Source organism: Mycobacterium sp. NGS33 (assembly GCF_059812885.1).
Window position 1 is genome coordinate 169858 of sequence record NZ_JCALDN010000002.1, and the last position, 56785, is coordinate 226642.

Genomic DNA, 56785 nt, shown 5'->3' on the forward strand with positions numbered 1-56785 from the left:
GTAGCCGGGGTGGGCGGCGAGCGCGCCCAGCGGGGAACCGGCGGCGGTGAGGCGGCGCTGCAGCTCGCTGGTGAACAGCAGGTTGGCGAGCTTGGACTGGCTGTAGGCCAGCCACGGCGAGTACCGGCGGTTCTGCCAGTTCAGATCGTCGAGGTTGATGCTGCCGGGCCAGTGCGCCATCGACGACACCGTCACCACCCGATCGGTCAGCTTGGGCAGCAACAAGTTGGTCAGCGCGAAGTGACCGAGGTGATTGGTGCCGATCTGCGTCTCGAAGCCGTCGACCGTCAGCCCGAAGGGGGCGGCCATGATGCCGGCGTTGTTGATCAGCACGTCGGCGTTGCTCACCTCGTCGGCGAACCGGTGCACCGACGACAGGTCCTGCAGATCGAGCTCGCGGACCTCGACCCGACCGGCCATCCGGCGGGCGGCGGTCTCGCCCTTGCGGATATCGCGTACGGCCATGATGATCGTGGCCCCGCGGCGCGCCAGCTCGCGGGCGGTCACGGCGCCCAGCCCGCTGTTGGCGCCGGTGATGATGACGGTGCGTTCGGCGAACGAGGGCAGATCTGCGGCGGTCCAGCCTGTCATGGGTGACAACACTAATGGCCGAGGGCGCCCAGGCGCAGGGCCGCTACTTCGCCGCGACGACGAATCCGTGAATGATCGCGTTGATGTCCTGCGACTGCGCGGCGGCCTGATTGGCGAAGCCGGTGATGGTCAGCTGCACCAGGTAACGCTGGTGGGCGGGGGGTGACCCCGTCGCGATGACGATGCGGTTCCAGCTGTGCAGCCGCATGCCACCCTCGAGGTCGTAGCTGCCCTGGATCATCGACGAGGGGAAGCCGTTGTAGGGCGCCCCCGAGGCGTCCAGCTGCTTGAAGTTCTGGAACAGTTGCGCGTCGTCGTTGCCGTGCTTGATCACCTGGGCCGGATCGAACTCACCGTTGAGCTTGAACACCACCAGCCGCGCCGTCGGGAATTTGCCACCCTGGGAGATGATCAAGGTTTGCGGGCTGATGTTCGGACTGGTGAAGGGCGCCCAGCCCGGCGGCGTCGGTATCGACACCGTCAGATCGGTGAGCGATCCCGGCGCCACCGGTTCCCCGGTCACCCCGATGCTTTGCAGATACTGCGACAGCGGAACCGGTTTCTCGGCGGGCTTGGTCGTCGTGGCCGTCGACGTCTTCGACAGGATCGAATCGTAGTCAGGCGGTTTGGGTGCACAGCCTCCGGACGTGAAAGCCGCCGCAACGATCGCGGCGGCGGCCACCGGGGGGCCGAGCCGAATCACAGAATCTCGCGGACCGCGTCGATCGGGCGGGCCAACCGGGTGCCCTTCGGTGTGACGACGAAGGGTCGTTCGATGAGGATGGGGTGTTCGACCATGGCGTCGAGCAGCTGGTCATCGGTGGCCTCGGCGAGATTGAGCTCGTCATACAGGGATTCGCGCTTGCGCACGGCTGTGCGTACGTCGATGCCTGCGTCGCGGATCATCTTCACCAGCTCGGAGCGCGACGGCGGGGTCTTCAGGTATTGGACGACGGTGGGCTCAATGCCGTTGTCGCGCAACAAATCCAGCGTCTTGCGGGAGGTGCTGCATTTGGGGTTGTGATAGATGACGGAATCGGCCATCTAGGCGTCCCCATCGAAAAGGCCTGTGACCGAGCCGTTTTCGAAGACCGCACGGATGGTGCTGGCCAGCAGCGGCGCGATGGACAGCACGGTCAGCTGCGGGAACCGCTTCTCCTCGCCGATGGGCAGGGTGTTCGTCACGATCACTTCCCGGGCGCCGCAGGCGGCCAGCCGCTCGGCGGCAGGATCGGAGAGCACACCGTGGGTGGCCGCGATGATCACGTCACCGGCACCTTCGTCGCGCAGCAACTTGACGGCGCCGGCGATGGTGCCCCCGGTGTCGATCATGTCGTCGATCAGCACGCAGGTGCGTCCGGCCACCTCGCCGACGACTCGGTTGGACACCACCTGGTTGGGCACCCGCGGGTCGCGGGTCTTGTGAATGAAGGCCAGCGGGACGCCGCCCAGCGCGTCGGCCCATTTCTCGGCGATGCGCACCCGGCCGGAGTCGGGCGAGACGACCACCATGTTGCCGTCGGGATAGTTGTCGCGGATGTAGCCGGTCAGCAGGTTCTGCCCGCGCATGTGGTCGACGGGCCCGTCGAAGAAGCCCTGGATCTGGTCGGTGTGCAGGTCCACGGTGACGATCCGGTCGGCCCCCGCGGTCTTGAGCAGGTCGGCGACCAGCCGCGCCGAGATCGGTTCGCGGCCGCGGTGCTTCTTGTCCTGCCGGGCGTACGGGTAGAACGGCATGACCGCGGTGATCCGCTTGGCGCTGCCCCGCTTGAGGGCGTCGATCATGATCAGCTGTTCCATCAGCCAGTTGTTGACCGGATCCGGGGCCGATTGCAGGACGAACGCGTCGCAGCCGCGAACGGATTCGTGGAACCGCACGAAGATCTCGCCGTTGGCGAACTCGCGCGCGGTCTGAGCGGTGACGTGGACGTCGAGCTCTTTGGCCACCTGCTCGGCCAGCTCCGGATGCGCACGGCCGGAGAAAAGCATCAAATTTTTGCGGTTATCGGTCCAGTCGTGGCTCAACGCACTGCCCTCGCCATATCGGGGTGGGGGATGGAAGGCCCCATCGTACGAAGCGAATCGTACGGAAATGCGGCCGGGTTGCCAGCTACCAAATTCACGGTGTCTAGTCGGCTTCTGGCGGGGGGCCGGACTGGGAGACCTGCGGGGCGGCCTGACCGGCGGCTTTCTCGGCGGCCTCGGCCGCCTGCGCGGCCGCACTGCCGGGGCGCTTGCGGTGCACCCAACCTTCGATGTTGCGCTGCGGGCCCGCGGAAACCGCCAGCGTCCCGGGGGGGACGTCCTCGCGCACCACGGTGCCGGCGCCGGTGTAGGCGCCGTCGCCGACCGTCACCGGCGCCACGAACATGGTGTCGGAGCCGGTGCGCACGTGCGAGCCGATGGTGGTCCGCCGCTTCGATTCGCCGTCGTAGTTGACGAACACGCTGGACGCGCCGATGTTGCTGTGTTCGCCGATGTCGGCGTCCCCGACGTAGGTCAGGTGCGGCACCTTCGAGCCGGTGCCGATGGTGGCGTTCTTGGTCTCGACGAACGCGCCGAGTTTGCCGTCGTCGCCCAGCACGGTGCCCGGCCGCAGGTAGGTGAAGGGGCCCACGGTGGCGCCGGCCCCAATGGACGACGACGTGCCGTGGGTGCGCACCACCGAGGCGCCGTCGCCGACGCTGACGTCGATCAGGGTGGTGTCGGGGCCGACGACGCAATGTTCGCCGACCTGGGTGCGGCCCAGCAGCTGCGTGCCGGGGTGGATGACGGTGTCGCGACCGATGGTGACGTCGACGTCGACCCAGGTGGTGGCCGGGTCGACGACGGTGACGCCGGCCATCTGGTGGCCCGCGATGATGCGGCGGTTGAGTTCGGCGCCCAGCTGCGCGAGTTGAACCCGGTTGTTGACGCCGGCCACCAGCGCGCTGTCTTCGACGTGGCGGGCGTGGACGGCCAGGCCGTCGCCGCGCAGGATGGCGATGACGTCGGTGAGGTAGAGCTCCTGCTGGGCGTTGTTGGAGCTCAACCGGTCCAGCGCCGAGCGCAGCGCCGCGGTGTCGAAGGCGTAGACGCCGGCGTTGACCTCACGGATCTCGCGCTGCGAGGGCGTGGCGTCGGCGTGTTCCACGATCGCCATCACCTCGTTGTCCTGCGTGCGCAGGATGCGCCCGTAGCCGGACGGGTCGCTCACCGTCGTGGTCAGCACGGTCACCGCGGCCGGCGCCGCGCTGTGGGAGGCGATCAGGTCCGCCAGGGTGTCGGCGTCCAGCAGCGGCGTGTCGCCCGAGGTGACGACGAGGACCCCGGCGTAGTCGGCGGGCAGCGCGGACAGCCCGCACAGGACCGCGTCGCCGGTGCCGCGGGGCCGGTCCTGCAGCGCCACGTCGATGGGACGGCCCAGGGCGTCGGCCCAGTCGGCGACCAGCGGCGCGATGCGTTCGTGGTCATGGCCCAGCACGACGGCCAGGTGCTGGGGAGCCACCTTGGTGATCGCGTGCAGCAGGTGGGCCAGCATGCTGCGCCCACCGATGGTGTGCAGGACTTTCGGGGTGTCCGACCGCATCCGGGTGCCGGGCCCGGCCGCTAGCACCAGGACCGCGGTGTCACCTGGAGACGACATCAACCCTCCTCGTTGGGTTTGTCCGCGCGGGCTGCGCGCGGAAGCGCCGACACGCCGTCAAGCGTGTCACCTCAGCTGCGGTGAAGGCAAAAACGATGGGATATCGCAATGAGCAACTGGGCTCCGTCGCCAGGACTCGAACCTGAACTATCTGAACCAAAATCAGAGGTGCTGCCGATTACACCACGACGGATCGCTAACCCACGCCGAGCGGCGGGTTGGGACCGCTCGCGCCAAGAAGACTTTAGTCCGACGACGATGCGGGCCGCTTGCGGGCCGATGAGGAATCGGACAAATCTCGACTCTGTCCGACGACGATGCGGGCCGCTTGCGGGCCGCTGACCGATACGCTGATTGACGTGGCCGTGCTGGACCCCCAAACGCAGAAGGACCCGGACAAAGAGGTGCGGGCACCGCGCGCGCGGATGACCGGCACCGAGCGCCGCCAACAGCTGATCGGCATCGCGCGCACGCTGTTCGCCGAACGCGGATACGAAGGCACCTCGATCGAGGAGATCGCGCTGCGCGCCAACGTGTCCAAGCCGGTCGTCTACGAGCACTTCGGCGGCAAGGAAGGCCTGTACGCCGTCGTCGTCGACCGGGAGATGTCCGCGCTGCTGGACGGCATCACGTCGTCGCTGACCAACAACAGGTCCCGGGTCCGGGTCGAGCGGGTCGCGCTGGCGCTGCTCACCTACGTCGAAGAGCGCACCGACGGCTTCCGGATCATGATCCGCGACTCGCCGGCCGCGATCAGCTCGGGCACCTACTCCAGCCTGCTCAACGACGCCGTCAACCAGGTCAGCTCCATCCTGGCCGGCGACTTCTCCCGCCGCGGCCTGGACCCCGGCCTGGCGCCGCTGTACGCGCAGGCGCTGGTCGGCTCGGTGTCGATGACCGCGCAGTGGTGGCTCGACACCCGCGAGCCCAAGAAAGAAGTGGTGGCCGCGCACCTGGTCAACCTGATGTGGAACGGGCTGACCCACCTGGAAGCCGATCCCCGCTTACAGGACGAGTAGCCGGCCAGGTTCGCGAGCGTAATCCCACTGCGATTTTCGGCGGGATTTTCCGCAGTGCGCTTACGCTCGGCGAGCGGCAGGGCCGGCGACCCTCCCGCGATGGGCTAGCCGCAGTCGCGGGCCAGCAGGTCGGCAACCGTCTCCCGGCGGACCAGTTCGCGCGCCCGCCCGTCCTTGACCGCCACCAGCGCGGGGCGCCCGACCATGTTGTAGTTCGACGCCATGCTGTGGTGATACGCGCCGGTGCAGGCCACGGCCAGCAGATCGCCGGGGTGTAGGTCGGCGGGAAGCTCGACGTCACGGGCGATCTCGTCGCCCGATTCACAGTGCCGGCCGGCCACGGTGACGCGCTGCTTAAGGCCCAACGGGTGCCGGTTCGCCAGCGCGATGTCGTAACGCGCGCCGTACAACGACACCCGCGGGTTGTCGCTCATGCCGCCGTCGACGGCGACGAAGGTGCGGCCGTTGGCTTGTGTCTTGATCGAGCACACCCGATACAGCGTGACGCCGGCCCGTGCGCTGATGGCCCGGCCCGGCTCCACCACGATCTGCGGGCGGGGGAAATGCTCGGCGGCGCAGGCTTCGTCGAGGGCGTCCTCGATGACGTCGGCCAGCTGTTCGAGGTCGAGCTCGCGATCGCCGGTGACGTAGGGGACGGCGTGCCCGCCGCCGATGTTCAGCTCGGTGAGGATGACGCCGTGGCGGGCCCGGATGTCGGCCATCGCCGGGATCATCCGGCGGATCGCCTCGCCGTAGAGGGCGGGGTCGGTGACCTGTGACCCGATATGGCAGTGCAGGCCGACGAGGTCGAGGATGGGGTGCGCCAGCACGCGCTGCACGGCCTCGGCGGCGTGGTGGCCGGTCAGGGTGAAGCCGAATTTCTGGTCGCTGACGCCGGTGGTGACGGCGTGGTGTCCGTGGATGTCGATGTCGGGGGTCACCCGGATGAGCACCGGCTGGCGCCGCCGCGCCAGACCGGCGAGGTACGTGATCTCCATGCAGGAATCCAGCACGATGCGCCCCACGCCGACGCGCACCGCCTCGCGCAACTCCTCGGGTGATTTCGCATTGCCGTGCATGACGATGCGGGCCGGGTCGAAGCCTCCGGCGAGCGCGACGGCCAGCTCGCCGACCGAGCAGACGTCGATGCCCAGACCCTCGTCGCGGGCCCAGCGGGCCACGGCGGTGCTCAGGAGCGACTTTCCGGCGTAGACCACCTCGGCGCCACGCAGCGCCCGCCGGTAGCGGCGGGCGCGATGCCGGAAGTCGGTTTCGTCGATGACGTAGGCCGGTGTGTGAAACTCGTCGGCGATGTCGGCCAGAGGGACCCCGCCGACGCACAGCCTGCCGTGTTCGTCGGGGTGGGCGGTGATGGGCCAGATCGCGGGATCGAAACGTGGGGGAGCCGCGTGACCGAGGGACGGCAGGATGTCCAGCAATGTCATGAATTCAACGTGCGCCCCGGGGGTAGTCCGGTGGTGCTTTTCTTACGATCCCTTGACGTCGCCGACCTCAATATTGACGTGGTTCGGTGCGTCCGGCCCTGTCACTGAGGGCCCCTAGAATGGAATTCATCATGACCGCACCGGGGGCTGCTCGCCCAGAAACCCCGATCGCGGGGCTCGTTGAATTGGCGCTCACCGCGCCGACCTTCCAGCAGCTGATCGACAGCGCGGCCGCGTCGCCTGCCGAATTACACCTGGTGGGTCCAGCCAGCGCACGGCTGTTCGTCGCCAGCGCGCTGGCGCGGTTGGGTCCTCTGCTGGTAGTCACCGCGACCGGGCGCGAAGCCGACGACTTGACCGCCGAACTGCGCGGCGTGTTCGGCGACGCCGTCGCGGTGTTCCCGTCGTGGGAAACGCTGCCGCACGAGCGGCTTTCGCCCGGCGTCGACACCGTCGGCGCCCGGCTGACGGTGCTGCGCCGGCTGGCCCATCCCGAAGACGCGCGACTGGGCCCGCCGCTGCAGGTGGTGGTGACCGCGGTGCGCTCGCTGCTGCAACCGATGACGCCGCAGCTGGGCCTGGTGGAGCCGGTCACGTTGACCGTGGGCGCCGAAGTCGAATTCGAGGGCGTGATCGCCCGGCTCGCCGAACTGGCCTACACCCGGGTCGACATGGTGGGCCGGCGCGGCGAATTCGCCGTGCGCGGCGGGATTCTCGACGTCTTCCCCCCGACCGCCGAGCACCCCGTGCGCATCGAGTTCTGGGGCGACGAGGTCAGCGAAATGCGGATGTTCTCGGTCGCCGATCAGCGCTCGATCCCCGAGATCGAGGTCGACACCCTGATCGCGGTGGCCTGCCGGGAACTGTTGCTGACCGATGACGTGCGGCGGCGCGCCGCCGAACTGGCCGCCCGGCACCGCACCACCGAGCCCACCATCACCGGCAGCGTCACCGACATGTTGGCCAAGATCGGCGAGGGCATCTCGGTCGACGGCATGGAGGCGCTGCTGCCGGTGCTTCGGCCCGGCGAGCACGTGTTGCTCACCGATCAATTGGCGCAGCACACACCGGTGTTGCTGTGCGACCCGGAGAAGGTCCGCACCCGGGCCGCCGACCTGATCAAGACCGGCAGCGAGTTCCTCGAGGCGTCGTGGTCGGTGGCCGCGCTGGGTACCGACGCCCCGGTCGACGTGGCGCAGTTCGGCGGGTCGGGATTCGCCGAGCTCGACGACGTGCGGGCTGCGGCGACCCGCGCCGGGCATCCGTGGTGGACGTTGAGCCAGCTGTCCGACGAGTCGGCCGTGGAGCTGGACATCCGGGCGGCGCCCTCGGCGCGCGGACATCAGCACGACATCGACGGCATCTTCGCGATGCTGCGCGCGCACGTCAGCACCGGCGGCTACGCCGTCGTCGTCGCGCCCGGCAGCGGGACCGCGCACCGCGTGGTGGAACGGCTGGCCGAATGTGACACCCCCGCGGCCATGCTCGACTCGGGCGCCGCCCCCAAGGCCGGCGTGGTCGGTGTGCTCAAGGGCCCGCTGCACGACGGCGTCATCATCCCCGGCGCCACGCTGGTGGTGATCACCGAGACCGACCTCACCGGCAGCCGGGTGACCGCCGTCGAAGGCAAACGCCTGGCGGCCAAGCGGCGCAACACCGTTGACCCGCTGGCGCTCACGGCCGGTGATCTGGTGGTGCACGACCAACACGGCATCGGCCGGTTCGTCGAGATGGTCGAGCGCACCGTCGGCGGCGCGCGGCGCGAGTACCTGGTACTCGAATACGCCTCGAGCAAGCGTGGCGGCGGCTCAGACAAGTTGTATGTGCCGATGGATTCGCTGGACCAGCTGTCCCGGTACGTCGGTGGGCAGGCGCCGGCGCTGTCCAAGCTCGGCGGCAGCGACTGGACCAACACCAAGACCAAGGCGCGCCGCGCGGTGCGCGAGATCGCCGGTGAGCTGGTGTCGCTGTACGCCAAGCGGCAGGCCAGCCCGGGTCACGCGTTCGGGCCGGACACCCCGTGGCAGGCCGAGATGGAAGACGCGTTCGGCTACACCGAGACGGTCGACCAGCTCACCGCGATCACCGAGGTCAAATCCGACATGGAAAAGCCGATCCCGATGGACCGGGTGATCTGCGGCGACGTCGGCTACGGCAAGACCGAGATCGCGGTGCGGGCGGCGTTCAAGGCGGTCCAGGACGGCAAGCAGGTCGCCGTGCTGGTGCCCACCACGTTGCTGGCCGACCAGCACCTGCAGACCTTCACCGACCGGATGACCGGATTCCCCGTCACCGTCAAGGGCCTGTCCCGGTTCACCGACGCGGCGGAGTCCAAGGCCGTCGTCGAGGGGCTGGCCGACGGCTCGGTGGACGTGGTGATCGGCACGCATCGGCTGTTGCAGACCGGGGTGCGCTGGAAGGACCTGGGGCTGGTGGTGGTCGACGAGGAGCAGCGGTTCGGCGTCGAGCACAAGGAGCACATCAAGTCGCTGCGCACCCACGTCGACGTGCTGACCATGAGCGCCACTCCGATTCCTCGGACGTTGGAGATGAGCCTGGCCGGCATCCGGGAGATGTCGACGATCCTGACGCCGCCCGAGGAGCGGTATCCGGTGCTGACCTATGTGGGCCCACACGACGACAAGCAGGTCGCGGCGGCCCTGCGACGCGAGCTGCTGCGCGACGGCCAGGTCTTCTATGTGCACAACCGGGTCAGCTCCATCGACCGGACGGCGGCGCGGATCCGCGAGCTGGTGCCCGAGGCGCGGGTGGTCGTCGCGCACGGGCAGATGCCCGAGGAACGGCTGGAACGCACGGTGCAGGGGTTCTGGAACCGCGAATACGACATCCTGGTGTGCACCACGATCGTCGAGACCGGCCTCGACATCTCCAACGCCAACACGCTGATCGTCGAGCGCGCCGACACCTTCGGCCTCTCCCAACTTCACCAGCTGCGCGGCCGGGTTGGCCGCAGCCGGGAGCGCGGCTACGCCTACTTCCTGTATCCGCCGCACTCGCCGCTGACCGAGACGGCCTACGACCGGCTGGCCACCATCGCGCAGAACAACGAGCTGGGCGCGGGCATGGCCGTCGCGATGAAGGACCTGGAAATCCGCGGGGCCGGCAACGTGCTGGGCGTCGAGCAGTCCGGGCACGTCGCGGGGGTGGGCTTCGACCTGTACGTCCGGTTGGTGGGCGAGGCGGTGGAGGCCTATCGGGCCGCCGCCGACGGCCACACCGTCACCACCGCCGAGGAACCCAAGGACGTGCGGATCGACCTGCCGGTCGACGCGCACCTGCCGCCGGACTACATCGCCAGCGACAGGCTGCGCCTGGAGGGGTATCGGCGGCTGGCCGCCGCGGGTTCCGATGGCGAGATCGACGCGGTCGTGGAGGAACTCATCGACCGGTACGGGGCGCTGCCCGAACCGGCCCTGCGGCTGGTCGCGGTGGCCCGGCTGCGGCTGTTGTGCCGCGCCGCCGGCATCACCGAGGTGTCCGCGCCGTCGGCGTCCACCGTGCGGGTCTCGCCGATGACGCTGCCGGATTCGGCGCAGGTGCGGCTCAAGCGGATGTATCCGGCCGCGAACTACCGCGCCACGACGTCCACGGTGTCGGTGCCGATCCCGCGGTCCGGCGGGGTGGGCGCGCCGCGGCTGCGCGATGTCGAGCTGGTGCAGATGGTGGCCAACCTGGTGACGGCACTGCAGGGCAAACCGCAGGCAGACATTGGTATAACGAGTGAACTACCTGCGTCGATGGCAAGGGAGGAACGACAGGCGCGATGATCGTCGTCTTGTTCGACCCCCGCCGTCCCTCGCTGGTGCCCGTCGAGGCCATCGAGCACCTGACCGGCGAGGTGCAATACACCGAGGAGATGCCCGTCGCGGTGCCCTGGTCGCTGCCCGCGGCGCGCCCGGTGCACTCCGGTGACCCCGACGCTCCGGCCCCCGTGCTGCTGTCGTCGGACCCCGAGCACCCCGCCGTCACCGCCCGGCTGGCCGCAGGCGCGCGGCTGATCTCGGCGCCGGAGACGCCCCGCGGTGAGCGGCTGGTCGATGCCGTGGCGATGATGGACAAGCTGCGCACCGCCGGGCCGTGGGAAAGCGAGCAGACCCACGATTCGCTGCGCAGGTTTTTGCTGGAGGAGACCTACGAGCTGCTCGACGCCGTCGGCAGCGGCAACGCCGAGCAGTTGCGCGACGAGCTCGGCGACGTGCTGCTGCAGGTGCTGTTCCACGCCCGCATCGCCGAGGATGCGCCGCAGTCCGCCTTCACCATCGACGATGTCGCCGGCGCCCTGATGCGCAAACTCGGCAACCGGGTGCCGGGAGTTCTTGCCGGACAATCGATTTCGCTCGAAGAGCAGTTGGCCCAGTGGGAAGAGCGCAAGGCCGCCGAGAAGCCGCGGAAATCGGTGATGGACGATGTGCACACCGGGCAGCCCGCGTTGGCACTGGCCCAGAAGGTCGTCGCCCGGGCCGGCAAAGCGGGCCTTCCCGCCGACCTGATCCCCGACGAGATCACCTCGGTCTCGGTGTCGGCCGATGTCGATGCCGAAAGTGCGTTGCGCACCGCCGTTCTGGACTTCGTGGAGACGGTCCGCGGAGTCGAGCGGTCGATCGCGGCGGCGCGCCGCGGCACCGGTGTTCCCGAGGAGCTCGACGTGGTCCCGCTCGGCGAGATCTCCGAGCGGGAGTGGCGCGAGCACTGGCCGACCGCGGCGCCGATCGACGATGCGCCGCAACAGTCGGCGCTGGAGACCCACGGCGAGGCCGGCCCGGCGGCCGAGGAGTCCACCGCCGACGCCGCGGCCGACGACGCCTGACGCGCGCCCGCCGTTACCTCCGCGCGGTCGCGCGTTGATTCGCATTTCGAACAGGACGCAGAGCGACCGCCGGAATGTTTGCCCGATTTGTCCGCGCGCGCTCGGCAATATCGCCGATGAGGTTGCGAATCCCCGTGGTTGGCGGGCGGCCGACCGCGCTAGCCGAGGCGACCAACAGCGATCGGAGGATTAGCTGACGCCGACGGCGAGTCGGTCCGCCGGGGCCCGACGCAACCGGGTAGGTCCCGAACGCATGGGACGATGGTGTGGCGGGAGTTGGTGCAGGCGAGTTTAGGGGAGCTCAGGAAAGCATGGTGTCGCCGAGGCGTTGGATGCGCGCGGCCGCCGTGATCGGCGCGACCGCGATCGTTCTGGCCTCCAGCTGCACCTGGCAGCTCAGCCTGTTCATCCCCGACGGCGTGCCACCACCGGCCGGGGATCCGGTGCCCGCGGTGGACACCCACGCCAGCGGCCGGCCCGCGGATCAGTTGCGGGACTGGGCACAACAGCGGTCGGCGGCACTCGAGATCCCGGTGATCGCGCTCGAGGCCTACGCCTACGCGGCGCGGGTGGCCGAAGTCGAGAACCCGAAATGCCACATCGCGTGGACCACCCTGGCCGGCATCGGCCAGGTCGAGAGCCATCACGGCACCTACCGCGGCGCGCGGCTGGCCCCCAACGGCGATGTGAGCCCCCCGATTCGGGGTGTCCGCCTCGACGGCAGCGGCGGCACGCTGCGCATCGTCGACACCGAGGAAGCCGTCACCGACGACGACGGAGTGACGCGCGCCATGGGACCGATGCAGTTCATCCCGGAGACGTGGCGGCTCTATGGTGTCGACGCTCACAACGACGGCCGCGTCAGCCCCGACAACATTGACGACGCCGCGCTCGCGGCGGCCGGTTACCTGTGTTGGCGCGGAAAGGATCTCGCAACGCCCCGCGGCTGGATCACCGCGCTGCGCGCCTACAACAACTCCGGGGTGTATGCCCGGGCGGTCCGCGATTGGGCCACCGCCTACGCGAAAGGTCACCCGCTGTAGCAGGATGTATCGCTGACCGGCGAAAGCACGCACCGGCTAGGACGCAAGGAGAACTCAGTGCCGATTATCGAGCAGGTCGGGGCCCGCGAGATCCTCGATTCCCGCGGTAACCCGACAGTCGAGGTCGAGATTGCCCTGATCGACGGAACGTTCGCCCGCGCGGCGGTGCCCTCCGGGGCGTCGACGGGCGAACACGAGGCCGTCGAGCTGCGCGACGGCGGCGAGCGTTACGGCGGCAAGGGCGTGCAGAAGGCGGTGCAGGCCGTGCTGGACGAGATCGGCCCGGCGGTGATCGGCCTGAACGCCGACGATCAGCGGTTAGTGGACCAGGCGCTGCTGGATCTGGACGGCACCCCCGACAAGTCGAGGCTGGGCGGCAACGCGATCCTGGGTGTATCGCTGGCCGTGGCCAAGGCCGCCGCCGATTCCGCCGAGCTGCCGCTGTTCCGCTACCTGGGCGGCCCGAACGCCCACATCCTGCCGGTGCCGATGATGAACATCCTCAATGGCGGCGCGCACGCCGACACCGCCGTCGACATCCAGGAGTTCATGGTCGCGCCGATCGGTGCGCCCAGCTTCGCCGAGGCGCTGCGCTGGGGCGCCGAGGTGTACCACGCGCTCAAGGCGGTGCTGAAGAAGGAGGGCTTGAGCACGGGCCTGGGCGACGAGGGCGGTTTCGCCCCCGACGTGGCGGGCACCACCGCGGCCCTGGACCTGATCAGCCGGGCCATCGAGACGGTCGGTTTCAAGCTCGGTTCCGACGTGGCGCTGGCCCTCGACGCGGCCGCCACCGAATTCTTCACCGAGGGGACCGGCTACAAGTTCGAGGGCAGCACGCGCACCGCGGCGCAGATGGCGGACTTCTACGCCGGTCTGTTGGGCTCGTATCCGTTGGTATCCATCGAAGACCCTCTGTCGGAAGATGATTGGGACGGCTGGGCGACCTTGACCGCGTCGATCGGTGACCGGGTGCAGCTGGTCGGCGACGACATCTTCGTCACCAATCCCGAACGCCTGGAAGAGGGCATCGACAAGGGCGTGGCAAATGCCTTGCTGGTCAAGGTGAATCAGATCGGGACGCTGACCGAGACACTGGACGCCGTCGCGCTCGCCCACCACAGCGGCTATCGCACGATGATGAGCCATCGCAGCGGCGAGACCGAGGACACCACCATCGCCGACCTGGCGGTGGCCGTGGGCAGCGGGCAGATCAAGACCGGTGCGCCGGCCCGCAGCGAGCGTGTCGCCAAGTACAACCAGCTGCTGCGGATCGAGGAGGCGCTCGGTGACGCCGCCCGCTACGCCGGCGACCTGGCCTTCCCGCGGTATGCCGTGGAGGCGAAATAGCTTGACGCGCAACGGTTGACATGGCTGACGCGAAACGGCCCGACTCCAAACGGCGCTCCCCGGCATCGCGCCCGGGGAAGGCCGGTGACTCGGTTCGGCGCCGTCGCTCGGCCAAGCCGTCCTCCAAGCCGTCGTCGCGGACGTCGCCCACGGCGAATCCGGCAGGCCGCGCCACCGCGCGCACGCAGCAAGAGCATGTCGTCGAGCCCATCACGCGCCAGGCGGCCGAATCGGTCGAGCAGCGCTCCGAGCAACGGCTGGGGTTCACCGCGCGCCGGGCGGCGGTGCTGGCCGCGGTGATCTGCGTGCTGACGTTGACCATCGCCGGACCGGTGCGCACCTACTTCGCCCAGCGCACCGAGATGAACCAGCTGGCCGCCACCGAGGCGGCGCTGCGGCGTCAGGTCGCGGATCTCGAGCAGCGCAAGGCCAAGCTCGGCGACCCGGCCTACATCGCGGCGCAGGCCCGCGAGCGGCTCGGCTTCGTCAAGCCCGGCGACATCCCGTTCCAGGTGCAGCTTCCGCCGTCGGCGGCCGAGCCGGTGCAGCCGGGATCCCCCTCGGCGAAACCGGCCAACACCGACCCCTGGTACACGTCGCTGTGGCATACCATCGCCGACGCCCCGCACCTGCCGCCGGCCAATCCGCCTGCGCCCCAAGCCCCGCCGCCGGTCGAACCGGGAGCGCCCGGTCCGGTGCCCGCACCGAATCCCGCGGGTCCCGGTGGTTGATCGTGGCGACCTGGAAGCGGTGGCGCGCCAACTCGGCCGCGAGCCGCGCGGGGTGCTCGAGATCGCCTACCGTTGTCCCAATGGCGAACCCGGCGTGGTGAAAACGGCACCGAAACTGCCCGACGGCACGCCCTTTCCGACGTTGTACTACCTGACCCATCCGGCGCTGACGGCCGCGGCCAGCAGGCTGGAGACGACGGGGCTGATGCGCGAAATGACCGAGCGGCTGGGCAGGGACCCTGACTTGGCGGCCGCCTACCGGCGCGCCCACGAGTCGTATCTGGCCGAACGGGACGCGATCGAATCGCTGGGCACCACGTTCTCCGGCGGCGGGATGCCCGACCGGGTCAAGTGCCTGCACGTGCTGATCGCCCATTCGCTGGCCAAGGGGCCCGGCGTGAACCCGTTCGGCGACGAGGCGCTGGCGATCCTGGCCGGCGAGCCGGCGATGGCCGGGGTTCTGGAGGCGGATCGATGGTGAACGGCAGACTCGCGGGAATCGACTGCGGTACCAACTCAATTCGCTTGCTGATCGCCGACCTGGACGATGGCAGGCTGCGCGATGTGCACCGCGAGACGCGGATCGTGCGGCTGGGTCAGGGTGTCGACGCCACCGGTGAGTTCGCGGTGGACGCGATAGCGCGCACCCGTGCGGCGCTCACCGACTACGCGGCCTTACTGAAACGGCATGGGGCGCAACGGGTGCGGATGGTAGCCACCTCGGCCGCCCGCGACGTCGCCAACCGCGACGCCTTCTTCGCGATGACGGCCGACGTGCTGGGCGCGGTGCTGCCCGGAGCGGTGGCGGAGGTCATCACCGGCGCCGAGGAGGCGTCGCTGTCGTTCCGCGGCGCCGTCGGCGAGTTGGACAGCGCGGCGGGTCCTTTCGTCGTCGTCGATCTGGGCGGCGGCTCCACCGAAATCGTCACCGGCGGTGGCGCCGAAGACGGAGTGACGGCCAGCTATTCGGCCGACATCGGCTGCGTCCGGCTGACCGAACGCTGCCTGCATTCGGACCCCCCGACGCCCGAGGAAGTCGCGGCGGCGCGCCAGGTGGTACGCGAGCGGCTCGAGGTCGCGCTGGGTGAGGTGCCCGTCGAGGGGGCGAAGACCTGGGTCGGGCTGGCCGGGACGATGACCACGCTGTCGGCGCTGGCCCACAACATGACAACATATGACTCTGCGGCCATTCATCTTTCGCGAGTTGCCGGCGCCGACCTGGTGGCGGTGTGCGAACGACTGATCGGCATGACGCGGGCGCAGCGCGCTGCGCTGGGCCCGATGCATGAGGGCCGCGCCGACGTGATCGGCGGGGGCGCCATCGTGGTCGAGGAGTTGGCGCGCGAGCTGCGCGCCCGTGCGGCCATCGACGAGCTGACCGTCAGCGAGCACGACATCCTGGACGGCATCGTGTTGTCCATCGCCGAATAAGCCACATAGGTCACACCAGTCTCTGGAAAAGTGGGCACCGCTTGTGCCCGCCTCGCAGCGACAACTTCGCCGGTGTCAGACGGGTGTGCCACCCTGCGGGAATGAACCTTCAAGGGACCGAGCTTCGCTACGTGCTCACGATGCACCTTGCTCACCATGGACGGGCCACTATCGCCGAGATGATGGAGTCGCTTAAGAGGCAGGGCTTTTGCATCCCGGGCAGGGCATCAAAAGTGATCTCGGATGCTTTGCGCTGGGAGGTCGGCCGCGACAGGGCCCGTCGGCTGGGTCGAGCTGTGTACGGTCCGGGGTACATCCCGCGCAGTACCGAGCACCGAATACACCAACGCGTGCTGGCGTTGCGGGCGACGGCAAAGTTGTCGCTGTGAGGCGGGCATAAGGTCGAGTGCCTCCCCGCGGAGGCGGATGGTGCGCATGTGACCAAGCTGCCGAACGTCAGGCCTCGAACCGATACCCCATGCCCGACTCGGTCAGCAGGTGCTTGGGATGTGACGGGTCGTCCTCGAGTTTGCGGCGCAGCTGCGCGAGATACACTCGGAGATAATGTGTTTCGGTGGCATACGCCGGACCCCACACCTCCTTCAGGAGCTCCTCGCGGCCGACCAACTTGCCTCGGTTGCGGACGAGCACCTCCAGCATGCCCCACTCGGTGGGGGTGAGGTGAACCTCGCTGCCGTTCTTGGTGACTTTCTTGGCGACCAGGTCGACGGTGAACGACTCGGTCTCGATGACGGGTTGTTCCAGTTCGGAGGCCGCGGTGTTGCGCCGCACCGCCGCACGCAGCCGCGCCAGGAACTCGTCCATGCCAAAGGGTTTCGTCACGTAGTCGTCGGCGCCGGCGTCCAGCGCCTCGACCTTGTCCGACGAATCGGTGCGCGCCGACAGCACGATCACCGGCGCGGTGAGCCAGCCGCGCAGGCCGGCCAGCACGTCGATCCCGGAGATGTCGGGCAGGCCGAGGTCGAGGATCACCACGTCGGGCTTGTGTTCGGCGGCTGCCCGCAACGCGCCGGTGCCGCTGGATGCGGTGATCACCTCATAACCCCGCACGGACAGGTTGATGCGCAGCGCGCGCAGGATCTGCGGTTCGTCATCGATCACCAAAACGCGAGTCACAGCGCGCCTATCGGTTGCGGCGCGGCCATATCCACGATCACGGTCAGCCCGCCTCCCGGGGTATCGGTGGCCGTAATGGTCCCGCCCATCGCCTCGACGAAGCCCCGCGCCACCGACATCCCCAGGCCGACGCCGATGGTGTTGTCGTTATCGCCGAGCCGCTGAAACGCTTCGAAGATCTGTTCTTCGGCCCCGTGCGGAATTCCGGGGCCCTCGTCGATGACGTTGATCAGCACGCGATCGCCCACCTGCCCGGCGTTGACCCGCACCACACAGTTGGGCGCGTAGCGCAGCGCGTTGTCAATCAGGTTGGCCAGCACCCGTTCCAGCAGCCCGGCGTCGGCCATCACCATGGCATCGGCGACGTCGACCTTGACCCGGTCGATGGCGGACCGGAAGAAACCCGTGGCGCCCTTGCCGATACTGACCAGGGCCCGCTGCACCGTCTCCTCCAGATACACCCGGCGCAGGTCCGGGTGGATCACCCCGGCGGCCAAACGCGATGAGTCAAGCAGGTTTCCGACCAGGGCGGTCAGCTGGTCGATCGACTCCTCGATGGTGGCCAGCAATTCGGCCGTGTCGGTGGGGGAGAAGGCGACGTCCTCGGCGCGCAGGCTGGAGACGGCGACCTTGGCCGCCGCCAGCGGCGTCCGCAGGTCGTGGCTGACCGCCGACAACAGGGAGCGCCGCAGTTCGTCGGCCCGCACGATCGCCTCGGCACGGCTGGCTTCCTCGGCGAGCTCACGCTGCCTGATCAAACCCGCGGCCTGCCTGGCCACCGCGCTGAGCACCCGCCGGTCGCGCGCGGACAGCTTCCTGCCCGCCAGCAGCATCCAGAACTCGTCATCGCCGACCTCGATGGCGGTGTCGGCGGAATCGATTGTCACACAAGGCTCGCGGCCCACGCACGCGACCACCTCGGTCTTCTTGCCGCCGGCGCGCAATGTGTCGTCGGTCTCGCGCAGCATGCTGACCGTCCGCTGGGCGTAGGTCTCGCGCACCCGCTCGAGCAGCGTTTCCAGGTCCGCCCCGCGCAGTACCGAACCGGCGAACAGGGTCAGCAGCTCGGCCTCCTGCGAAGCGCGCCGGGCCTCCCGGGTGCGTTGGGTCGCGCCATCGACCAGCACCGCGACCGCGACCGCGATCAGCAGCAGCACCAGTTCGGTAACCGCGGCGTCGGGTTCGGCGATGGTGAATGTATGCCGGGGCGCTGTCAAGAAGTAGTTCAGCAACAGGCTGGACGTCACCGCCGAGACCGCCGCCGGGGCAACGCCTCCCAGCAGACCGACCAGCAGCACCCCCACGAAGAACAGCGCGCTGTCTCCACTGGTGCCCAAGTACGGGTCAAGCACCGTCACGATGACGGCGCAGATGACCGACGGCACGATCAGCGCCGCCAGCCATGAGGCGACCCGCCGCTCGCGGGGTGCCAGCGAGGACGCGCGGAAGCCGCGTTTGGATTCCTCGTGGGTGACCAGGTGCACGTCGATCTTCCCCGATAGTTCGACGATCCGCGGGCCGATTCCCTCCTCGAACAGCCGCGCCCAGCGCGACCGTCGCGAGGTGCCGATCACCAGCTGCGTGGCGTTCATCTCGCGGGCGAATTCGAGCAGGGCCGTGGGGACCTCGTCGCCGACCACGGTGTGCATCGACGCGTCCAGGCTGCTGGCCAGTTCCCTGATCTTGGCCATCCGCGACTCCGACAGACCGGCCAGGCCGTCACCGCGGATGACGTGCACCACCATCAACTCGGCGGTCGACTTCGAGGCGATCCGGGAAGCGCGTCGTACCAGAGTTTCGGACTCGGGACCACCGGTGACCGCGACGACGACCCGTTCGCGGGCCTCCCACATGTCGGTGATCTTGTTCTCGGCCCGGTATTTGGCCAGCGCGGTGTCGACCTGGTCGGCGAGCCACAGCAGCGCCAATTCCCTTAGCGCGGTGAGGTTTCCACGGCGGAAGTAGTTGGACAGCGCGGCATCGATGCGGTCGGGGGCGTAGACATTGCCGTGGGATAACCTGCGCCGCAACGCTTCCGGCGTGATGTCGATGAGCTCGACCTGCGAGGCCTGGCGCACGATGAAGTCCGGTATGGTCTCCTTTTGCTCGATGCCGGTGATCTGCGCGACGACGTCGTTGAGGCTTTCCAGGTGCTGGACGTTGACCGTGGAGATCACGGTGATCCCGGCGTCCAGCAGTTCCTCGACGTCCTGCCATCGCTTGGGGTTCTTGCTGCCCGGCGTATTGGTGTGGGCGAGCTCGTCGACCAGCACAACCTGGGGGTGCCGGGCCAAAACGGCCGGCACGTCGAGTTCGGGGAAGCTACCGCCGCGATATTCGACCTGGCGCGGCGGAATCACCTCGATGCCCTCAAGCAGCTCAGCGGTTTTCGTCCGTCCGTGGGTCTCCACCACGCCCGCCACCACATCGGTGCCGCGTTCCAGCCGCCGATGCGCTTCGCCCAGCATCGAGTACGTCTTGCCCACGCCCGGAGCCGCGCCGAGGTAGATGCGTAGCTCCCCGCGCTTGGGATGGTGGTCGCGGAGGCCAACGTCGCTCACGTCAACCATCATCCCCCTTCGGCGCTAGCTCGTGACCGGATACCGGTGGTCGAGTTGCAGATTTAGTTGCAGCACATTGACGCGCGGTTCACCGAAGAACCCGAGCCCGCGCCCGTTCCGGTTCTGCGCGACCACTTCACGGATCTGATCTGGGCTGACATGGCGAACTTTGGCCACCCGCGCCACCTGGAGCTCCGCGTAGGCGGGCGAGATGTTCGGATCCAGGCCGCTGGCGCTGGCGGTCACCGCGTCGGCGGGTACCGCCGGGACGGCCGGTGCGGCGCCGCGCACCGGCACGATCTGCCCGATCGAATAGTCCTCGCCGTACTTGGCGCATTCGACGCGCACACCCTGGTAGATGGTGAGGAACGGGGCGGCCGTCGTCCCGCAGGGCTCGTTGACGCTGACCACCCGGGTCGCGTGGATGACGTTGCCCCGCGGGTCCCGCGGCCCGATCACCGAGAGCACCGCGCCCACGCCGCCGCCCGTGCAGAACGGACGCGACCCGTCGACGCCCTCCAGCTTCCCGACCGAGGCGCTGCGCGAGCACACCGTCGTCAGCAGGCTCGGTTTGAAGCCCGCGTCCGAAGCGGACTTTCCGGCCGCGAGTTGCGCCGGGTCGGCGGGAGTGTCGACGATGCTTTCCGGCCCCAGGTTGCTGCCGCCCGACGACATGGGGTCATACCCGTTGCCGGCCGCCGACGGGCGGCTCTGGAAGTACTGCGGCAGCGGGTTGCCGCCGGGGTCGGCGAACGATTGGCCGATCAGTCTGCTGCCTACCGGCTTTCCGTCGGCGGTGAGAATCGACCCCTCAGCCTGGTCGCGCAACCCGGGGAACTGCGCGATCACCCAGATGAACAGGGGATAGGCCACGCCGGTGATCACCGTGAGCACCAGCAGTGTGCGCAATGCCGCCCAGTGCAGGCGGACGAAATTCGAGAACGTCATGTCAGGACATCCCTGGGATGAATTGGACGATCAGGTCGATCGCCTTGATTCCGACGAACGGGGCGACGATGCCCCCGAGGCCATAGACATACAGGTTGCGGCTCAACAGCTTTGACGCGCTGCTCGGCGTGTACCGCACGCCACGCAGCGACAGCGGGATCAGCAGCACAATGATGATCGCGTTGAAGATGACCGCGGACAGGATCGCCGATTGCGGACTGTGCAGCCGCATCACGTTGAGCAGATCCAGGCCGGGAAACAGCGCGACGAACATCGCCGGGATGATCGCGAAGTACTTCGCGATGTCGTTGGCGATCGAGAAGGTGGTCAGCGCGCCCCGCGTGATCAGCAGCTGCTTGCCGATCTCGACGATCTCGATGAGTTTGGTGGGATCGGAATCCAGATCTACCATGTTGCCGGCCTCTTTGGCGGCCGACGTGCCGGTGTTCATCGCCACACCGACGTCGGCTTGAGCCAGCGCGGGCGCGTCGTTGGTGCCGTCGCCCGTCATCGCGACCAGCTTGCCGCCCTCCTGCTCGCGCTTGATCAGGTCGAGCTTGTCCTCGGGCGTGGCCTCGGCCAAGAAGTCGTCCACGCCCGCCTCGTCGGCGATTGCCTTGGCGGTCAACGGGTTATCGCCGGTGATCATCACCGTGCGGATGCCCATCCGCCGCATCTCGTCGAACCGCTCGCGCATGCCCTGCTTGACGACGTCCTTGAGGTGGATGACCCCGAGTACCGCCGCATCGCCGTCGCGGCTTTCCCCGACGACCAGCGGTGTGCCGCCCCCGGCGGAGATGCCGTCCACGGCCTGACCGAGCTGCGGGGGTACCTTGCCGCCCTGCGCGCGCACCCATTCCGCGACCGAGCTCGCCGCGCCCTTGCGCAGCAGGTGGCCGTCGAGGTCGACACCCGACATCCGGGTGGTGGCCGAGAACGTCACCCACTGGGCCTGGGACAGCTCGCCCGGTGTGCGCGCACGCAGCCCGAAGTGCTGCTTGGCGAACACGACAACCGAACGGCCCTCGGGTGTTTCGTCGGCAAGACTGGACAGCTGCGCGGCATCGGCCAGCTGCTCGGCGGAGACGCCGTCCAGCGGAATGAAGGCGGCGGCCTGCCGGTTACCCAGCGTGATGGTGCCCGTCTTGTCCAGGAGCAGGGTGTTGACGTCGCCCGCGGCTTCCACCGCCCGCCCGGACATGGCGAGCACGTTGCGCTGCACCAGCCGGTCCATGCCTGCGATGCCGATGGCCGACAGCAGCGCGCCGATCGTCGTCGGGATCAGGCACACCAGCAACGACACCATCACGATGCCGGTGACGCCACTTGCGTTGAGGGCCTGGCCATCCGGGACACCGGGGTTGTTCGCCTTGGAGTAGATCGCCAATGGCTGCAGGGTCGCGACGGCGAAGACGAAGATGATGGTCAGCGCGGCCAGCAGGATGTTCAGCGCGATCTCGTTGGGTGTCTTCTGCCGGTTGGCGCCCTCGACGAGCGCGATCATCCGGTCGATGAAGCTCTCCCCGGGCTTCTGGGTGATCCGCACGACGATGCGGTCGCTGAGCACGGTGGTGCCGCCGGTGACCGCCGACCGGTCACCGCCGGACTCGCGGATCACCGGGGCCGACTCGCCCGTGATGGCCGATTCATCCACCGACGCAATGCCTTCCACCACGTCACCGTCGCCCGGGATCGCCTGGCCCGCCTCGACCACGACGACGTCACCCTGCTGCAATTGCGGCGCGGCGACCGCTTCCTCCACCGCGGCGGCGCCGGGCGCCCAGTCCTTCAGGCGGCGGGCCAAGGTCTGGGTCTTGGCGCGGCGCAGCGTCTCGGCCTGGGCCTTGCCGCGGCCTTCGGCCACCGCTTCGGCCAGGTTGGCGAACAGCACCGTCAGCCATAGCCAGGTCACGGTCAGCCAGGCGAACCACGTCGGCTCGATGATCGCCAACGCCGTGCTCCACGCGGCGCCGATTTCCACGATGAGCATCACCGGGTTGCGCCACAGGGTGCGCGGGTCGAGCTTGCGCAGCGCGTCCGGGGTGGACTTCCACAGCATCTTCGGGTCGAGCAGGCCGCCCTGCACCCGTTTTCTGCCGGTCGGCGCCGCAGGGTTGGCCTGACGCTCGGTCGGGTCGATCGCGGTCGCGGTCATCAGTGGATTCCTTCGGCGAGCGGCCCGAGCGCGAGCATGGGCAAGAACGTGAGGGCTACGACAATCAACGTGACGCCGGCGACCATGCCCACGAACTGCGGCCGGTGGGTGGGCAGGGTGCCCGCGGAGTCTGGTGTGCTGCCCTGCCGGGCCAGCGAGCCCGCCAACGCCAGGACGAGCACGATGGGCAGAAACCGGCCGAACGCCATGGCCAGGCCGAGAGCCGTGTTGTACCAGTCGGTGTTGACGCTCAGGCCCGCGAAGGCCGACCCGTTGTTGTTGGCCGCCGAGGTGAACGCGTAGAGGACCTCGGAGAGCCCGTGCGGTCCGCCGTTGAGCATGCCGGCCCGTTCGCCCGGCAGCGCCATCGCGATCGCGGTGCCGGTCAGCACGATCAGCGGGGTGACCAGGAAATAGCTTGCGGCAAGCTTGATCTCGCGAGGGTTGATCTTCTTGCCGAGGTACTCCGGCGTGCGCCCGACCATCAGCCCGGCGACGAAGACGGTGATCACCGCCAGCATCAGGATGCCGTACAGGCCGGACCCGGTGCCGCCGGGGGCGACCTCGCCCAGCTGCATGTTGAACATCGCGATCATGCCGCCGAGGCTGGTGAGGGAGTCGTGGGTGGAGTCGACGGCGCCGGTGGAGGTCAGCGTGGTCGCTGCGGCGAACACCCCGGAATCGGTGACGCCGAAGCGCTGCTCGATCCCCTCCATCGACGCGCCGATCGAGGTCGGCACCGTGCCGTGGTGCTGCGCCTGGAACCACAGCATGAACGCCGTGCTGGTGGTGTAGAGCGTCGCCATCACGGCCGCAATCGCGAAGCCCTGCTTGGTGTTACCGACCATGCGCCCGAAGGTGCGTGGCAGCGAGAAGCCGATCACGAGGATCAGGAAGATCTCCAGCCAGTTGGTCCATACCGTCGGGTTCTCGAACGGATGCGCGGAGTTCGCGTTGTAGAAGCCGCCGCCGTTGGTGCCGAGCTCCTTGATGACCTCCTGGCTGGCCACCGGGCCGCCGGTGATGGTCTGCTGGGTCCCGTTGAGGGTGGTGATCACCTGGTCGTGCAGGTGGAAGTTCTGGATCGCCCCGCCGGCCACCAGCAGGATCGCGCTGAGGACGGCGATAGGCAGCAGGATGCGCAGCGTTCCGCGGACCAGGTCCACCCAGAAGTTGCCCAGCTCGCCGGTGCGTCGGCGGGCAAAGCCGCGGACCAGCGCGACGGCCACCGCCATCCCGACAGCGGCCGACACGAAGTTCTGCACCGCCAGGCCGGCCATCTGCACCAGATGGCCCTGGGTGGACTCACCGGAGTAGGCCTGCCAGTTGGTGTTGCTGACGAAGCTGACCGCGGTGTTCCACGCCAGCGACGGGGTCATCTTCGTCGCCGGATCGTGTAGATGCAACGGCAACTTGTCCTGCACGAGTTGAAATCCGAACAGGAACAGGATGCTGACCGACGAGAACGCCAACACGCTTCGGGCGTACGCCCCCCAGGTCTGCTCCGCGCGCGCGTCGACACCGATCATTCGGTAGATCACCCGCTCGACGTGGAGATCTTTTTCCGAGGTGTACGCGCGAAACATGTAGTCGCCGAACGGCACGTGCACGACCACGACCGCGCCGACGAGAACGACGAAGAAAAGGACCCCGGCCGTTGTCGTGTTCACTTAGAACCTCTCCGGGAACAGCAGCGCACCCCCGAGGTAGAGCGCAATGAGGATGGAAAGCACTAGACCGACGGCGTTTTGGTAGTTCACAGCCGCTCGACCAACTTCTGGGCCACGCCGAGTGCGGCGAACACCGCCACAGTCAGCACCACATACACCACCGCGCCCATCTGTTCTCCGTCCCGTGCATGCATACGAAAGACCTCGACGAGCACCCACCACCCAAGGTCAGCTCGAAATTAGCGCCGGTGTCATCAGCCGGGGCGTTCGATTGACGGTTTCCTAACAGCGAGGCTGCGGCTCTTTACGGTTCCTTTACGGCCCGCCGAGCCGGTAAATGCGCTGACAAAGTGTGAGTAGGGGCCGGGGCCAATTATCGGCTCGGCGCAGGGTGGGCCGGATCGTCGATCAACGGCAGCCGTACCCGAAAAATCGTGCTGCCCTCGGTGGATTCGGCCGTGACCGACCCGTGATGGGCCTTGACGATCGAACTGACGATGGCCAGACCCAACCCGTTGCCCGAGCCGTTGGATCTCGATTTGTCGGCCCGAACGAACCGCTCGAACAACCTGGGTAGCAGGTCCTCGTCGATGCCGGGGCCGTCATCGGCGACGGTCAATTCCGCGTAGGGTGCGCCGGGACCGTCACGGCGGCAAGTGATTCCGGTCGTCACCGTGACCCCGGGCGGGGTGTGCACGCGGGCATTGCCGAGCAGATTGCTGACCGCCTGATGCAGCCGGGCGTGATCGCCGCGCACCCACACCGGCTCGTCGGGCAGTTCTTTGACCCAGTGGTGGGTTAACGCGGCCACCGTCGCGTCATTGACGGCGTTGCTGACCACCTCGGCGAAATCGACGTCCTCGGATTGCAGGTCTTGGCCTTCCCCCAGCCGGGACAGCAGGAGCAATTCGTCGACGAGCAAGGCCATCCGCCGGGCCTCCGACTCGATGCGGGCCAACGCGTATTCCGTGGTGGGCGGCAGCGCCGAACTGTCCTGGCGGGTCAGTTCGGCATAGCCCTGGATGGCGGCCAGCGGTGTGCGCAATTCGTGGCTGGCGTCGGTGATGAACTGGCGCATCCGCAGGTCGGACTCGACGCGATGGGCGAGCGCGCTATCGACGTTGTCCAGCAAGCGATTCAGCGTGTGCCCGACGATGCCGACCTCGTTTTGCGGGTTGGTGTCCTGCGGCGGCACCCGGACGCTGATGCGGTGGTCGTCGCCGGTGAGTTGCAGGGCGGCGACATCGGCGGCGATCGCCGCCAGTCGGCGCAGCGGACGAAGCGTGTAGCCGACCACCCACACGGTGAGCCCGGCGGTGATCACCAACGCGGCCGCGGTGAGCACGGTGGTGGTGAGCTGTTTGCGCGCGATGATCCGGTCGGCGTGGCTCTGCGACACCCCGACCACGAGGACGTCGGACCCGACGACGGTGCTGTCGACGCGATGCGGCCCCAGCCGGCCGAGTGTTTCGGTGCGCGGCGGCCCGTCGCTCCATGATTGCGCTTGCAGGTCGCGGACGACGTCGGCCGGGGCGGGTTTCGGTTCGTCTTCGGAGAACACCGCCGATGCGATCACGGTGCCGTTGTGTAGTACGGCGATGAGGTTGCCGGGGGTCTGGCCGGTGAACTCCAGCATCGCCTGGGAGATCGGCGGGGTGCCGGGATGCGACGAAACGTGTTCGCCGTTCGTGTATTTCGTGTACTGGTGGCTCAACGCGTCCAGGGATTCGGTGACATCGGCGTCGCTCATGATGTTGACGTAGCTGCGCAGGCTCAGCACCGAGACGATTCCGACCGTCACCAGCACCAGGCTGACCACGCCCAGCACCCCCAACAACAACTGGCGGCGCAGCGAGTGGGGAAACCACCGGGAAAAGCCCCCGGGCGCGGTATCCCGGTCTCGGGTCATTCCGCCGGCCGCAGCATGTACCCCACCCCGCGCACGGTGTGAATCATCGGTTCGCGCCCGGAGTCGATCTTCTTTCGCAGGTACGAGATATAGAGATCCACGATGCTGGTGCGTCCGGCGAAGTCGTAATTCCAGACGCGGTCCAGGATCTCGGTGCGGCTCAGTGCGCGGCGGGGATTGCGCATGAGGAAGCGCAGCAGCTCGAATTCGGTGGAGGACAGCGATATCTGGTCGCCGGCACGGGTGACCTCCCGGCTGGCGCTGTCGACCTTGAGGTCGCCGACTTTGAGGGTTTCGGCGCTCGGCGTGGGTTGCTGGCCGGACCGGCGCAACAACCCGCGCAGCCGGGCGACCAGTTCCTCGAGGCTGAAGGGTTTGGTCATGTAGTCGTCGGCGCCCGCGGTCAGGCCGGTGACCCGGTCCATCACCGAGTCACGCGCGGTGAGGAACAGGGTGGGGGTGTAGGCGTCGGACTGGCGCACGCGCTCCAGGATCCGTAACCCGTCCACGTCGGGAAGCATGATGTCGAGGACGAGGACGTCGGGGCTGACGCGCTCGAACTTGGCCATGGCCTCGCGCCCGTTGTGGGCGATGTCGACAACCCAGCCCTCGTAGTGCAGCGCCATCTTCACCAGATTGGTCAGCGCCGGCTCGTCGTCGACCAGCAAAACCCTGATGGGTGATCCGTCGGCGCGGGAGATCCTGGGCAGCTGCCCCAGGATCGCTTGGCGAGGGCGCTGCGCGCTGGAGTATCCCGGCATCACGGTCATGTTCCTACATTCTGGCAAGGCACATACAGGATTGTCACGGAGTTCATAGAGTTCTCAAATGTGAGCACACCGTCGATGACCTCGGCCGGGGCCCCGTGCGCACCCGATGGGAACCGAACCCGGCGCGGCGATGCGCCAGATCCGCTTGCGGCCCTTGCCGTTCCGCGTCCGGCGGTGAGCGGTCTGGGGCGGGCGCATCCAGTGTCGATGCCGCACAGGAGCATTCGGTGATCGGCATACGAAAACCGGGGCCGCGCACCAGATCGGTGCGCGGCCCCGGCGTCGAGCGAGGGTGTCAGGCCCAGCTGGACCCGACGGCGCTGTCGGTGCTGGCCATGTTGCTGCCCGCGGACTGAACCTTCTGTCCGTGGGAGTTGGCCTGCTCGTAGATGACCTGGAAGTTGCGACCCAACTGGGTGATGAACTCCTGGCATGCCACCGAACCCGCACCGCCCCAGAAGTCGCCGGCAGCAAGCACATCGCGAACGATGGCCTGGTGCTCGGCCTCCAAGGACGCGGCCTGGGCGCGGATCAAGGCACCGTGGGCGTCCACATCGCCGAACTGGTAGTTAATGCTCATTGGCTTTGCTCCTTAAAAGTGTTGTACAGCAGCGGTTTCGGCCGCTAGCTGCTGAGGATCTGCTGCGAGGCCTGCTCTTGCTGCTCGTAGTTGTTCGCGTCGCGAATCAGTCCGTCGCGCACCCCGTGGAGCATGTTGACGATGTTGCGGAAGGCCTGGTTGACCTGACCCATGGTGTCGTACGAGGTGGCCTGGGCCTGACCGCTCCAGCCCGAGCCGGCGATGTTCATCGACGACGCCCACATCTTGCGGGCCTCGTCCTCAACGGTCTGGGCGTGCACCTCGAAGCGACCCGCCATCGCCCGCATCTCGTGCGGGTCGGTCATAAAACGTGTTGCCATGTCGGCTGTCTCCTATCTTCAAGCTTCAGTTCGCCGAAGTCTTAACAGTTGGACTTGATGCAGTGGTGGCCGCGTTGTAAACAGATTACGGCCTGCCGGTTAATTGCTCGCCTCAAACGGGTGACATGTACCCCCTTTTTCCCATATCAGCGTTCCCCTCTCAGACGACAACCTGTTTGGGCATGACGATCGGCTTGAAGCCATAGCGGGGTCCGGCCCCGTAGGCGCCGGCGCCCTTTGCTGCGGCCGCCATTCCGGGCATGCCGGGCATCGCGGTGACCGGTTCGGCGGCCTCGGAGGCGACGGTCCAACCCGAGCCCTCGAGCGGGGCGGCGGTCGACGCCGCCGCGGTGGCCGGGGCGGCGGCCGACCAGCTGGCCGGCACCGAGAGGCCCCCGACCGCGGATGCCTCGCCGACGCTCGCCGAGGCCGCCGCGCCCAGACCGCCCGCCGGCGTCACCGCGCTCACCATCGCGCCTTCGGTGATGCCCGCGGCGCCGGCCGGCGCCACGTCACTGACGGCTGCCGCCGGGGCGGCCGAGGACAGGGTATGCCCGAGCGATACCCCGGTCGGGATGGCGTTCATGGTGAACCATGCCCCGGTGTTGACCGCGCCGTTGATGCCGTTGAGGACCGACGGGGTGCCCAGGAAGCCGTCGATCGACTGCAGCAGGTCGGTGCTCTGGAAGGGGAGCGAGGCGCTGACCGATGCGAGCGGGTCGGCGGCCGAGGTGATGGGCGCATCCAATGCCTGGACTGTGCCGCTGGTGGCGTCACTGGCCAGCGCGCTGTTGTCGATGGCCGTGGCAGCTGCAGGGTCGGTGGTCGACGTCAGCGGTGTCACCGGCTGCAGGGTGCCCGCCGCCGCGGACGCCGCCTGGTAGGTGGCCATCATGGTGGCGTCCTGGACCCACATCTCGGCGTACTGGGCCTCGGTCGCGGCGATCGCGGCGGAGTTGACGCCCAGGAAGTTGGTTGCGACCAGGGTGGCCAGCAACGACCTGTTGGCCGCGATCACCGGCGGGGGCACCGTCGCCGCGAACGCGGCCTCGTATGCGGCCGCCGACGCGGTGGCCTGGGCGCTGGCCTGCTCGAGCGCGGCCGCCGTGGTGGTCAGGTAGGACACGATGGGCTGGGCCGCGGCCGCCGCGGCCGCCGAGCCGCCGCCCGTCCACTGCTCGGTGGTGAGCAACGAGATGATCGACTCCCACTGGCTGGCGGTCGTGCTGATCTCGGCCGACAGGTTGGCGTAGGCGGTGGCGGCGGCCATCAGCGGCCCGGAGCCGGCGCCCGCGTACATGAGCGACGAAGTGATCTCTGGTGGTACACCCGCAAAATCAAGAACCATTTCTAATTCCGTTCCCTTCGGTGTGAAAACTGGTGCGTTGCTGGCTTATGCGCGCGTCGTTGTCCGCCGCCTTAGAGGCTCGACGCCTTCGGCATGACGATGGGCTTGACGCCGTAGCGCGGCGCACCGAAGCCCGCGCTGTTGCGGGCCATCGCGCCCATGCCCGGCATGCCCGGCACGATCGTTCCGGCGCCGGCCTGCGGCGCGGCGGCGGTCCAGCCGACCGTCTGCAGCGGCGCGGCGGCGGTGCCTGCCACGGGGGTGACCGAACCGGCCCAGGTCGGCGGCACCGAGAGCTTGCTGACCATGGTCGCCTGGCCCATCGCCGCCGCCGGCATCGCACCCATGCCGGCCATGGCGGGGGTGGCCGGTGCGGTCGACGCTGCCAGGTCGGCGGCGCCGGCCGCGGCGGCGGCGTCACCGGTGTCCGAGGCGGCGGCGGGAAGCAGACCGCCACCGGCCATGCCGAGCAGGTCGGATCCGGCCGACGCCCAGTTGCCGGCGCCGATGTTCAAGATGTTGGCGCCGTTGCTGGACAGGCCGAACATTCCGCCGAGCATGGACGGGTTGGTGTAGTTGCCGGTGCCGCCCAGCAGGTACTGGAGGATGTCCAGGCCGCTGGTGCCCGGTCCGGCGGTGGCAGCGGGGCTCGCGGCGGCGGAGACCAGGTCCGAATTCGACAGCAGGGCCTGGGCCGCGTTGACGGTTTCGGTGTCGCCGTAGCTGTTGGAGCTGATGCCCAGGGTGCTCGCGTACTGCTCCAGCAACGTCTGCGCCTCGGCCGCGATCGACTGGTAGGTGGTGCCGTAGGTGGAGAAGAGGATCGCTTGCTGGGCCGATACCGGGTCGGCGGCCGCCGGGGCGATGACGGTGGTCGCCGCCGCCGCGCCCGCGTTCTGTGCGGCCAGATTGGTGTTGATTCCGCTGAGCAGCTGCTCCGCGGCTAACATTTCTTCAGTTTGCGTTGTCAGAAAAGACATCCAATGCTCCTAATGTCGGAACGAGTCGACCCCCGGCGTGGATCGACCTGTGTGTGCACGTATAGACCCCTGTGCGTGTGCGTAAGGCTAATGACCCACACCCTCACGTTGCCCACCCAAAGGGCAGGCGTTACAGCCGTTTACGGGTTTTTAACGATAAGGGCGTCAGTTTTAACAGGGCCCTGTCGGAGGACATGGTGATGTCACTCGGGTCGAGGCGCCGATAAGGGAATTCGCGCGCGGCGCGCGGATACTAGACGATGCCCCTCCGGCCCGCATGTTGTACATCTGGCTAATTAGCGAGGCGATGCGATGCCACGCGGGCGGCCGTGACGCGCTAGATTCGCCGCCGGGCCCCCATAGCCCAATTGGCAGAGGCAGCGGACTTAAAATCCGCCCAGTGTCGGTTCGAGTCCGACTGGGGGCACCGGGTCGGCCGGGTTTGGCCGCGGACCGGCTCCCGGTGCGCCGCACTGGACCGTAGCGGCATCGCATGGGTTGTCGGCACGTTGTGATGATGAAACACCTTGGAGCGCAAGGGTGTTCAGCGGCTCACATTGGGAACGAGGGCGGGGCGGCGCCGGTCGCGTCGGCGTGTGCTGAGCCCGGGCTCAGTCTCCGTAACCACCGCCGTTGCCCTTGCCGTGTCCCTTGCCTGGACCGTGCCAGGGCGGGGCCACGGGCTGTGGTGCAGGCGGGGATGGTGTCGGTGGTGGGGCATTGCTGACCGGAACCGGCGAGGGCGTGGCGGTGGTCGCCGGCTCGACAGGTGCGTGGGAGGACGACGCGTCAAGCGCGAGTCCCAGTGGGATGAGAATCAGTACCGCCAGGCCGCCAGGACGCCCAGCAACTTTCGCCTGCGGCTCGTCGGCGGAATCAGTGCTGGGACGAAGGTGTTCGTCGGCGAGTTGGGCACCGGCACCTCGAGCGGCTTGGTAGCCGGGTGCCTCCGTGGTGCGGCCCGCGCGCCTGCCGCCACGTCAAGGCGGCCGTGCAGCGCGGCGCGCATCTCGTCGGCGCTGCCAAACCGCCGCCCAGGGTCGTGCGCCATGGCGCGTTCGATGACCATGATCAGCCGGGGATCGACGTCGGGCCTCAGCCCGGCCAGTGGCGGCGGCCGCCCGTGCAGAATGGCGCCGGCGAGCGCGGCCATGTTCTCCTGCGGAAACGGGCGGTGCCCGGCGAGCGCTTCGTAACCGACGACGCCCAGCGCATAGAGATCGTCGGCTACACACGCAGGCGCACCGGCGATCCGCTCGGGGCTCAGATAAGCAATGGTGCCGAGGATCTGACCGGTCAGCGTGTTGGTCGCCTCCGGAAGTTTGGCAATCCCGAAGTCCGCGACCTTCACGATCTCGCCGCCGGCGGCAATCAGGATGTTTCCCCCGGTTTGATGTCGCGGTGCAGGATGGCGGCGCCGTGGGCTGCGCTCAGCGCGGCGAGGACATTGTCGAGTAGGGCGCCCACCCGCGCTTGCGCCAGCGGACCACGGGCCATCTCGTGAGCCAAGGTTTCCCCGGGCAGCCGTTCCATCACGATGAACGGCTGGCCGTTCTGCTCGCCACTGTCGTAGACCGCGACGATATTCGGATGGTTGAGCGCCGCTGCAGCGCACGCTTCGGCGTCAAAGCGATTCCGCATGCCGCTCTGGGCGAACACCGCCGGGTGTAGGAGCTTGATCGCGATCGGTCGGCGCAGTCGGGTGTCCCAACCCTCGCGAACCTCGGCCATGCCGCCACTTCCGAGTTTGCCGCCGACCTCATAGCGGTCGGCGAGCAACACTCGGGTGTTCATTCGCTCTGCTAACTCCGTGGCACTGCGGTCAGAATCGTGCCGTCGTTTACCCCGACAGCGACGGCACAAAACTCCACCCCGGCTGCGGGCCGGCCAATCGGGCGCGCACGGGACGCAGGGGTCATGGTTTGCGAGGACGCGGAATCGGGGTAGGCGTAGCGCGCAAGCGCATTCCGGGGCGGTCTGATCGGGAAGAACGCTCGGGCGTTTATCGGTCTAGTACACAGTCCTCATATGTGAGAAGTCTTCTGATGAATGTTGCGTCCCTAAGTCACGATCTGTACGGATTCGCCATCGAGTTGCGTCAGCTGGCCTACTGCATGCCCGGCGGACACGAAGATCCCGTTGGTGCGCCTGAGCGAGCGAATGATCCAATACGCCCAGGAGGAAGGCCGCGACCGGTAGTCGATCGCTGGGCCTAGCGCGCGGTGTCCTACATTTTGCTGCGGAATTCGGGGCAGTACGACGCCGTCGCCGCCCCGATCACGGTGCCGGCCCCGTTGGTGCTCAGCCCCAGCGACTTCTGCACGTCGTCGACGGTTTGGGCCATGGTGTCCCCGCCCGCCCAGTCCGCGCACACCGCATGCCCGACGCTGATCATGGTCTGGTCGTTGCCGGCTGGCCAGCTGAGCCCCCGTTGGGTCAGGGCGCGCAGGAAGTTGTCGTCGGCGGCGTCGGCCGTGGCGGTCGGTGCGGTGGCGAGGACGACGAACGCGGCCAGGCCGATGGCGATCGGGCCGCTCAACCGTGCGGTGTTCTTCATGCGTTCACTCCTCGCCCTCAATGGTGCAGGAACCGAATCCTAATTGTGCGCGCCCGCATCGGCAGGTCGGAACGAATCGCGCCGCCGTCCCCACCGCCGAATGTGGCAAGCGCAGTATGTTTCGTCGTACGGTTGCGCGATCTGCCACCGCGAAGGAGCCAGCGCCGAAGTGACCGAGGATCCGCGGGGCGACGGCGTCTCCCGTCAATACGATCGGTGGGAATATCCGCCCCCGGTAACCGATCTCGCGGCGTGGACCACGAACCACTGGGATTGGTTCGACCCCTACTGGGCCCATCGGATGATGTGGCCGAACCGCGACTACAAGCCGGATCTCGACATTCTCGTCGCGGGATGCGGCACGTTCCAGGCGGCCGTGCTGGCCTACATGAACCGCGCAGCCCACGTCGTGGCGATCGACGTCAGCCGGTCGGCGCTGGATCACCATCGGCGGCTGAAAGACAAGCACGGCCTGGACAATCTGGACCTGCATCTGCTTCCCGTCGAAGAGGTCTCGGCATTGTCGAGCGACTTCGACCTGATCGTCTCCAGCGGCGTCTTGCACCACACGGCCGACCCGTTGGCCGGGCTGACCGCGCTCGGCGAGTGCCTGCGGACCGACGGCGCGCTGGGCGTCATGCTCTACGCGAAATACGGCCGGATCGGCGTCGACATGCTCGAATCGGCGTTCCGCGACCTCGGACTGTCCCAGGACGAGACGTCGGTCCAGCTGGTCGTGCAGGCTCTTGCGGTGCTACCGCCGGACCACCCGGTGCGCCCCTACCTGCGAAGCGCGACCGACCTGATGTCCGAGGGCGCCCTGGTCGACACGTTCTTGCATGCCCGCCAACGGAGCTACACCGTCGACGAATGTCTGGACCTGGTGGCCGCGGCGGGCCTGACGTTTCAGGGCTGGCTGCGCAATTCGCCCTATTACCCGCACGACTTCATCGCGCCGGCGAGCCGGTTCCAGTCGCTGGTGAATCAGCTCCCCGACGTCAAGCTGTGGTCGGTGATGGAGCGCCTGCAACCGTCGAACGCCACCCACTTCTTTCTCGCCTGCCGCCCCGAACGCCCGAAACCGGACTACGCGATCGACTTCTCGGCCGCGGCATGCTTCGGCTACGTCCCGCTGCTGCGCCCGGCCTGCGCGCTGTCCGTCGAGACGATCCACCTGCCCGGCGCGACGCTGAAACTCAACCCGGCTCAGCTGCCCTTCGTCCAGCACGTCGACGGTCGTCGCACCATCGGAGAAATCGTGGATCGCGTGGCACAGCGCGACGACGTCGGGCCCGAAGACGGGGAGCGCGTGCGGGAATTCGCGCGCACGCTGTTCCGGTCGCTGTGGCGGCTGGACTTCCTGGCGATGGCGCTGACCCCGACGTCCACCGGGTAACGAGGAAACCGTTGTGGGAGTTGATGTTTGATGGGATCGCGCGGCGCCGGCGCAGTGGCCGTGACGCGCGGACCAAGATTTTGGGCCCGCCGACCGCCCAGCAAACCGCCACTCATACACTGACCCAGCATGGGCATGCTGTTCGGCCTCGCGCCGTGGATCGTGTATTGGGTACTCGTCGGTAACGTCCCGTTCGCCGCGGCCGTGCTGGTTGCGCTGGCGATCGCCGCCGTCAGCCTGGGCGCCGGCGGCGTGCTCGGCAGGAAGTGGCAGTTCTTCGACTTCGCCTCCGTCGCAGTGCTTTTGATCCTCGGCGTGCTGGCCTTCACCCTCGGTGAGTCGTTCCTCGAGCGGTGGATACTGCCGCTGAGCAACGCCGGCCTCTTCCTGGTGACGCTGATCGGGGTGCTGGTCGGCAAGCCCTTCGTGGCCGAGTTCGCGGCCGCCGAACACGCGCCCGACATCATCAAAACCGAGCTGTTCCGCCGGATCGTCAAGATCCTCAGCTGGCTCTGGGCCGCGACGTTCGCCGCGATGACGGTGTCGTCGGCCATCCCGTCAATCCTGGAAGGTCCCGCGGGCCCCGCCGGGACGACCGCCGCCCTCATGCTGGACACCAAGACCCCGCTGTCCTTCCTGTGCTACTGGATCATTCCCTTCGGGCTGCTGGGGCTGGCGGCGGTGGCGTCGCGGCTGCTGCCGGACCGGATGCTGGTCGGGATCGACGACGTCGCACGGGAAACCTCGTTCGTCGCCTACGACGAAGCCACCATCGACGAGCTCTACTTCCTGGCCCAGGAGCACGCCAATCGCGAAGTGGGCCCCGGCAAGGAGGCCTACGCGGTCAAGGTCGGCGGGATGGGCACCCCGTTGACCGGGGACGAGTCCCGAAAGTCGTGGCCCTCCACCTACAAGGTGCGCGACAAGCGGAGCTGAACCCCACCGCGGTTCGGCTACGTTGGTTCTCGGCGGAGCGGCCCCGGTGCGCCGCACGCGCTCCGCGTCCGGCTACGGCCGCACCGGGAGTGCCCGCCGGAGCGGAGAAAAGGAGTCGCGAATGAACGCACCCAGCGCGGACGCCATGCGCGCGGAGACCGTCACCATCATCGGCCATGGCGGCGACGAGATCGAGGCCTACCAGGCGGTGCCGCTCGCGCAGGGCTCGCGGGGCGGCGTCGTGTGGATCCATCACATGCCCGGATATGACCTCGAGACCAAGGAGTTCGTCCGCCGGCTCGCCGTCAGCGGCTACAACGTCGTCGCGCCCAACCTCTACTCGCGGGAAGCCCCGGGCGCCGCCCCCGACGACGCCGCCGCCGCGGCGCGGGCCGCGGGCGGGGTGCCCGACGACCGATTGGTCGGCGACGTCGCGGGCGCGGTGGAGCACCTGCGCTCCTTGCCGGGGGCCAACGGCAAGTTCGGCGTCATCGGGCACTGCTCGGGCGGGCGGCACGCCTACCTGGCGGCCTGCTCGCTGCCGTTCGATGCGGCGGTGGACTGCTACGGCGCGTTCATCGTCGAGGATCCGCCCGAGGGCATGCCCAAGACCATGAAGCCGATCCTGGGCCTGGCCGGCAACCTCAGCTGTCCGCTGCTCGGCCTGTTCGGCCTCGACGACCGGTTTCCGGCGCCCGCCGCGGTGGCCACCCTGGACGCCGAACTCACCAGGCTCGACAAGCCGCACGAATTCCACTCCTATGAGGGCGCGGGCCATTCGTTCTTCTCCGTCGACCGTCCGGCGTACCGGCCGGAGGCCGCGGTGGAAGGCTGGCAGCGCATCGACCAGTTCTTCGCCACCTACCTGAAAGGCTAGGGGCCTCCCATGTGCACCTATCTCACCGAACACGTCGAGATCGACGGCAGCGGCAAGGGTGCGACGGGATGGTTCGGGGCCAACCGCGCGACGGTGTACGTCGACCATCCCATCCACGCGCCCTACGGCCACACGGTCAACATCGACGTGCTCAACCCGCAGCTCGGCCCGTCGGCGCGGGTGGCGCTGGAACTGACCGAGGAGAGCGCCCTGGCGCTGGCCGACGCCATCCACAAAGCCATCGGCCACGCACCGGCCGGGCTGGCCTCCAAGGACCAGTAGGTCAGCGATGACCGCCTCTGCCGACTATCCGCAGGCCGCCGCCGCCCGCGGCAGGATCGAACCCGCCCCGCGGCGGGTCCGTGGCTACCTCGGCGACGCGCTCGTCTTCGACACCACCGCCGCCCGATACGTGTGGGAAGTCCCTTACTACCCGCAGTACTACATCCCGCTCGCCGACGTCCGCACCGAGTTCCTGCGCGACGAAAACCACGCCCAGAAGGTGCAATTCGGCCCGTCGCGGTTGTACTCGCTGGTGGGTGGCGGCCAGACGCACGAGTCCGCCGCGCGGGTGTTCGACGCCGACGGTGACAGCGCGGTGGCCGGCACCGTGCGCTTCGAATGGAATCCGTTGCGCTGGTTCGAAGAAGACGAGCCGATCTACGGCCACCCGCGCAATCCGTACGCGCGCGTCGACGCCTTGCGCTCGCACCGGCACGTGCGGGTCGAACTCGACGGAATCACCTTGGCGGACACCGCTATTCCCGTGCTGCTGTTCGAAACAGGTTTGCCGACAAGGTATTACATCGATCCGGCCGATGTGTCCTTCGAGCACCTGGAAACCAGCGCGACGCAGACATTGTGTCCGTACAAGGGAGTAACGTCGGGCTATTGGTCGGTGCGGCTGGGCGACACCGTGCACGAGGACCTGGCGTGGACCTACCACTATCCGCTGCCGGCGGTGGGGCAGATCGCCGGTCTTATCGCGTTCTACAACGAAAAACTCGATATCGTCGTCGACGGAGTCCGATTGGCAAGGTCGCAGACGAAGTTCAGCTAGGTCTACCGCGAGTGTGATCTTTCCCTCGTCGCGGCCCCAAGCCTGAGAATTCCTTATATATGCCCAGATAGCGCGGTCACCTGGACTGTTAGCGGCGGGAGCGAAATCCGCCGGAAGCGGGTTTGTCTGACTTTCGCTACGGGTAAGCCACTGCGATACAGCGTGATTGGAAGTCTGAGCAGAACGTAAGTGCGCGCAGTGACGTAGCTAACGCCGAGCCTCTCGAACTGCTTCGGTGCGATATGCGGCCAGTAGACTATCGAAAACCAGTCTCGTCAGTGCCTTTCGGTGCTGAGCGCCGGTGGATCCGATGGCCGGATCGTCGCGAACATCTCGGCGGCTTCGACACTCGACCACTAGAGCCGACAACCACAGCAAAGGCGGTATCAGCGTGAACGATGTGAACGGCCCTACGGCCGCGCACGACGAACGAGACGGGCGAGCCTTCGAGCTGGACACCACCTCGGTGGTCCGCGTCCCACTGCACAACGGCCCGATCAGCGATCTCGACATCAGCCCCGACGGGCGCCGGCTGGTGGTCACGAACTACGGCCGCGACATGGTCTCGGTCATCGACGCCAAGACCTGCCGTGTCTCGAGCACCGTCACCGGCCTGGCCGAGCCCTTCGCGGTCGCGATGAACAGCGCGGACGCCAACTATGCCTACGTCAGCACGGCGACCGCCGGCTACGACGCCATCGAAGTCATCGACGTCGTCACCAACTGGCGCATCGCCACCCACCGGCTCGCGCACAGCGTGAGCGGCCTCGCGGTGAGCCCGGACGGTCGCTACCTGTACGCCAGCAGAAACGCGGTGCGCGGTGCCGACGTGACGGTGCTGGACACCACCACCGGTGAGCTCGAGGTGATCGAGCTGGCGACCGAGACCGGCACCACCACCGAATGCGTGCGGGTCAGCGCCGACCGGCGCCGCTTGTACGTCGGCATGAACGGGCCGACCGGCGGGAGCCTCGCCATGATCGAGACCCGGACCCGCTCCGACAACCGCCGGGTCGGCGGCCGGTCGCGGATCGTCGGCGTGATCGAGGTCGGCCTGCCCGTGCGCGACGTCGCGCTCAGCGACGACGGCGCCACGGCGTACGTGGCGAGCTTCGATCCCGTGGCGGGCGCGGTGCTCGACGTGGTCGACACCCGGGCCACCACGATCGTCGCCACCCACAAGGTGCCCGAGATCACCGGCCCGCTCACGCGGATGACGCTGAGCCGCGACGGCGCGCGCGCCTACCTGGTGAGCGACGAACGCATCACGGTGCTGAGCATCCACCGGCAGGAGGTCGTCGGTGAGGTCAAGGTGTCCCACCACCCGTCCTGCGTGGTGGAAAGCCCCGACGGCGCCCATCTCTACGTCGCCGACTACTCCGGCGTGGTGACCGCGGCGCGCATCGCCTCGCCCGCGCCGCGGCCGCTCACCGACGCGACCGATCGCGACTTGTCGATCGCCGGCTGGCTGCCCGAGCTGCCGGAGTGGGAGCCGGTCCTGGCCTAGGGCCGGGTGGGGCCCAAAGCTGCCCCCGCCGAAGGGGATCCACCCATTCGATGACCAGTCCGGTCAGGCGCTGACACACTCTCGCCGAATTCGGGCTTAGGGTGGGAGGCGGCCGACGGCACAGGTGGTGCTGCGCCGAGAGTAAGGGCGGTGGATCAGTGGACGGCACCATGCAGGACTTTCCGTTGACGATCACCGCGATCATGCGGCACGGCTGCACCGTGCACGGCGCACGCACCGTCACCACCTTCACCGGGGACGGTTACCGGCGAACGACCTACCGCGAACTGGGCCAGCAGGCCGCCCAACTGGCGAATGGATTGCGCCGCCTCGGCGTCACCGGCGACCAGCGGGTGGGCACGTTCATGTGGAACAACGCCGAGCACCTCACCGCGTACCTCGCGTTGCCCTCGATGGGCGCGGTCCTGCACACCCTCAACATCCGCCTGTTCCCGGAGCAGATCGCCTTCGTCGCCAACGAGGCCGAGGACCAGGTGGTGCTGGTCGACGCGTCGCTGGTCAAACTGCTCGCACCCGTGCTGCCCGAGCTCGAGACCGTGCACACGGTGATCGTGGTCGGCGACGACACCGAACCGCTGCAGGGGCATGGCAAAACCGTGTTGCGCTACGCCGACGTCCTCGACGGCGAGCCCCCCGAGTTCGACTGGCCGCACATCGACGAGAACTCCGCGGCCGCGATGTGCTACACCAGCGGCACCACCGGCAACCCGAAAGGCGTTGTCTACAGCCATCGTTCGAGCTTCCTGCACACCATGGGCGCGTGCACCACCAACGGCATCGGCGTCGGGGCCACCGACAGCGTGCTGCCGATCGTGCCGATGTTCCACGCCAACGCCTGGGGCCTGCCGTATGCCGCGCTGATGGCCGGCGCCGACTTGGTGTTGCCCGACCGCCACCTCGACCCCCGGTCGCTGGTCCGGATGGTCGAGGAGCTGCGGCCCACCGTGACCGGCGCGGTGCCGACCATCTGGAACGGCGTCCTGCATCACCTCGAGGACGACCCCGACCACGACATGTCGTCGCTGCGGTTGGTGGTCTGCGGCGGCTCGGCCGTCCCGGTGTCGCTGATGCGCACCTTCGAGGAGAAGCACGATGTGCAGATCCGGCAGTTGTGGGGCATGACGGAGACGTCGCCGCTGGCCACCATGGCGTGGCCGCCGCCGGGAACCCCGGAGGACCAGCACTGGGCATTCCGCAGCACGCAGGGCCAGCCGGTCTGCGGGGTGGAGATGCGCATCGTCGACGACGAGGGTCAGGTGCTGCCGAACGACGGAACCGCCGTCGGCGAGGTCGAGGTGCGCGGACCGTGGATCGCCGGCTCCTACTACCTGGGCCGCGACGAGTCGAAGTTCGACTCCGGCTGGCTGCGCACCGGCGACGTGGGCCGCATCGACGAACGGGGTTTCGTCACCCTGACCGACCGCGCCAAGGACGTCATCAAATCCGGCGGCGAATGGATCTCCTCGGTCGAGTTGGAGAACATCTTGATCGGCCACCCGGACGTGGTCGAGGCCGCGGTGGTCGGGGTTCCCGACGAGCGCTGGGAGGAGCGGCCGCTCGCCGTGATCGTGGCCAAGGACGGCGCCTCGGTGAGCGCCGAACAGCTGCGAAAGTTCCTCGCCGACAAGGTCGTTCGATGGTGGCTGCCCGAGCGGTGGGCCTTCATCGACGAGATTCCGCGCACCAGTGTCGGCAAGTACGACAAGAAGACCATTCGGTCGCGCTACGCCGAAGACGGATACCAGGTGGTCGAAGCGCACGGGTGAACGCGGCGGGCCGAAAGACCTGTCCGCTCTGCTGACGGCCTGAGCCGCGACCGCTACCGTGGGAAGCCATGTGCCGACTCTTTGGCCTGCATGCCGGGACCCACGCGTGCACCGCGACCTTCTGGCTGCTGGACGCCCCGGACAGCCTGGCCCAACAGAGCAGGAGAAATCCGGACGGCACCGGCCTGGGCGTCTTCGATGAACACGGCCGGCCGCACCTGTACAAGGAGCCGATAGCGGCCTGGCAGGACGCCGCATTCGCGACCGAGGCACACCGGATGACCGGCACGACCGTCATCGCCCACGTCCGCTACGCGACCACCGGCTCGCTCGACATCCACAACACCCATCCGTTCCTGCAGGACGGGCGGATCTTCGCGCACAATGGGGTCCTCGAGGGATTGGACATCCTCGACGGGCGGTTGCGCGAGGTCGGCACCGACGACCTGGTGCTGGGCGACACCGACTCCGAGCGGGTGTTCGCGTTGATCACCGCCGCGATCCGGGCGCGCGACGGCGACATCACCGCCGGCCTCACCGACGCCATGCGCTGGCTCGCCGAGCACGTCCCGATCTACGCGGTCAACGTGCTGCTGAGCACGGCCACCGACATGTGGGCGCTGCGCTATCCGGAAACCCATCAGCTCTATATTTTGGATCGATCCGACGACGCGGCTTCGCGCGACCCCGAATTCGACTTGTGCACCAAGCGGATTCACGCCCGATCGGAGCATCTGTGTGAGCGGTCGTCGGTGGTGTTCGCCACCGAGGTGATGGACGACGAGCCGCGCTGGCGGCTGCTGCCGGCGGGTGAACTCTTCCATGTCGATGCCGGCCTGCAGGTCCACCGCAGCATGATCCTGCCGGATCCGCCCAGGCATCTGCTGCGTCGCGAGGACCTGAGCTCGCCGGTGGAGGAGTCGCAGCACGCGCTGCCGAACACCCGGCAGTTGGCCTGATCCGTGCTGGCAAGCTGAACACCGTGACAACTAAACGCGCCCTGGTGCTGGCCGGTGGGGGGATAGCGGGAATCGCTTGGGAGACAGGGGTTCTGCGGGGCATCGCCGACGAGTCGCCGGCGGTGGCCCGGCTGTTGATCGAGTCGGACGTGCTGGTGGGCACCTCGGCGGGCTCCGCGGTGGCCGCGCAGCTCGGCAGCGGCCACACCCTGGACGAGCTGTTCGACCGGCAGGTCGCCGAATCGTCGGCCGAGATCGATTCCGGGGTCGACGTCGAGGCCATCACCGAACTGTTCCTGACGGTCCTGGGCGAGCCGTATGAGGAGTCGCTGGACAAGACGCGCCAGCAGATGCAGCGCATCGGAGCCGTCGCGCTGGCGACGAAAACCGTTCCCGCGCCGGTACGCCGGGACGTGATCGCACGCCGCCTGCCGTCGCACGACTGGCCGGACCGCGACGTGCGGCTCACCGCGATCGACGTGGCCACCGGAGAGTTGACCGTGTTCGACCGCGCCTCCGGTGTCGATCTGGTCGATGCGGTGGCGGCCAGCTGCGCGGTACCCGGGGCGTGGCCGCCGGTGACGATCGGCGACCGCCACTACATGGACGGCGGCGTCGCCAGCTCGGTCAACCTGGTGGTCGCCGCCGACTGCGACACGGCCGTGGTGCTGGTGCCCTCCGGCGTCGACGCGCCGGCGCCGTTCGGCGCGGGACCGGCCGCCGAAATCTCGGCGTTCCCCGGCGCGGCCTTCGCCGTGTTCGCCGACGCCCCGTCGCTGGCCGCCTTCGGCCCCAACGCCTTGGACCCGGACTGCCGCATCCCGTCAGCGGTGGCCGGACGCGAGCAGGGCCGCCGCGAAGCCGCGGCCCTCGCCCGCTTCCTGAACGTGTGAGTGTGCCTGGCGCACAAGGGAATTCAGATCCGCTCAGCGCTCGATCGCGGGCGGGACGTCCCGGTCGTCGTCGACGTCCAGCGCGTCGAGCGCCTCGTTCGCCAGCGCCCGCCCGGTGGCGATCACCTCCACGGCGCGGTGAAATTCCAGGGCCCGGCAGGTCGAGCGCGGAACCTCGATGAGCAGGTCGGGCGGGTAGACCGCCAGGGTGTGACGCGCCAGCGCGGCCTGGGCGATGTCGATGGTGCGGTTCATCACCTCGAAGCTGCCCAGCTTCGGCACGTCGGATCCCGCGCCGGCTAGTTCCTCGGCGTCGTCCTCGGTGGCGGGCCGCTCGTCGTCGGTGTCCGACCAGCCGTCGGGCTCGCCGCTGGGCCCGCCCAGTCTGCTCAGCACCGCCCGCGCCGTCGGCCGATCGAGCAGCGAACGCGCGGCGGCCGTGTCCAGCAGCGCGGAGGTGCTGCGCACCATGCGGGTCAACCACTCGACGGTGGCGCCCGGCTCCGGCTCGCGGTTGCCGATCGTCTCGCTGCCGGACAGGCTCACCGCGATGGTCAGATCGGCGTTCACCGCGGCGAGCGGCGCCATCGGCAGCGGATCCAGGATGCCGCCATCGGCGAGCAGCCGCCCGTCGACCGCGTGGGGGGCGATCACGCCGGGGATGGCGATGGACGCGCGGATCGCCTCGTCGAGGGGGCCGCGCTGAAACCACACGGTCTTGCCCGCCAAGAGGTCCGTCGCCACCGCGGTGTACGGGATGGCCAGGTCCTCGATGGCGACCGGGCCCAGGATGTCGCGCACCGCGTCCAAGATCTTGCCGGCCCGCATCACGCCGGCCGCGCTGATCGACGGGTCCAGCAGCCGCAGGATGGTGCGCTGGGTCAGCGACTTCGCCCAGTCGGCGAACTCGTCGAGCCGCCCGGCCGCCTGCAGGCCGCCGACCAGCGCACCCATCGACGAGCCGGACACGCCGACCACCTCGTAGCCGCGCGCCGCCAGGGCCTCGATCACGCCGATGTGGGCGTAGCCGCGGGCGCCACCGCTGCCGAGGGCGAGTGCCACCCGGGTCGGCTCTGGGCGACGCGAGACTTCGTCAGGCACCCCTACATTTTGCGCGGCGGCGGGCGGTCGGGGGTCGTCCAGGGGGGCGCGGGCACTTTTTTCACCCGTGATCCCAATTACGCGCCGGGGTGAAAATCCTCGGGGGTGGTGCTACCCGCATTCGTCGTTGGCGGCCGCCCGCGCGGCCACGATCACGGCGGCCTGGCGGGCCGGGGTCAACTTCGACCACGGGGCGTTCCAGCTGCCCGCGGTGCCCGCGGGGGACGCCTGAACCATCGACAAATAGGGCTCGAACAGCGACGCGCCCGTCTTGGGCTGGGCGTCCATCCACTCTTTCGCGGCGTGACAGGCCTGGTAGTACTGCTCTTCGGTCGAGTCGGCGGGTACGTCGACCCTGGTCGTCACGCCGGCGGGGGACAGGCCGACGGAGCCCGGCGGCGGCGACCCGGGGCCGTTGGGGATGCCGGATTGCCGCGCCGATGAGGATCCGGGGGCCCCGGTGTGGGCGCCGTGCGAGCATGCCGTCACCGCCAGCGCGGCGGCCGCGGCAACAACCGCGCGCCGCCGCCGGGACCGATCACCGCACGAGCGCACGGTCTCAATCTATGCAACACTTGCTGCCGTGATGGAGCGCTTCGGTTTTTGCGAGTGTTGTCGGCCGTAACACGCCGCCGCTTGTCCTTTTCCGTTTTCGCCCTGGAGCCCCCTGATGTCTGTGCCCGTAGCCACCGAGGCTGCCCTGCGCCCGCGAACCCTGTCCGCCCCGTCCGCCGGTCCGACCCGGCTGCGCGTGCCCGATCTGCTCTACGCCACCGACCGGGCCGCCGACGACGTGCTCAGCGGGCGCTGCGACCACCTGCTACCCGAGGGCGGCATCCCCCAGTCGAGGCGTTGGTTCACCCGCATCCACGGCGACGAGGAACTCGACGTCTGGCTGATCAGCTGGGTGCCCGGGGAGCCGACCGAACTGCACGACCACGGCGGGTCGCTGGGGGCCTTGACGGTGCTTTCCGGATCGTTGAACGAATACCGTTGGGATGGAAGGGCTTTGCGGCGCCGTCGGCTCGACGCCGGCGATCAGGCCGGATTCCCGTTGGGCTGGGTGCACGACGTGGTCTGGGCGCCCCGGCCCGTGCCGGCGCCCATCACGCTGCCGGGCGCGGGGGTGCCGGGCGGCGGTGCCGCGACGGTGCAGCCGACGCTGAGCGTGCACGCCTACTCGCCGCCCCTGACCGCGATGTCGTACTACGAGATCACCGACCGCAAGACGTTGCGCCGCGACCGTACCGAACTGACCGACCAGCCGGAAGGAACGCCATGAGCCGCATCGACGTCGTCCTCAGATCCGCCCGGCGCCGGTTTCGGCGGCTGCCCGCCACCGAAGTGCCCGACGCGGTGCGCCGCGGCGCGGTGCTGGTCGACATCCGGCCGCAGGCCCAGCGCTTCCGCGAGGGCGAGGTGCCGGGGGCGCTGGTGATCGAACGCAACGTGCTGGAGTGGCGCTGCGATCCCACCAGCGAGGCCGGGCTGCCCGAGGCCGTCGGCGACGACGTCGAATGGGTGATCCTGTGTTCGGAGGGCTACACGTCGAGCCTGGCGGCGGCCGCGCTGCTGGACATCGGCCTGCACCGGGCCACCGACGTCATCGGGGGCTACCACGCGCTGGCCGGCGCCGGCGTGCTGAGCGAACTGGCGGGGGGCCGGGTCGATCCGGTGTTCGCGGACACCGGTTCGGCCGCCCGCCGCTGGATCTAGGTCGTCTCGTCGGAGTGCAGCAGCGGGCGCAGTTTGGCGGTCTTGTCGGGGGTCCAGCCGGGCGGTGACAGCACGGCGGCCCAGCCGTCGGCGACGTCGGCGACGTAGCGGTGGCCGTGGCCGTCGGGGACGTCCACCGCCACGGCCATGTCGGCCGACACCTGCAGGAAGGTGACGACCGGAATCCAGCGCGTCTGCGGCAGCACGTCATAGCCGCGCGGTTCGCGCAGCCAGTCGGGCTTGCTGAACAACAGGTCGGGGGTCCACCACGCGATGGGATCCGAGGCGTGCTGCAGGTAGACCACCCGCGGGTGATCCCACGGCGCGTTCGGACGCGTCAAATCCTTTGCGCGAGCGGCGAATCGGACGTACCGGCCGTCCTGGTAGATCGGCAACCACTCCGGCGACCCGCCATCGCGCGTCGACGTCAGATCGGTCCAGATGGTGTTCTTGAACGTCGGCCCGCTGAACAGCGCGCCGTCGGTGCGCGCCAGCACGTTGTTCAGGCTCAGGAACGGCGCCTCGCCGCCGAACGATCCCAGGCTCTCGCCGAACACCACGAGCTTGGGCCGCTGGCCCTCGGGCAGCTGGCGGATCAGCTTGTCGATGGCCTCGAAGAGCGCCTGTCCGGCGTGCCGGGCGTTCTCCTTGTCGACCAGGAACGACAGCCAGCTCGGCAGGAACGAATACTGCATGCTCACGATCGCCGTGTTGCCGTTGTACATGTATTCCAGCGCCGAGGCCTCCGCCTCGTTGATCCAGCCGGTGCCGGTGGTGGTGCCCACCGCGACGACCGCGCGCCGCAATCCGCCGGTGCGCTGCAGCTCCCGTGCTGCGAGCTCGGCGGCCGCCGTGATGCCCTTCGATGAGTCCAAACCGGCGTAGGCGCGGATGGGCTCGGTCGCCGGGGCTCCGTTGAAGGAGGCGAGCTGCTCGACGGACGGGCCGCCCTCGACGAAGATGCGGCCTTCGCGGCCCAGCGACTCCCACGACACCAGGGACTGCGGGCCGCCGGATCGCAGCGGGGTTTTCGGGGGAGCGGTGTCGGGATTGAGCTCCTCGTTGGCCGAGGCGAAGGTGTGGTTCATGGTGCGCATGGCGAACTTGAGCACCACGCCGTTGAGCAGCGTGATGGTCAGGACCACCAGGGTGACGACCACGATGGTCGCCGACAGCCGAAACGGCGCGAACCGGTCCACCTGGCCCACCAGGACTCTGACCAGCCAACGGGTGAATTGGCCCAGCTCGACCACCGCGAACAACACCACCAGCGACAGCACCCCGGCCAGCGGGTAGTCGTACCACTGCAAGTGCGCCACGCCCATCAGGTCGCGCACGTCGTCCTGCCAGACGTGGAACCAGATCGCCATGAGGACCTGACCGACCACGCCGATCGGGATCAGCACCTTCCACGCCCAGCGCGGCGGCGGCGGGCTGTGGTCCTTCTCGCGCATGAACCGCACCAGCCAGACCGAGAAGACGCCCAGGCCATAGCCGATGGCGCCGGAGAGCCCGCTGACCAGCCCCTGGAACAGGGGGCCGCGCGGCAGCAGCGACGGCGTGAGCGAAAGCCAGATGAAGAGCAGGCCCACGGTGGTGCCGGTGAATGTGTAATGCCGTACCCACCAAGGTTTTTCCGTCCACGGCAGGGTGGGCGTGGCGCGGCCGGGTCGCGGTGCGGGTACCGGTGGCGGTGCGGCGACCGGCTCGGCTGCCGCGGACTCCTCGACGTCGCCGGCCGGGAGGTGACCTGCCTCGGTGTTGGTCGCGGAAACCCGTTCGCTCATGTAAGCGTCCTAGCGGTGGGTGAAGTTCGGCGGGCGCTTCTCGACGAAGGCCGCCATCCCTTCGGACTGGTCCTGCGTCGCGAAAGTCGAGTGAAACAGCCTGCGTTCGTAGAGAAGTCCCTCGGCCAGGGTCGACTCGAACGCGCGGTTGACGGCCTCCTTGGCCATCCTGGACGCCGACCGCGACATCTGCGAGATGGTGGTCGCGACGGCCTTGGCCTCGGTCAGCAGGTCGTCGGCCGGCACCACCCGCGAAACCAGGCCGCTGCGTTCGGCTTCCTCGGCGCCGATGGTGCGGCCGGTCAAAATCAGGTCCATCGCCTTGGCCTTGCCGATGGCGCGGGTCAGCCGCTGCGAGCCGCCCATGCCGGGCAGCACACCGAGTTTGATCTCGGGCTGGCCGAATTTCGCTGTGTCGGCGGCGATCAGCACGTCGCACATCATGGCGAGCTCGCAGCCACCGCCCAGCGCGTGGCCGGCGACCGCGGCGATCGTGGGGGTGCGGACGGCGGCGAGTTTGCTCCACGGGGCGAAGAAGTCGGCGCCGAAGGCGTCGGCGAACGACAGTTCGGACATCTCCTTGATGTCGGCGCCGGCGGCGAACGCCTTGGCCGACCCGGTGATGATGATCGCCCCGATGCCGGGATCGGCGTCGAAATCGGCTGCCGCGCTGGTGACTTCGTTCATCACCTGCGTGTTGAGCGCGTTGAGGGCCTTCGGCCGGTTCAGGGTGATGATGCCGACCCGGTCCTCGCGCTCGACGAGAATGGTCTCGTAAGTTGCCTCTGTCATCCAAACCGCCTTTCTAGAAACTCAAGTCGTCGTCGACCGGCGCGAAATACGCCTCGACGTCGGCCGCGGTGACGTCGGGCAGCTCCGCCGGCGACCACTTCGGATTGCGATCTTTGTCGATCAGCTGTGCGCGGATGCCCTCCACCAGATCGTGCGAGCGCAGCGACGCCGACGACACCCGATAGTCCTGCACCAGAACGTCTTTGAGTGTTTCGAGGTTGGCCGCGCGCCGCACCGCCTCCAGCGTCACCGACAGCGCAATCGGGGAGCGGGTGGCGATCAGCTTGGCGGCGTCTTGAGCAGGTCCAGCGCCCGGGCCCGCCCCGTGTCCGCGAAGCGCGGCGACGATGTCCGCGACGGTGTCGCCGGAGAAGCATTCGTCGATCCAAGCGCGTTGCGCCGCAAGCTCGCTGGGCGGTGGCTCGACGGTGTATTTGTCGAGCGCCCGCTCGACGCCGTCGGTAACCACCGCACGGCGGAACGCCTCGACGTCACCATGGGGGACGTAGTGGTCGGCGAAGCCCATGGCGATGGCGTCGGCTCCGGAGAACGGCGCCCCGGTCAGCGCGGCGTGCAGGCCCAGCCCGCCGGGCGCGCGGGATAGCAGGTAGACGCCGCCGACGTCGGGGATGAACCCGATGCCGACCTCGGGCATGGCGATCTTGGAGGTATCGGTGACCACGCGGGTGTTCGCGTGCGCGCTGACGCCCACGCCGCCACCCATCACGATGCCGTCCATCAACGCGACGTAGGGCTTGGCGAACTCGGCGATCTGGGCGTTGAGCAGATACTCGTCGCGCCAGAAGCGTCGCGCCTCGACCCCGTCCTTGCGCGCGCTGTGGTAGATGGACACCACGTCGCCGCCGGCGCACAGCCCGCGTTCACCGGCGCCCGATAGCACCACCGCGCGCACCGCGTCGTCGTCGGACCAGCCGCGGAGGGTGGCGGTCAGCGCGTCCACCATCTGCTGGTTCAGCGAGTTGATCGCCTTGGGCCGGTTGAGCGTGATCAAGCCGACGCTTCCCTCGACTTCGGTCAGCACCTCATCGGATCCGTCGGTCAACGCCCTCGCCTCCCTCGGGCCGGTCCTGGCCGGTCCAGCCTCGAGGAAGAAATCTAGATCGTCGCGACCGGCACGGTACCCGCGGGTAAGGGTTATGTTTAACGCGACGACAACGGCGGAGACGATATACACCCCGAAAACGCCCAGGTCCGCTGGGAACCAGGGCTCGACGCCGATCGTTGAGATTGTGTTCGCACAGCTCGAAGCCAATTAGAGAGGATCCGACGGTGCGGGAGACAAGCAACCCGGTATTTCGTTCGCTGCCTAAGCAGAGGGGCGGATACGCACAATTCGGCACGGCCGCGCCCCCAATGCAGGGCTACGGGGCCGACCCCTACGCGGCTCCCTACGCGGCCCCGTATCAGGAGGCCAAAGCTTCGCGTCCGCTGACCATCGACGACGTCGTCACCAAGACCGGCATCACGCTGGCGGTGCTGGCGATCTCCGCCGTGGTCTCCTACTTCCTGGTCGCCCGCGACGTGGCGCTGGCCATGCCGCTGGCCCTGATCGGCGGGTTGGGCGGCCTGGTCCTCGTCCTGGTGGCCACCTTCGGCCGCAAGCAGGACAACCCGGGCATCGTGCTGAGCTACGCCGTGCTCGAGGGCCTGGTGCTGGGCGCCATCTCGTTCGTCTTCGCCAACTTCTCGGTGTCCAACGCCAACGCCGGGGCGCTGATCGGTGAGGCGGTGCTGGGCACCTTCGGGGTGTTCTTCGGCATGCTCGTCGTCTACAAGACCGGGGCCATCCGGGTGACGCCCAAGTTCACCCGCATGTTGGTCGCCGCGATGTTCGGCGTGCTGGCCTTGATGCTCGGCAACTTCGTGCTGGCGATGTTCCACGTCAACGGCGGCACCGGCCTGGGCTTGCGCAGCGGCGGCACGGTGGCCATCATCTTCTCGCTGGTGTGCATCGCGATCGCGGCGTTCAGCTTCCTGATCGACTTCGATGCCGCCGACCAGATGGTCCGCGCCGGCGCGCCCGAGAAGGCGGCATGGGGCATCGCCCTGGGCCTGACCGTGACGCTGGTGTGGCTGTACATCGAGATCCTGCGTCTGCTCAGTTATCTGCAGAACGACTAGCTCTCGTCAACGAAAAGACCGGCACGCCGCGTGGCGTGCCGGTCTTTTCGTGTGCGCTGAAGGCGTTGAGTGTGCGCTGAAGGCGTTGAGTGTGCGCTGAAGTCGTGTTGTGTGCGCCGGCGGCGGCCCGCTCGGCGTGTCGCCGCCCAGGCTTCACACCCAATGCCCAGGCCGCACACTCGATGCGGCGGGCCGCCGGCCGAGCGGCCTAGCTCAGCCGCTCGATCACCATCGCCATGCCCTGGCCGCCGCCGACGCACATGGTCTCCAGACCGAACGTCTTGTCGTGCGTCTGCAGGTTGTTGAGCAGCGTGGTGGTGATGCGTGCGCCGGTCATGCCGAACGGGTGGCCCAGCGCGATCGCCCCACCGGACACGTTCAGCTTGTCCTCGTCGATGCCCAGCTCGCGCGCCGAACCCAGCACCTGGACGGCGAAGGCCTCGTTGATCTCGAACAGGTCGATGTCGCTGACCGACAGGTTGGCGCGCGCCAGCGCCGTCTTGGTCGCCTCGATCGGGCCCAGCCCCATGATCTCGGGCGACAGGCCGCTGACCCCGGTGGACACGATGCGCGCCAGCGGCGTCAGGCCCAGTTCCTTGGCCTTGGTGTCGCTGGTGATCACCACCGCGGCGGCGCCGTCGTTGAGCGGGCACGCGTTGCCGGCGGTCACCGTGCCGTTGGGCCGGAACACGGGCTTGAGCTGGCTGATCTTCTCGTAGGTGGTGCCGGGGCGCGGGCCGTCGTCGGTGCTCACGGTGGTGCCGTCGGGCAGGCTCACCGGGGTGATCTCCCGCTCGAAGAACCCGCTCTTGATCGCTTCCTCGGCGCGGTTCTGGCTGCGCACGCCCCAGTGGTCCTGGTCTTCGCGGCTGATGCCGGTCAGCAGCGCGACGTTCTCGGCCGTCTGCCCCATCGCGATGTACACGTCGGGCACGTTGCCGTCGGCGCGGGGATCGTGCCATTCGTCGGCGCCCTCGGCCGCCGCGGCCGACCTCTCCTGCGCTTCGCCGAACAGCGAGTTCTTGGTGTCCGGCCAGGAGTCGGCGCTGCCCTTGGCGAAGCGGGACACGGTCTCGACCCCCGCGGAGATGAACGCGTCGCCCTCGCCGGCCTTGATGGCGTGGAAGGCCATCCGGGAGGTCTGCAGCGACGACGAGCAGTACCGGTTGACGGTGGTGCCCGGCAGGAAGTCGTAGCCGAGTTCGACGGCGATGACCCGCGCCAGGTTGTATCCGGATTCGCCGGCGGGCTGGCCACAGCCCAGGATCAGGTCGTCGATCTGGTGCGGGTTCAGCGCGGGCACCTTGTCGAGCGCGGCGCGCACGATCTGGACGGTCAGGTCGTCGGGGCGCATGTTGACCAGCGACCCCTTCATCGCGCGGCCGATCGGCGAGCGAGCAGTTGAGACAATGACGGCTTCAGGCATGGTGGTTCCCTTCAGATCCCTGCAGATCCCACAGATGGGGCTGGCTCGCTTGGCGGCGGGCGTGGTTCGCTCCGACCGGCGAGAACAAATCTAGTCGCTGCCGACCTCGGGGCACGAAGACGGGGCAGGACCGGGGGTGGGACGCCGCCACAGCCGCGACATGACGCTGCTGCGGGTGTGCCGCTGACCGAGCACCGGCGTCGCCGCGAGCACCGGCGGGCTCAGCGGTGGACGCTCCACCTTCTCGCCCAGCGCGTCGCACAGCGCGAGCAGCAGCGCGTCGGCCGCCAGTGCATAGGCGGGTGCCGACGGGTGGTAGCCGTCGGCGGAGAACATGGCGTCGGGCGTCGCGCGGAACTGCGGCGCCATCAGCTGCGCCAACGGCACCGGCACGCCGCCGGCCGACCGGACCGCCGCGGTCTGGGCGCGGGCGAGCTGCAGGCAACGCTCGTGCGCCAGCGACCGCAGCGGCTGGGGAATGGCGCTGATGAATCCGAGGTCCGGGCAGGTGCCGACGATCACCACGGCACCGCGGGCGCGCAGCTTGCGCACGGTCAGCGCCAGCCGCTGCGCCGACTGGCTGATGCCGTTGAGCGCGGTCACGTCGTTGGCGCCGACCATGATCACCGCGATGTCCGGCGGTGGACCGGCCACGAACATGGCGTCGACCTGACCGCACACCCCCTTGGACGTGGCGCCCACAATCGCCTTGGTGCTCAACCGGATTCGCTTGCCGGTCTGCTCGGCCAGGCCCCGGGCGATGCGCACCCCGGGCACTTCGTCGGCGCTCATGCAGCCGTAGCCCGCGGCGGTCGAGTCACCGAAGATCATCAGGTGCGAGTCGACCGCCATGCCGCGGTGCCACCGCTGCACGGGGCCACCGCCGCGCTCGTACACCCCGTCCGCGCGCGGCGGGATGTCCCATGCCTTCGGAATGATCGTGCGCGCGTGAGTGGCCTGGCCGACCAACAGACTGCGTGCCCCCAGGTAGGCGGTTCCTGTTGAGGCCAGCGCGCCCGCTGTGGCCAGGGCGATCGCCGAACGGCGTGGCACCCGCATGGTCACGCAATCGATTTTAGAGCCGCTGCGACGTTCGCGCGGGCGGCTGGAAAACGAACTGATCACGGTGCGAAGCAAAACTGGTATCAAATCAGCAATTTCCTACGTTGTACTAAGCAACCGCTGTCAAGCTGATGACAAGGGATGGCTGAGCGCCTTGGCAAACGGCTGAACCACACGCTCGGTCGCCTCGTCACATGCTGTATCGCACTACAACGGCGTAGGAAGTGTTGAGCATGACCGCACCTAGCAAGGAATCGGGGTCGTCGGCAAATACCGTTCGGCCACATGATGTCCTCAGAGCCCGCCGCGCCCAGGCGCGCAAGTTCGCCATCAGCGACGGCGCACCGGTCGAGGTCCTGGAATCCGGGCCCAGTGTGGCCGCGCGGCTGGCCAACCTCACCTCGCGGCTGACCATCCGGCCCATCCTGTCCGTCGGCAGCCACGTCCCCAACCTGCCGTGGCCCTGGGGTCTGATCGACCTCACGGCCCGGGTGCTGATCCCGGCGTCGGCCACCGTCCGCGAGACCATCAAGCTGCCCCACGCGTCGGCGCAGCTGGTGCGCGCGCCCGGGGTGCTGCCCGCCGACGGTAGCCGCCGCGTGATCGTCTACCTGCATGGCGGCGCGTTCCTGACCTGCGGGGCGAACTCCCACGGCCGGCTCGTCGAAACCCTGTCCAAGTTCGCCGACTCGCCCATCCTGGTGGTCAACTACCGTCTGCTGCCGAAGAATTCGGTCGGGATGGCGCTCGACGACTGCCACGACGCATACCGATGGCTGCGGCAGCGCGGATACCAGCCCGACCAGATCGTGCTGGCCGGCGACTCTGCCGGCGGCTACCTCGCGCTCACGCTGGCCCAACGCCTGCAGGAGGAGGGCGAGGATCCCGCGGCGCTGGTGGCGATCTCGCCCCTGCTGCAGCTGGCCAAGGAACCCAAGCAGGCCCACCCCAACATCGAGACCGATGCCATGTTCACGGCCGGGGCGTTCGACGCGCTCGGCCAGCTGGTGGCCACGGCCGCCGGCAAGAACATCGTCGACGGCAAGCCCGAAGAGATCTACGAGCCGCTCGACCACATCAAGCCGGGCCTGCCCCGCACGCTCATCCACGTGTCGGGCTCCGAGGTGCTGTTGCACGACGCGCTCCTGGCGGCGAGCCGGCTCGCCGCGGTGGGCGTGCCGGCCGAGGTGCGGGTATGGCCCGGCCAGGTCCACGACTTCCAGCTGGCCGCCCCGATGGTGCCCGAGGCCATGCGCTCGCTGCGCCAGATCGGCGACTACATCCGTGAGGCCACGGAGTAGACGCCGCACAGCGGGTTGTGCGGCGTCCGAATCCGCCTGAGACGATGAACGCATGCGGATCGCTCAGCACATCAGTGACCTCATCGGCGGCACACCGCTGGTGCGTCTGAACTCCGTCGTGCCCGACGGCGCCGGCCTCGTGGCGGCCAAGGTCGAATACCTCAATCCCGGTGGCAGCTCGAAGGACCGGATCGCGGTGAAGATGATCGACGCCGCCGAAGCCAGCGGCCAGCTGCGGCCGGGCGGCACCATCGTCGAACCCACCTCGGGCAACACCGGCGTCGGGCTGGCCCTCGTCGCGCAGCACCGCGGCTACAAGTGCGTGTTCGTCTGCCCCGACAAGGTCAGCGAGGACAAGCGCAACGTGCTGATGGCCTACGGCGCCGAGGTCGTCGTGTGTCCGACCGCGGTACCGCCCGACCATCCGGACAGCTACTACAGCGTCTCCGACCGGCTGGTCACCGAGATCGACGGCGCGTGGAAACCCGACCAGTACGCCAACCCGGAAGGCCCGGCCAGCCACTACGCCACCACCGGCCCGGAGATCTGGGCCGACACCGACGGCAAGGTCACCCATTTCGTCGCCGGCATCGGCACCGGCGGAACGATCACCGGCGCCGGCCGCTACCTCAAAGAGGTATCCGGCGGCGCGGTGCGCATCATCGGCGCGGACCCCGAGGGGTCGGTGTATTCGGGCGGCACCGGCCGGCCCTACCTGGTGGAGGGCGTCGGGGAGGACTTCTGGCCGCAGGCGTACGACCGCACGGTGCCCGACGAGATCATCGCGGTGTCCGACTCCGACTCGTTCGACATGACCCGGCGGCTGGCCCGCGAGGAAGCGATGCTGGTCGGCGGCTCGTGCGGCATGGCGGTGGTCGCCGCGCTCAAGGTCGCCGAGCGGGCCGGGCCCGACTCCATCGTGGTGGTGCTGCTGCCCGACGGCGGGCGGGGCTACATGTCGAAGATCTTCAACGACGCGTGGATGTCGTCCTACGGGTTCCTGCGCAGCCGCCTGGACGGCTCCACCGAACAGTCCCGGGTCGGCGACGTGCTGCGGCGCAAGTCCGGCGAGCTGCCCGACCTGGTGCACACCCACCCGGCCGAGACGGTGCGCGACGCCATCGGCATCCTGCGCGAGTACGGGGTGTCCCAGATGCCGGTCGTCGGGGCCGAGCCCCCGGTGATGGCGGGGGAGGTGGCCGGCAGCGTCTCCGAACGCGAACTGCTGTCCGCGGTCTTCGAGGGTCGGGCGAAATTGGCCGACGCGGTCTCGCTGCACATGAGCCCGCCCCTGCCGATGATCGGTGCCGGAGAACTGATCAGCGCGGCCGGCAAGGCCCTGCGCGATTGGGACGCGTTGATGGTGGTCGAGGAGGGCAAACCGGTGGGCGTGATCACCCGTTACGACTTGCTGGGTTTCCTCTCCGACGGGCCCCGGGGGCTGTCCGGGCGCCGCTAGCGCGCGGCCGTCGGCGCGCGCCGCGCGTCTCGCCCGGCCGCGACGCGCTCGGGTACTGTTTCGGCTGTCCAAGCTAGGGGTCCAGCTGACCCGGAGTGGAAGGTGGCCCATGACCGATCAACCGCCCGCCGGCGCTTACCCGCCACCTCCGTCGTCGCCCGCGCCCGCGGGTGGGGACCAGCCGCCATCGGGTGGTCAGGAGATTCCGCCGCCACCGGCGTCGGGCGCCGGTTCTTATCCGCCGCCTCCGCCACCGCCGCCCGGGGGGTCCTACCCGCCGCCCCCACCGTCGGCCGGCGGCTACGCGCCGCCGCCGCCCGGGCCGGCGATCCGCACGCTGCCGACGGAGCAGTACACGCCGTGGCTGACCCGCGCGCTGGCCTTCATCATCGACATCCTCCCGTACGTCGTGGTGCACGGCATCGGCACCGCGATCCTGGTCGCCACCCAGCAGACCGCCTGCATCACCGACGTCACGCAGTACTCCGTCAACCAGTACTGCGCCACCCAGAACTCGACCGTCGGCATGGTGGCGCAATGGCTGGCGTCGATCCTCGGGCTGTTCTATTTGATCTGGAACTACGGCTACCGCCAGGGCATCACCGGGTCGAGCGTCGGCAAGTCGGTACTGAAGTTCAAAGTGGTCAGCGAGGTCACCGGGCAGCCCCTGGGCTTCGGGATGTCGGTGGTGCGCGCGCTGGCGCACTTCGTCGACGCGATCATCTGCTTCATCGGTTTCCTTTTCCCGCTGTGGGATTCGAAGCGCCAGACGCTGGCGGACAAGATCATGACGACGGTGTGCCTACCGATCGACGGCGCCGAGAGGCCGGCCGTCACCTAGGCTGAGCGTCGATGAGCGACGACGCACGCCACGAGTTCACCGGACTGGCCACCAAAGCGATTCACGCCGGCTACCGGCCGGACCCGGCGACCGGCGCGGTGAACGCCCCGATCTACGCCAGCAGCACCTTCGCCCAGGACGGTGTCGGCGCCCTGCGCGGCGGCTTCGAATACGCCCGCACCGGCAACCCGACCCGGACCGCGCTGGAAGCGGCGCTGGCCGCCGTCGAAGAGGGCGCCTACGGGCGGGCCTTCGGCTCGGGCATGGCCGCCACGGACTGCGCCCTGCGCGCGGTGCTGCGGCCCGGCGACCACGTCGTGATCCCGAACGACGCGTACGGCGGCACCTTCCGGCTGATCGACAAGGTCTTCACCCAGTGGAACGTCGAGTACACCCCGGTCGCCCTGCATGAGCTGGACGCCGTCGCCGCCGCGATCACGCCGCGCACCCGGCTGATCTGGGCGGAAACGCCGACCAACCCGTTGCTGTCCATCGCCGACATCGCCGCCCTGGCAGAACTGGGCAAGCAGAGTTCGGCAAAGGTGTTGGTGGACAACACGTTTGCGTCACCGGCGCTGCAGCAGCCGTTGACGTTGGGCGCCGACATCGTGCTGCACTCCACTACCAAATACATCGGCGGGCACTCGGACGTGGTGGGCGGCGCGCTGGTCACCAACGACAAGGAACTCGACGAGGCGTTCGCGTTCCTGCAGAACGGCGCGGGCGC

The 56785-nt window shown here is 68.6% G+C and carries 53 protein-coding genes, 2 tRNA genes and 1 pseudogene (2 of these 56 running past the window's edge); 26 read left to right on the forward strand and 30 right to left on the reverse strand.

The window, feature by feature from the left end:
• The 6 genes from AC5Y5B_RS04880 to AC5Y5B_RS04905 form a co-directional block, all read right to left on the reverse strand.
• Nucleotides 1-591: the 5' portion of an oxidoreductase gene (locus AC5Y5B_RS04880; RefSeq protein WP_500004105.1), read on the reverse strand. It extends 279 nt beyond the left edge of the window; 591 of the gene's 870 nt are visible here — the first part of the coding sequence; the start codon lies at nucleotides 589-591; its stop codon lies off the left edge, out of view.
• Nucleotides 592-634: 43 nt separating this feature from the next.
• Complete coding sequence (locus tag AC5Y5B_RS04885; protein ID WP_112631933.1) at nucleotides 635-1294, reverse strand: LpqN/LpqT family lipoprotein; 660 nt, start codon at nucleotides 1292-1294, stop codon at nucleotides 635-637.
• Nucleotides 1291-1635, reverse strand: a complete 345-nt coding sequence (gene arsC / locus AC5Y5B_RS04890; RefSeq protein WP_112631934.1) for an arsenate reductase (glutaredoxin) — start codon at nucleotides 1633-1635, stop codon at nucleotides 1291-1293. Before arsC ends, AC5Y5B_RS04885 begins: the two co-directional genes overlap by 4 nt.
• Nucleotides 1636-2616, reverse strand: a complete 981-nt coding sequence (locus AC5Y5B_RS04895) for a ribose-phosphate diphosphokinase (RefSeq protein WP_064878996.1) — start codon at nucleotides 2614-2616, stop codon at nucleotides 1636-1638. It abuts the gene before it with no gap.
• Nucleotides 2617-2719: 103 nt separating this feature from the next.
• A complete protein-coding gene (glmU, locus tag AC5Y5B_RS04900; protein WP_112631935.1) occupies nucleotides 2720-4216 on the reverse strand; it encodes a bifunctional UDP-N-acetylglucosamine diphosphorylase/glucosamine-1-phosphate N-acetyltransferase GlmU in 1497 nt (498 codons plus the stop codon).
• Between the two features lie 121 nt (nucleotides 4217-4337).
• Nucleotides 4338-4409 (reverse strand) — tRNA-Gln (locus AC5Y5B_RS04905).
• Between the two features lie 232 nt (nucleotides 4410-4641).
• On the opposite strand from AC5Y5B_RS04905, the gene AC5Y5B_RS04910 reads away from it, so the two are divergent.
• Nucleotides 4642-5235: a TetR/AcrR family transcriptional regulator gene (locus tag AC5Y5B_RS04910; RefSeq protein WP_133259221.1), complete on the forward strand. Its 594-nt coding sequence runs from the start codon at nucleotides 4642-4644 to the stop codon at nucleotides 5233-5235.
• Nucleotides 5236-5339: 104 nt separating this feature from the next.
• Here the strand turns inward: AC5Y5B_RS04910 and lysA are convergent, their stop codons facing one another.
• Nucleotides 5340-6680 carry a diaminopimelate decarboxylase gene (lysA, locus tag AC5Y5B_RS04915; RefSeq protein WP_500004110.1) on the reverse strand — a complete coding sequence of 447 codons (1341 nt, stop codon included), beginning with the start codon at nucleotides 6678-6680 and terminating at the stop codon, nucleotides 5340-5342.
• Nucleotides 6681-6811: 131 nt separating this feature from the next.
• Here lysA and mfd point away from each other — a divergent pair, with 131 nt between their 5' ends.
• From mfd to AC5Y5B_RS04955, 8 genes and pseudogenes are all read left to right on the forward strand, one after another.
• Nucleotides 6812-10468, forward strand: coding sequence for a transcription-repair coupling factor (gene mfd / locus AC5Y5B_RS04920; RefSeq protein ID WP_500004113.1), 3657 nt, complete (start codon nucleotides 6812-6814; stop codon nucleotides 10466-10468).
• The gene (locus AC5Y5B_RS04925) at nucleotides 10465-11508 is read left to right on the forward strand and encodes a nucleoside triphosphate pyrophosphohydrolase (RefSeq protein WP_500004115.1); all 1044 of its coding nucleotides are present in this window, start codon (nucleotides 10465-10467) and stop codon (nucleotides 11506-11508) included. The genes mfd and AC5Y5B_RS04925 overlap by 4 nt, the downstream gene beginning before the upstream one ends.
• A 314-nt stretch (nucleotides 11509-11822) precedes the next feature.
• Nucleotides 11823-12551, forward strand: coding sequence for a lytic transglycosylase domain-containing protein (locus AC5Y5B_RS04930; RefSeq protein ID WP_112632003.1), 729 nt, complete (start codon nucleotides 11823-11825; stop codon nucleotides 12549-12551).
• Between the two features lie 57 nt (nucleotides 12552-12608).
• A complete protein-coding gene (gene eno, locus AC5Y5B_RS04935; protein WP_112631939.1) occupies nucleotides 12609-13898 on the forward strand; it encodes a phosphopyruvate hydratase in 1290 nt (429 codons plus the stop codon).
• A gap of 20 nt (nucleotides 13899-13918) precedes the next feature.
• On the forward strand, nucleotides 13919-14629 hold the full coding sequence (locus AC5Y5B_RS04940; protein ID WP_112631940.1) for an FtsB family cell division protein: 711 nt from the start codon (nucleotides 13919-13921) through the stop codon (nucleotides 14627-14629).
• On the forward strand, nucleotides 14622-15110 hold the full coding sequence (locus tag AC5Y5B_RS04945) for a DUF501 domain-containing protein (protein WP_112631941.1): 489 nt from the start codon (nucleotides 14622-14624) through the stop codon (nucleotides 15108-15110). Before AC5Y5B_RS04940 ends, AC5Y5B_RS04945 begins: the two co-directional genes overlap by 8 nt.
• Nucleotides 15104-16060, forward strand: a complete 957-nt coding sequence (locus tag AC5Y5B_RS04950; protein WP_112631942.1) for a Ppx/GppA phosphatase family protein — start codon at nucleotides 15104-15106, stop codon at nucleotides 16058-16060. Before AC5Y5B_RS04945 ends, AC5Y5B_RS04950 begins: the two co-directional genes overlap by 7 nt.
• 101 nt (nucleotides 16061-16161) lie before the next feature.
• Nucleotides 16162-16501 (forward strand): annotated as a pseudogene (locus AC5Y5B_RS04955) (hypothetical protein).
• Nucleotides 16502-16516: 15 nt separating this feature from the next.
• Here AC5Y5B_RS04955 and AC5Y5B_RS04960 read toward each other — a convergent pair.
• From AC5Y5B_RS04960 to AC5Y5B_RS05020, 13 genes are all read right to left on the reverse strand, one after another.
• Nucleotides 16517-17197, reverse strand: coding sequence for a response regulator (locus AC5Y5B_RS04960; RefSeq protein ID WP_500004120.1), 681 nt, complete (start codon nucleotides 17195-17197; stop codon nucleotides 16517-16519).
• Complete coding sequence (locus tag AC5Y5B_RS04965; RefSeq protein ID WP_112631945.1) at nucleotides 17194-19770, reverse strand: ATP-binding protein; 2577 nt, start codon at nucleotides 19768-19770, stop codon at nucleotides 17194-17196. Before AC5Y5B_RS04965 ends, AC5Y5B_RS04960 begins: the two co-directional genes overlap by 4 nt.
• A gap of 12 nt (nucleotides 19771-19782) precedes the next feature.
• Complete coding sequence (locus tag AC5Y5B_RS04970; protein WP_500004122.1) at nucleotides 19783-20706, reverse strand: potassium-transporting ATPase subunit C; 924 nt, start codon at nucleotides 20704-20706, stop codon at nucleotides 19783-19785.
• Between the two features lies 1 nt (nucleotide 20707).
• Nucleotides 20708-22861: a potassium-transporting ATPase subunit KdpB gene (gene kdpB, locus AC5Y5B_RS04975; protein WP_500004124.1), complete on the reverse strand. Its 2154-nt coding sequence runs from the start codon at nucleotides 22859-22861 to the stop codon at nucleotides 20708-20710.
• Nucleotides 22861-24531, reverse strand: coding sequence for a potassium-transporting ATPase subunit KdpA (kdpA, locus tag AC5Y5B_RS04980; protein ID WP_500004126.1), 1671 nt, complete (start codon nucleotides 24529-24531; stop codon nucleotides 22861-22863). Before kdpA ends, kdpB begins: the two co-directional genes overlap by 1 nt.
• Nucleotides 24532-24621 carry a potassium-transporting ATPase subunit F gene (locus AC5Y5B_RS04985; protein WP_066871739.1) on the reverse strand — a complete coding sequence of 30 codons (90 nt, stop codon included), beginning with the start codon at nucleotides 24619-24621 and terminating at the stop codon, nucleotides 24532-24534. It abuts the gene before it with no gap.
• Nucleotides 24618-24701: a potassium ABC transporter ATPase gene (locus AC5Y5B_RS04990; protein WP_112631949.1), complete on the reverse strand. Its 84-nt coding sequence runs from the start codon at nucleotides 24699-24701 to the stop codon at nucleotides 24618-24620. The genes AC5Y5B_RS04985 and AC5Y5B_RS04990 overlap by 4 nt, the downstream gene beginning before the upstream one ends.
• A 203-nt stretch (nucleotides 24702-24904) precedes the next feature.
• Nucleotides 24905-26440 carry a sensor histidine kinase gene (locus AC5Y5B_RS04995; protein WP_500004129.1) on the reverse strand — a complete coding sequence of 512 codons (1536 nt, stop codon included), beginning with the start codon at nucleotides 26438-26440 and terminating at the stop codon, nucleotides 24905-24907.
• Entirely contained in the window at nucleotides 26437-27210 is a 774-nt protein-coding gene (locus tag AC5Y5B_RS05000; RefSeq protein WP_500004131.1) for a response regulator transcription factor, read from the reverse strand. The genes AC5Y5B_RS04995 and AC5Y5B_RS05000 overlap by 4 nt, the downstream gene beginning before the upstream one ends.
• A gap of 295 nt (nucleotides 27211-27505) precedes the next feature.
• Nucleotides 27506-27790 carry a WXG100 family type VII secretion target gene (locus tag AC5Y5B_RS05005; protein WP_007771417.1) on the reverse strand — a complete coding sequence of 95 codons (285 nt, stop codon included), beginning with the start codon at nucleotides 27788-27790 and terminating at the stop codon, nucleotides 27506-27508.
• A 44-nt stretch (nucleotides 27791-27834) separates the two neighbouring features.
• Complete coding sequence (locus AC5Y5B_RS05010; protein WP_007168951.1) at nucleotides 27835-28131, reverse strand: WXG100 family type VII secretion target; 297 nt, start codon at nucleotides 28129-28131, stop codon at nucleotides 27835-27837.
• Between the two features lie 160 nt (nucleotides 28132-28291).
• Entirely contained in the window at nucleotides 28292-29479 is a 1188-nt protein-coding gene (locus AC5Y5B_RS05015) for a PPE family protein (RefSeq protein ID WP_500004137.1), read from the reverse strand.
• A 71-nt stretch (nucleotides 29480-29550) separates the two neighbouring features.
• Nucleotides 29551-30459, reverse strand: a complete 909-nt coding sequence (locus AC5Y5B_RS05020) for a PPE family protein, SVP subgroup (RefSeq protein ID WP_112631953.1) — start codon at nucleotides 30457-30459, stop codon at nucleotides 29551-29553.
• Between the two features lie 353 nt (nucleotides 30460-30812).
• Between AC5Y5B_RS05020 and AC5Y5B_RS05025 the strand changes: the two genes are divergently transcribed.
• Nucleotides 30813-30886, forward strand: a tRNA-Leu gene (locus AC5Y5B_RS05025).
• 390 nt (nucleotides 30887-31276) lie between these two features.
• Here AC5Y5B_RS05025 and AC5Y5B_RS05030 read toward each other — a convergent pair.
• The 3 genes from AC5Y5B_RS05030 to AC5Y5B_RS05040 all read right to left on the reverse strand — a co-directional run bounded on the left by AC5Y5B_RS05030 (nucleotide 31277) and on the right by AC5Y5B_RS05040 (nucleotide 33016).
• Nucleotides 31277-31810: a protein kinase domain-containing protein gene (locus tag AC5Y5B_RS05030; RefSeq protein ID WP_500004140.1), complete on the reverse strand. Its 534-nt coding sequence runs from the start codon at nucleotides 31808-31810 to the stop codon at nucleotides 31277-31279.
• Nucleotides 31811-31830: 20 nt separating this feature from the next.
• Nucleotides 31831-32241 carry a protein kinase domain-containing protein gene (locus AC5Y5B_RS05035; protein ID WP_500004142.1) on the reverse strand — a complete coding sequence of 137 codons (411 nt, stop codon included), beginning with the start codon at nucleotides 32239-32241 and terminating at the stop codon, nucleotides 31831-31833.
• A gap of 445 nt (nucleotides 32242-32686) precedes the next feature.
• Nucleotides 32687-33016: a DUF732 domain-containing protein gene (locus tag AC5Y5B_RS05040; protein WP_500004144.1), complete on the reverse strand. Its 330-nt coding sequence runs from the start codon at nucleotides 33014-33016 to the stop codon at nucleotides 32687-32689.
• A gap of 169 nt (nucleotides 33017-33185) precedes the next feature.
• On the opposite strand from AC5Y5B_RS05040, the gene AC5Y5B_RS05045 reads away from it, so the two are divergent.
• From AC5Y5B_RS05045 to AC5Y5B_RS05085, 9 genes are all read left to right on the forward strand, one after another.
• Nucleotides 33186-34412 (forward strand): methyltransferase, encoded by a 1227-nt coding sequence (locus tag AC5Y5B_RS05045; RefSeq protein ID WP_500004146.1) that lies wholly within the window; start codon nucleotides 33186-33188, stop codon nucleotides 34410-34412.
• Between the two features lie 129 nt (nucleotides 34413-34541).
• A complete protein-coding gene (locus AC5Y5B_RS05050) occupies nucleotides 34542-35348 on the forward strand; it encodes a hypothetical protein (RefSeq protein WP_500004148.1) in 807 nt (268 codons plus the stop codon).
• A gap of 121 nt (nucleotides 35349-35469) precedes the next feature.
• Complete coding sequence (locus AC5Y5B_RS05055) at nucleotides 35470-36225, forward strand: dienelactone hydrolase family protein (RefSeq protein WP_500004150.1); 756 nt, start codon at nucleotides 35470-35472, stop codon at nucleotides 36223-36225.
• 9 nt (nucleotides 36226-36234) lie between these two features.
• Complete coding sequence (locus tag AC5Y5B_RS05060; protein WP_500004152.1) at nucleotides 36235-36507, forward strand: DUF6295 family protein; 273 nt, start codon at nucleotides 36235-36237, stop codon at nucleotides 36505-36507.
• A gap of 7 nt (nucleotides 36508-36514) precedes the next feature.
• Complete coding sequence (locus tag AC5Y5B_RS05065; protein WP_500004154.1) at nucleotides 36515-37285, forward strand: DUF427 domain-containing protein; 771 nt, start codon at nucleotides 36515-36517, stop codon at nucleotides 37283-37285.
• 391 nt (nucleotides 37286-37676) lie between these two features.
• A complete protein-coding gene (locus AC5Y5B_RS05070) occupies nucleotides 37677-38792 on the forward strand; it encodes a WD40 repeat domain-containing protein (protein ID WP_500004156.1) in 1116 nt (371 codons plus the stop codon).
• Nucleotides 38793-38962: 170 nt separating this feature from the next.
• Nucleotides 38963-40579, forward strand: a complete 1617-nt coding sequence (locus tag AC5Y5B_RS05075; RefSeq protein ID WP_500004749.1) for a long-chain fatty acid--CoA ligase — start codon at nucleotides 38963-38965, stop codon at nucleotides 40577-40579.
• Between the two features lie 68 nt (nucleotides 40580-40647).
• Nucleotides 40648-41538: a class II glutamine amidotransferase gene (locus AC5Y5B_RS05080; protein ID WP_112631962.1), complete on the forward strand. Its 891-nt coding sequence runs from the start codon at nucleotides 40648-40650 to the stop codon at nucleotides 41536-41538.
• 23 nt (nucleotides 41539-41561) lie between these two features.
• Nucleotides 41562-42431, forward strand: a complete 870-nt coding sequence (locus AC5Y5B_RS05085) for a patatin-like phospholipase family protein (RefSeq protein WP_500004158.1) — start codon at nucleotides 41562-41564, stop codon at nucleotides 42429-42431.
• A gap of 33 nt (nucleotides 42432-42464) precedes the next feature.
• Here the strand turns inward: AC5Y5B_RS05085 and AC5Y5B_RS05090 are convergent, their stop codons facing one another.
• Together AC5Y5B_RS05090 and lpqV are read right to left on the reverse strand one after the other, a co-directional pair.
• Nucleotides 42465-43532, reverse strand: coding sequence for a patatin-like phospholipase family protein (locus AC5Y5B_RS05090; protein WP_500004161.1), 1068 nt, complete (start codon nucleotides 43530-43532; stop codon nucleotides 42465-42467).
• Between the two features lie 111 nt (nucleotides 43533-43643).
• Nucleotides 43644-44087 carry a lipoprotein LpqV gene (gene lpqV, locus AC5Y5B_RS05095; protein ID WP_165821750.1) on the reverse strand — a complete coding sequence of 148 codons (444 nt, stop codon included), beginning with the start codon at nucleotides 44085-44087 and terminating at the stop codon, nucleotides 43644-43646.
• Between the two features lie 115 nt (nucleotides 44088-44202).
• On the opposite strand from lpqV, the gene AC5Y5B_RS05100 reads away from it, so the two are divergent.
• Together AC5Y5B_RS05100 and AC5Y5B_RS05105 are read left to right on the forward strand one after the other, a co-directional pair.
• Complete coding sequence (locus tag AC5Y5B_RS05100; protein WP_500004163.1) at nucleotides 44203-44814, forward strand: cupin domain-containing protein; 612 nt, start codon at nucleotides 44203-44205, stop codon at nucleotides 44812-44814.
• Nucleotides 44811-45248, forward strand: a complete 438-nt coding sequence (locus AC5Y5B_RS05105; RefSeq protein ID WP_500004165.1) for a rhodanese-like domain-containing protein — start codon at nucleotides 44811-44813, stop codon at nucleotides 45246-45248. Before AC5Y5B_RS05100 ends, AC5Y5B_RS05105 begins: the two co-directional genes overlap by 4 nt.
• Here AC5Y5B_RS05105 and AC5Y5B_RS05110 read toward each other — a convergent pair.
• From AC5Y5B_RS05110 to AC5Y5B_RS05120, 3 genes are read right to left on the reverse strand one after another with little or no spacing between them, the layout of a single operon-like run.
• A complete protein-coding gene (locus AC5Y5B_RS05110; protein WP_500004167.1) occupies nucleotides 45245-47035 on the reverse strand; it encodes an alpha/beta hydrolase in 1791 nt (596 codons plus the stop codon). The genes AC5Y5B_RS05105 and AC5Y5B_RS05110 overlap by 4 nt on opposite strands.
• Nucleotides 47036-47044: 9 nt before the next feature.
• Complete coding sequence (locus AC5Y5B_RS05115) at nucleotides 47045-47827, reverse strand: enoyl-CoA hydratase (RefSeq protein WP_500004169.1); 783 nt, start codon at nucleotides 47825-47827, stop codon at nucleotides 47045-47047.
• A gap of 13 nt (nucleotides 47828-47840) precedes the next feature.
• Complete coding sequence (locus AC5Y5B_RS05120) at nucleotides 47841-48890, reverse strand: enoyl-CoA hydratase/isomerase family protein (protein ID WP_112631969.1); 1050 nt, start codon at nucleotides 48888-48890, stop codon at nucleotides 47841-47843.
• Between the two features lie 227 nt (nucleotides 48891-49117).
• Here AC5Y5B_RS05120 and AC5Y5B_RS05125 point away from each other — a divergent pair, with 227 nt between their 5' ends.
• The gene (locus AC5Y5B_RS05125) at nucleotides 49118-49969 is read left to right on the forward strand and encodes a Bax inhibitor-1/YccA family protein (RefSeq protein WP_112631970.1); all 852 of its coding nucleotides are present in this window, start codon (nucleotides 49118-49120) and stop codon (nucleotides 49967-49969) included.
• A gap of 208 nt (nucleotides 49970-50177) precedes the next feature.
• Here AC5Y5B_RS05125 and AC5Y5B_RS05130 read toward each other — a convergent pair whose 3' ends face one another.
• Both AC5Y5B_RS05130 and AC5Y5B_RS05135 read right to left on the reverse strand, forming a co-directional pair.
• Nucleotides 50178-51395, reverse strand: coding sequence for an acetyl-CoA C-acetyltransferase (locus AC5Y5B_RS05130; RefSeq protein ID WP_112631971.1), 1218 nt, complete (start codon nucleotides 51393-51395; stop codon nucleotides 50178-50180).
• Between the two features lie 90 nt (nucleotides 51396-51485).
• Nucleotides 51486-52448 (reverse strand): SGNH/GDSL hydrolase family protein, encoded by a 963-nt coding sequence (locus AC5Y5B_RS05135; protein WP_112632006.1) that lies wholly within the window; start codon nucleotides 52446-52448, stop codon nucleotides 51486-51488.
• Between the two features lie 242 nt (nucleotides 52449-52690).
• Here AC5Y5B_RS05135 and AC5Y5B_RS05140 point away from each other — a divergent pair, with 242 nt between their 5' ends.
• The 4 genes from AC5Y5B_RS05140 to AC5Y5B_RS05155 form a co-directional block, all read left to right on the forward strand.
• Entirely contained in the window at nucleotides 52691-53758 is a 1068-nt protein-coding gene (locus AC5Y5B_RS05140; RefSeq protein WP_112631972.1) for an alpha/beta hydrolase fold domain-containing protein, read from the forward strand.
• A gap of 52 nt (nucleotides 53759-53810) precedes the next feature.
• Complete coding sequence (locus AC5Y5B_RS05145; RefSeq protein WP_112631973.1) at nucleotides 53811-55217, forward strand: cystathionine beta-synthase; 1407 nt, start codon at nucleotides 53811-53813, stop codon at nucleotides 55215-55217.
• A 109-nt stretch (nucleotides 55218-55326) separates the two neighbouring features.
• Nucleotides 55327-56058 carry an RDD family protein gene (locus AC5Y5B_RS05150; RefSeq protein WP_112631974.1) on the forward strand — a complete coding sequence of 244 codons (732 nt, stop codon included), beginning with the start codon at nucleotides 55327-55329 and terminating at the stop codon, nucleotides 56056-56058.
• Between the two features lie 11 nt (nucleotides 56059-56069).
• Nucleotides 56070-56785, forward strand: partial view of a cystathionine gamma-synthase gene (locus AC5Y5B_RS05155; protein WP_112631975.1) — the 5' portion only. The gene runs 445 nt beyond the window's last position; the window shows 716 of its 1161 coding nt (coding positions 1-716); the start codon lies at nucleotides 56070-56072; the stop codon falls past the right edge of the window.

Excerpts from the sequence above, each read along its gene's own strand:
- AC5Y5B_RS05115 (WP_500004169.1), bottom strand. The coding sequence starts at position 47,827 with ATGACAGAGGCAACTTACGAGACCATTCTCGTCGAGCGCGAGGACCGG.
- AC5Y5B_RS05140 (WP_112631972.1), top strand. The coding sequence starts at position 52,691 with ATGACCGCACCTAGCAAGGAATCGGGGTCGTCGGCAAATACCGTTCGG.
- AC5Y5B_RS05015 (WP_500004137.1), bottom strand. The coding sequence starts at position 29,479 with ATGGTTCTTGATTTTGCGGGTGTACCACCAGAGATCACTTCGTCGCTC.
- AC5Y5B_RS04925 (WP_500004115.1), top strand. The coding sequence starts at position 10,465 with ATGATCGTCGTCTTGTTCGACCCCCGCCGTCCCTCGCTGGTGCCCGTC.
- AC5Y5B_RS05060 (WP_500004152.1), top strand. The coding sequence starts at position 36,235 with ATGTGCACCTATCTCACCGAACACGTCGAGATCGACGGCAGCGGCAAG.
- AC5Y5B_RS05010 (WP_007168951.1), bottom strand. The coding sequence starts at position 28,131 with ATGGCAACACGTTTTATGACCGACCCGCACGAGATGCGGGCGATGGCG.
- lysA (WP_500004110.1), bottom strand. The coding sequence starts at position 6,680 with ATGACATTGCTGGACATCCTGCCGTCCCTCGGTCACGCGGCTCCCCCA.
- AC5Y5B_RS05150 (WP_112631974.1), top strand. The coding sequence starts at position 55,327 with ATGACCGATCAACCGCCCGCCGGCGCTTACCCGCCACCTCCGTCGTCG.
- kdpB (WP_500004124.1), bottom strand. The coding sequence starts at position 22,861 with ATGACCGCGACCGCGATCGACCCGACCGAGCGTCAGGCCAACCCTGCG.
- AC5Y5B_RS05050 (WP_500004148.1), top strand. The coding sequence starts at position 34,542 with ATGGGCATGCTGTTCGGCCTCGCGCCGTGGATCGTGTATTGGGTACTC.
- AC5Y5B_RS04970 (WP_500004122.1), bottom strand. The coding sequence starts at position 20,706 with ATGACGTTCTCGAATTTCGTCCGCCTGCACTGGGCGGCATTGCGCACA.
- AC5Y5B_RS05075 (WP_500004749.1), top strand. The coding sequence starts at position 38,963 with ATGCAGGACTTTCCGTTGACGATCACCGCGATCATGCGGCACGGCTGC.
- AC5Y5B_RS04950 (WP_112631942.1), top strand. The coding sequence starts at position 15,104 with ATGGTGAACGGCAGACTCGCGGGAATCGACTGCGGTACCAACTCAATT.
- AC5Y5B_RS05130 (WP_112631971.1), bottom strand. The coding sequence starts at position 51,395 with ATGCCTGAAGCCGTCATTGTCTCAACTGCTCGCTCGCCGATCGGCCGC.
- AC5Y5B_RS04965 (WP_112631945.1), bottom strand. The coding sequence starts at position 19,770 with ATGATGGTTGACGTGAGCGACGTTGGCCTCCGCGACCACCATCCCAAG.
- glmU (WP_112631935.1), bottom strand. The coding sequence starts at position 4,216 with ATGTCGTCTCCAGGTGACACCGCGGTCCTGGTGCTAGCGGCCGGGCCC.
- AC5Y5B_RS05005 (WP_007771417.1), bottom strand. The coding sequence starts at position 27,790 with ATGAGCATTAACTACCAGTTCGGCGATGTGGACGCCCACGGTGCCTTG.
- AC5Y5B_RS05065 (WP_500004154.1), top strand. The coding sequence starts at position 36,515 with ATGACCGCCTCTGCCGACTATCCGCAGGCCGCCGCCGCCCGCGGCAGG.
- AC5Y5B_RS05020 (WP_112631953.1), bottom strand. The coding sequence starts at position 30,459 with ATGTCTTTTCTGACAACGCAAACTGAAGAAATGTTAGCCGCGGAGCAG.
- AC5Y5B_RS04910 (WP_133259221.1), top strand. The coding sequence starts at position 4,642 with ATGACCGGCACCGAGCGCCGCCAACAGCTGATCGGCATCGCGCGCACG.
- AC5Y5B_RS05110 (WP_500004167.1), bottom strand. The coding sequence starts at position 47,035 with ATGAGCGAACGGGTTTCCGCGACCAACACCGAGGCAGGTCACCTCCCG.
- AC5Y5B_RS05145 (WP_112631973.1), top strand. The coding sequence starts at position 53,811 with ATGCGGATCGCTCAGCACATCAGTGACCTCATCGGCGGCACACCGCTG.
- AC5Y5B_RS04990 (WP_112631949.1), bottom strand. The coding sequence starts at position 24,701 with ATGGGCGCGGTGGTGTATGTGGTGCTGACTGTGGCGGTGTTCGCCGCA.
- AC5Y5B_RS05000 (WP_500004131.1), bottom strand. The coding sequence starts at position 27,210 with ATGACCGTGATGCCGGGATACTCCAGCGCGCAGCGCCCTCGCCAAGCG.
- AC5Y5B_RS05100 (WP_500004163.1), top strand. The coding sequence starts at position 44,203 with ATGTCTGTGCCCGTAGCCACCGAGGCTGCCCTGCGCCCGCGAACCCTG.
- AC5Y5B_RS05080 (WP_112631962.1), top strand. The coding sequence starts at position 40,648 with ATGTGCCGACTCTTTGGCCTGCATGCCGGGACCCACGCGTGCACCGCG.
- mfd (WP_500004113.1), top strand. The coding sequence starts at position 6,812 with ATGACCGCACCGGGGGCTGCTCGCCCAGAAACCCCGATCGCGGGGCTC.
- arsC (WP_112631934.1), bottom strand. The coding sequence starts at position 1,635 with ATGGCCGATTCCGTCATCTATCACAACCCCAAATGCAGCACCTCCCGC.
- AC5Y5B_RS05055 (WP_500004150.1), top strand. The coding sequence starts at position 35,470 with ATGAACGCACCCAGCGCGGACGCCATGCGCGCGGAGACCGTCACCATC.
- AC5Y5B_RS05105 (WP_500004165.1), top strand. The coding sequence starts at position 44,811 with ATGAGCCGCATCGACGTCGTCCTCAGATCCGCCCGGCGCCGGTTTCGG.
- AC5Y5B_RS04995 (WP_500004129.1), bottom strand. The coding sequence starts at position 26,440 with ATGACCCGAGACCGGGATACCGCGCCCGGGGGCTTTTCCCGGTGGTTT.
- AC5Y5B_RS05040 (WP_500004144.1), bottom strand. The coding sequence starts at position 33,016 with ATGAAGAACACCGCACGGTTGAGCGGCCCGATCGCCATCGGCCTGGCC.
- AC5Y5B_RS04940 (WP_112631940.1), top strand. The coding sequence starts at position 13,919 with ATGGCTGACGCGAAACGGCCCGACTCCAAACGGCGCTCCCCGGCATCG.